Origin of the sequence: Mycobacterium zoologicum (assembly GCF_020181635.2) — a bacterium.
Lineage (GTDB): Bacteria > Actinomycetota > Actinomycetes > Mycobacteriales > Mycobacteriaceae > Mycobacterium > Mycobacterium zoologicum.
This window is the reverse complement of record NZ_JAYJJS010000005.1, coordinates 170,278-226,071: the sequence shown is the minus strand read 5'-3', so window position 1 is coordinate 226,071 and position 55,794 is coordinate 170,278. Positions and strand designations below refer to the sequence as shown.

The window sequence follows — 55,794 nt, the reverse complement described above, 5'->3', positions numbered from 1 at the left end:
CGTGGTGGTGGGGGCCGGGGCCGCTGTGGTGGTCGGAGCCGCTGTGGTCGACGGGGCCGTTGTGGTCACCGGGGTGGTGGAGGTCGGCGACTGCGTGGTGGTCTCCGAACTGGTCGGGGTCTCGGTCGTCGGCTCGGTCGTCGTCTCGGCCGTGGTGGCAGGAGGGGCGTTCTCGTCGGTGGTGGCAGGAGCGGCGGGCTCCGGGGCCGGCGCGGCGGGTTCGCCGGTGGGCTCTTCGGAGGGGGCGGCCGTGGTGGCGGAGACCGACGTCGTCGTCGTTGTCGTACCGTGCTCGTCGCTCTTGTTGGCCAGGCGAACCATGCTCCACACCAGCGCTGCGATCAGCAGCGCCGTCAGCACACCCAGGCCGACCAGCGACAACGGGCGCAGGTACCACGGGGTAGGCGGCGGCGGTTCGGGTGACGGCGGCTGTGACCAGTCCGGCCGCTGTCCGGTGGGCTCGCGGTACTCGCTGTAGCCGACCGGCTCCTTGTATTCGCTGCCCCCGCGGTAGTCGAAATCGGCCATCTGGGTCGGTTCGTTGTTGGGGTCGTCCGGCGTTCGCTCCACGCGTACCGATGGTAGGTGCCGCGGCTGACGAAACCCCGCGACGACACCTGACGGCTAACTGTGCCCAGCCCCCGCCCGTCGCGCAACGAGCCCGAACGCCGCGCGCCAGCCGAGTAGCAACACGCCGGTCACCGTCGACGCCACCACGACGAAACTGCCCGCCACGGCCGCTGATGTCAGCGCGCGCAGCAGCATGCCGACCGCCACGGTCGACACCCACACGATGACGCCGGTCGGCATCACCGCGGTGGGCCGCCGCCAGCCTTGCGAGACCAGCCAACCCAGCACGGTGCCGCTAAGAAACGGCCAGGAGGTGCCCGCCAAACCGGCCAGGCTGATGCCTTCGTCGTGGCTGTGCCGGCCGAGGGCGCAGAAGACCAATACGGCCACCACGTCGATGCCGAGCCAGGCAGGTCGGTGCTGGGGTTGCATAGGGCCCGACCTACCGGTGCGGCGGCAGGGTGATCACGGTCGGAATCTCGGGGACCTTCGGGATCGGCGGAATGGTGATCACCGAGGGCAGCGACGGCAGACGGTGGTGGTGCTCCGGCGGCGCGCTGGGAGCCGGTGTTGCCGGGCCGGCGGGCGGTTTCGGCGCCGGTGCCTGCCCGGTCTGGTTGGGCGGCGGCGCGGCGGTGGTGCTGCTGGTCGCGCTGGAGCTGCTGGTGGTGCTGGATGTGCTCGACGACGAGCTGGTGGTGCTCGACGTGCTCGACGAGCTGCTGGCCGGACTGGTGCTGCCGCCACCGGGGCCGCGACTGGTCAGCTGGATGATGCCCCAGATCACCAGTGACAGCATCACCGCGATCAGCCCGACCCAGGCGATCAGCACCGGCTTGCGGCGGAACCAGGGCAGCGGCAGTTGCCCGACCGGGTCGGTCGGGGTGTCCGTGGGCGGCTGTTCGAACTGCTGGTTGTAGGCGGCGTATTGGGTCGGCATGTCGGCGGGCCGGTAGCCGGGATTGCCCGGCTGGCCTGGGCCGGCGGGACCGAGCGGGGCCGGCGGGGGTCCGGGCCGCTGTGGCCCGCTCTGGCGGTGCCGAATGGACTGGGTGGGGTCGCTGCTGGGGCCGCCGGGACCGCTGCTGGGACCCTCTGAAGATCCGAATCGCGCCATTCCACCGAGAGTAACGGAAACCGCCCAGCGATGAATGAACCCAGATGTCAGAACGTCTCGACGTTGTCGATGCTGACGAACATGCCGTGGCCGGTGCGGTCGTTGGTGAAGCGGGTGCCGTTGGTGTCAGCGGTGATTCGCCAGTCCAGCGCCTGGTAGGTCTGGTAGTCGATGGTGACGACCGGGATGTCGCCGAGGTTGCCGAGCACCCACTGCACGGTGCCGTCGGAGCTGACGCTGACGCCGTTGGCGTGCATGCCGTTCTTGAGCGGGCTGTTGGTGAACTCGGCCTCGCACTCGACCAGCCGCGCCGAGATCTGGCAGCGGGTTCGGCCGGATTTCGTCTCGATGAACACGTAGCCGTTCTCGGTGGGGGGCAGCTGCTCGGCGTCGGAGGGTTTGCGGGGAGTGGTCGAGGTCGGAGGCTTGGTCGGGGCCGTGCTCGACGGTGGTGGTGGCGTGCTGGATCGGGGTGGCCGAAACGACGGCTCCGGCGGGCCGGCGCCCGGAACGGCGGTCGGGTGGCCGTCGACGGTGGAACTGCAGCCGGCCAGCAGCAGCGCCGCAGCCAGCGTCAGCTGCGCGCCGAGCCTCCTCGGTGTTATCTGATCCGACAACCGCACCTGATCCCCCGCCGATATTGATTGACGCCAAGGGTACGCACGTTGTGACGCGAGTGGCTGCGGTGACGCGCGGGTCGGCGTCGATGGGCAGGCGTCGGTCAGGAGACGGTCAGGAAAGGTCCCGGAACACCAAGGCGAAGCCCGCGCCGGCCGTGACGGCGGCAAGTCCGTAGCCGAGCGCCGACCACCATCCGGCGTGCAGGTAGGCGGTGATCGCCACTACCGCGATGGCGCAGAAGATCAACACCATTCCGTAGAGCGGCGGCTTGGCGGCGTATCTGTTGCGGGCCATGTCTTTTCGGCCTTCTACTCGTCGGGTTCCGCCTGTGCTGACACAGCGGTTGGCTGCTCGGGATCAGCCGGAATGGGCGGCGTGGCCGCGGCGGCGGCCCGCCCGCGTGCCAGGAACCAGCCGATGATCAGTGCCGGCGCGCCGATGAGCACCGCGGCCCGGATCCAGGTGCCGTACTCGGGGTCGAACAGCATCAGGACCACCACGGCGGCCAGGAACATCAAAGTGGCGTATCCGCTGTAGGGGGCCAGCGGCATCTGGAATCCGGGCCGCTGCAGTTGCCCGGTCTTGGTCAGGTGGAAGAACCGCAGTTGACAGGCCACGATCGTGGACCACGCGGCCACCACTCCCAGGGCGGCGATGTTGAGCACGATTTCGAAGGCGTGCTCCGGTATCACCGCATTGAGCGCGACCCCGAACAGGCCGATTCCTCCGGTCAGCAGAATCCCGCCGTAGGGCACACCGTTTCGCGACAGCGGTGCGGTGAATTTCGGCCCGCTGCCGTTGACCGCCATCGACCGCAGAATCCGGCCGGTGGAGTACAGCCCGGCGTTGAGGCTGGAGAACGCCGCGGTCAGCACCACCAGGTTCATCAGGCCGCCGGCCCCGGTGAAACCGATCTTGGAGAAGAACGTCACGAACGGGCTCTCGCCGTGCCGGTAGGCGGTGTAGGGCAGCAGCAGTGCCAGCAGTACCACCGACCCGATGTAGAAGACGGCGATGCGGGCCACCACGGAGTTGATCGCGCGCGGCATGATCTTCTCCGGCTCGGCGGTCTCACCCGCCGCGGTGCCGACCAGTTCGACTGCGGCGTAGGAGAACACCACGCCCGAGGTGACCAGCACCAGCGGCAGAATCCCGGTCGGCAGGAAACCGCCGTTCTCACCCCACAGGTGCAGGCCGGTGTCCTGCCCGTCGACCTGGAAGCGCCCACCCAGAAAGATCGTCCCGATGACCAGGAACGTCATCAGCGCAACCACTTTGATCAGTGCCGCCCAGAACTCCAACTCGCCGAAGAGCTTCACCGAGATCAGGTTCATCGCCACCACCGCGACCAGAGCGGTCAGCGCCAAGGTCCACTGCGGAAACATGCGGAACGCGCCCCAATAGTGGAAGTAGGTCGCGATCGCGGTGGTGTCCACGATGCCGGTCATCGACCAGTTGAGGAAGTACAGCCAGCCCGCGACGAAAGCTGTTTTCTCTCCGAAGAATTCCCGCGCGTACGACACGAACGACCCCGACGCCGGACGGTGCAGCACCAGTTCGCCCAGTGCCCGCAGGATGAAGAACACGAAGACGCCGCAGATCCCGTAGACCAGAAACAGGGCGGGTCCGGCCTCATGGAGTCGCCGTCCGGCTCCCAGGAACAGCCCCGTTCCGATCGCCCCGCCGATCGCGATCATCTGCACCTGTCGGGGGGACAAGCCCTTGTGGTAGCCCTCGTCTTCGCGGGCCAGTGCCGCTGAGGAGGTCAGGTGGCGGTCGGGGGCTTGGGACATCGGTGCAGGGTAACCCACCGAGAGACCGACGGCGGGTTTGAGCGGTATGGCTGCCGGGGCGGAAACGGCGGGCGGTTCAGGTGGTGCCCGGCCCGACTGCTTCCGCGCCGAGTTCGTCGGGCTGGATCCGGTGGCCCTCGGCGCAACGGATCTCTACCGCTGCGTCGGCGCCGCAGCCCAGGTGCGTCAGACGCAGTCGTCCGCGGTTGGGCAGGTGGCGCTGCCCCCACTGAAACATCGCCCACACCACCGGCATGAAATCGATACCGGCCTCGGTCAGGACGTATTCGTCGCGGCTGCGCTTGCCGGGCTCGCGGTAGGGCCGGCGGGCCAGTAGGCCCAGGTCGACGAGTTCGGCGAGCCGGGTTGCGGTCGCGGCCTTGGTGATACCCACCCGCTGGGCGAAATCGTCGAACCTGGTGGTGCCGTAGTAGGCCTCGCGCATGACGAGCATCGCCGATTTGGTGCCGACAACGGCCATGGTCTTTTCGACCGGGCACTCACCGACCGCCGACCAGGACTCGCGGTCGGCGAGTGGTCCTTGCAGAAACGTCATCCCGTTCCACCTCACCTCTGAGTTGACTCAACTATACCCAGAGTGTATAGCTGGATATAGAACACAATACCCAGCAAGAGAGTGAGGATGCGCGATGACCCGATACCAAGGTCGCGACGCCGTCATCGTCGGCGCCGTCCGCACCCCGATCGGCAAAGGCAAACCCGGCGGTGCGCTGCACGGCGTCCTGCCCGCCGACCTGCTCGCGCACAGCCTGCGCGAGTTGGTGCGACGAACCGGAATCGACCCGGCGCAGGTGGATGACGTCATCGCCGGCGCCGTCACGCAGGTGGGCGACCAGGCCCTCAACATCGGACGTAATGCCCTGCTGGGCGCGGGTTTCCCCGATTCGGTCCCCGGCACCACCATTGACCGGCAGTGCGGCAGCAGCCAGCAGGCCATCAGCTTCGCGGCCCAGGGTGTACTGGCCGGCGCCTACGACGTCGTCGTCGCCGCCGGGGTGGAGTCGATGAGCCGCGTCCCGATGGGCGCCTCGGTGCTACCCGGCAGCAAGCCCTTCGGCGACGACATGGCGCGCCGCTACCCCGACGGACTGGTGCCGCAGGGCATCAGTGCCGAGCTGATCACCGCCCGATGGGGCTTCTCCCGGGCTCAACTCGATGAATTCTCCGCCGCCAGCCACGAAAAGGCGGCAGTGGCCACCAAGGGCGGGCTGTTCGACGACGAACTCGCCCCGCTCGCCGGCCTGGACACCGACGAGATCATCCGACCCGGCACCAGCGTCGAGTCCTTGGCGGCATTGCGGCCTGCGTTCTACGACGAGGCGATGAACGCCCGCTTCCCGCAGATCACCTGGGCCATCACGGCCGGCAACTCGTCGCCACTGTCCGACGGAAGCGCGGCCCTGCTGATCACCAGCGGTGAGGCTGCCCGGCAGCTCGGCCTGCGGCCACTCGCCCGAATCCACACCGCCACCGTGGTGGGCTCGGATCCGCTCTACATGCTCACCGGGGTCGTCCCGGCGACCGAGAAGGTGTTACGCCGCGCCGGGCTGGCACTGGCCGATATCGACCTGTTCGAGGTCAACGAGGCGTTCGCCCCGGTGGTGTTGGCCTGGGCCGCAGAAACCGGCGCCGACCTGGCGAAGACGAACGTCAACGGCGGCGCCATCGCGATCGGGCACCCGTTGGGCGCCAGCGGGGCCCGCCTGATGACAACCCTGGTCAACGCGTTGCGGCACAACGGAAAACGATATGGCCTCCAGACCATGTGCGAAGGCGGCGGAATGGCCAACGCCACCATCATCGAGCGTCTCGACTAGAGAAGGAAGTCGACAATGAATGCAGTTCGAGCTGCCGCCGTGCAGATCAGCCCGGTGCTGTACAGCCGGGAAGGGACCGTCGCGCGGGTGATCGCCAAGATCGAGCAGCTCTCGCGCCAGGGCGTGCAGTTCGCGACGTTCCCGGAGACCGCGATCCCCTATTACCCCTACTTCGCGTTCGTGCAGCGTCCGTTCGAGATGCGGCCGCAACACCTCACACTGATGGAGCAGGCCGTCACGATCCCGTCGCCGGAGATCGATGCGATCGGTGCGGCGGCCCGGCAGGCCGAAATGGTGGTGTCCGTCGGCGTGACCGAGCGCGACGGTGGGTCGCTGTACAACACCCAGCTGCTCTTCGACGCCGACGGCAGCCTCCTGCAGCGCCGGCGCAAGATCATGCCGACCTATCACGAACGGATGGTGTGGGGGCAGGGCGACGGCACCGGACTGCGGGCCGTCGACAGCGCGGTCGGTCGGGTCGGGCAGCTGGCCTGCTGGGAGCACTACATCCCGTTGGGCCGCTACGCCTTGATCGCCGATGGTGAGCAGATCCACGCGGGCATGTGGCCCGGGTCGTTCGCCGGCGACCTGTTCGCGCAGCAGGCCGAGATCAGCGTGCGCAATCACGCCCTGGAGGCGGCCGCCTTCGTGGTGAATGCCACAGCCTGGTTGGACGCCGACCAGCAGGCGCAGATCATGGCCGACACCGGATGCCCGATCGGCCCCATCTCGGGCGGCTGCTTCACCGCGATCATCTCCCCGCACGGCGAACTGCTCGGCGACCCCGTGCGCTCCGGTGAGGGTGAGGTGATCGCCGATCTGGACTTCTCGGTGATCGATGCCCGCAAGTCGCAGATGGACGCGGCCGGCCACTACAGCCGCCCCGACCTGCTGAGCCTGCTGGTGGACCGCACCCCGCGGGCGCATGTCCGTGACCGCTTCGAAGGGCCGCCGGCCATCGATGTCGAGGAGCCGGACTATGTCGCAGTCTGAACCACTCGAGATCCGCTTCACCGGAGTCCGGGTGCGCTACGAGAGCGCGAAGAGTTACGACGAGCTGGTGGCCGCGCTGCTCGCCGACGTCGGCGATCAGCCGGTTCCGATCGATGATTACCCGAAGGATTTCGACAGTTGGGAATCCTATCGAACCAAAGTCGAATCCCACGTCGGTGCAAGTGGATTCATGCTCTTCACGACGTTCGACCATGGCGGCTGGATCACGAAGGCCGGCATCGATCGGCAGGTGTTGCGGGTCATCATCGGCAACCCGCTGATCGCGATCACGATGTTGCGTCACGACCTGACCGCGGGCCTGTTCGCGCCGGTGGAGTTGTTGCTGGTCGGTGAGCATCACGGCAGCAGCCTGACCTACGTGAAGCCGTCGTCGCTGATGGTCGTCGACGACAACCCCGCACTGTTGGCGGCCGCCGAAGAGCTCGATGCCAAGTTGGCCGCGCTGGCCGCGAAGGTCACGGCATGACAGGCGCCGCCCCGGCAACGCGGCGGCGCGTCTTCTTCGCAGGTGCGTCGGGCGTCATCGGTGCTCGCCTGGTGCCGATGCTCGTCGCCGCCGGCCACACCGTCGGCGCCATGACGCGATCGGCCGAGAAAGCCGACGGGCTGGCCTCGTTGGGGGCGCAACCGATCGTCTGCGACGTCTTCGACCGCCCGGCTCTGACCGGGGCGGTCCGTTCTTTCGCGCCCGACGTGCTGCTGCATCAGCTGACCGACCTGCCCGACGCCCTGGCCGACCTGCCCGAGGAGTCGCTGGTGAATGCTCGAATTCGGGCCGAGGGCACCCGCAATCTCATCGACGCACTGGACCCGTCGAACCCGGCCAAGATCGTTGCCCAAAGCGTCGCGTGGACCATGCGCCCGGGCCCGGAAGCCGACGCGGTCGACCTGCTGGAGGAGGCGGTGCTCGCTGCGAGCGGGGTGGTCCTGCGCTATGGGCTGTTCTACGGGCCCGGCACCTACTACCCGCAGGACCTTCCGGCGGCGCCACGCGTGCACATCGACACCGCCGCGGCGCGCACCGTGAAAGCCCTCGACGCGCGCCCGGGCATCGTGACGGTCATCGATCGCTGATCGGTCCGGGTGTCCCCGGCGGACTGGGCTTTCGAACATGACACGACAGCGGCAGAGCCGTTGGTCGGGCCGGTCCGCGATGACCCACGCGCTACGTTGCCGCTGCTAGGGAACCTGTTTGATTCTATCAATAATCATGTTAACTTTTAGAGATTCAGCTGTTTCTAAGTTCAATTAGGGAGAACCACATGGCCAACTCACACCGCACCAGCCACGCCGTCGGGGCACGCCGACGCAACCGGGCGACGGGCACCGGCGCCTCGCTGGCAGCCTTTCTGGCACTGGGCATGAGCCCGCTGGCCGGGGTGCCGACAGCACACGCGGACTTGGACGACCTGTTCGACATCGTCTCCACCGACCTGTTCGGCATGGGGGCCGACGACATCAGTCTTCTCAGCGGCGCGGACACGCTGGAGGTCTTCGGGAACCTGCACGCCGACCTGCAGGGCTGGCTTGGTGACGCCGGGAACTCCGACCTGATCAGCTCGATCAACGAGCCGTGGATCGCACTGTTCGGGCGTGGCCTGATCGGCAACGGCATCCAGATCGGTGACGACGGCTGGGACGGCAGCAACGACGCGATCTTCGGTGCGCTGGGACTCGGGGACCGCCACGACGGCGGCCTGCTCTTCGGTGACGGCGCCGCTGGACTGACCGGCGGGACCGTCATCGGCGGTGTCTCGATTGGCGACGGTGGCCTCGACGGTGGTGGTACCGGCCTGTTCGGGTTCGGTGGAGCAGGTGGTGACGGCGTCAACGGCGGTACCGGCGGTGACGGCGGCGACGGCGGCTGGCTCTACGGCAACGGCGGTGACGGTGGTGCCGGCGGGGCGGGCAGCGACACCGCAGGTCCCGGCACCGGCGGAAACGGCGGCGCCGGTGGGGGCTTCGGCGACGGCGGCAACGGCGGAGTGGGTGGCCTCGGGGCGTCCGGTGCCGATGGCGCAGTCGGGGGTCTGGGCAGCTTCGGCAATGACGGCACCGGCAGTGGCACCGGCGGTCACGGCGGCGATGGCAAGTCCGGCCTGACGGGCGGCACCGGCGGCAACGGCGGCGCCGGCGGGCGGTTCGGCGGTGACGGCGGCAACGGCGGTGCCGGTGGGACCGGCGGCACTGCCGGGGTTGGTGGTGCCGGCGGTGGTGGTGCCAGCGGCACGGCTGACCACAACGAGGGCGGCAACGGCGGCGACGGCGGTGCGGGCGGAGACGGTGGTGCCGGCGGCAACGGGGGCAAGGGCGGTGTAGCCACCGCCGGCACCGCCGGTGTCGAAGGTGCCATCGGCGATGCCGGCGCGGCCGGGCACGGCGGCACCGGGGGGACCGGTGGAATCTCGGACGGATTCTTCAAGCACGCCGGCACCGGCGGTGCCGGCGGAGCGGGCGGATCCAGCGGCGGCGGCGTCGGCGGCAACGGCGGGACCGGTGCGTTGGGTGGGTTCGGAGCCGGCGGCGGCGGTGGCGGTGGCGGCGGGGCCGGTAACGGAGCGGGCAGCGTGGGCGGCCACGGCGGCGACGGCGGCGCCGGCGGCGGCAGCCGCCAGATTCTCGGCAACGCCGGGCCGGCGAGCGGCGGGGCCGGTGGCACCGGAGGCGACGGCATCGCCGGCGGTACCGGCGGCAACGGTGGCAATGGCGGTAAGGGCGGCGGCAACTTCTCCGCCGGTGGTGACGGCGGCGACGGTGGTAACGGCACCGGCGTCAACGCAACTGGTGGCGCCGGAGGTGCCGGCGGTGCCGGCGGCGGCCAGAACTCCCACGGCGGCGACGGCGGTGACGGCGGTGATGGCACCGGCGCCGACAGCATCGGCGGTGCCGGCGGCAGCGGCGGAGCGGGCGCCGCTCAGAACTCGGGAGGTGGCGCCGGTGGCCACGGCGGCGACGCGACCGCCGGCCAGACCGGCACTGCCGGCGTGGACGGTGCAAACGGTTAGCGAAACCGGGTATGGCCGATGCCGTCGACACCGTCGGCGGCATCGGCCATGTCGTCAGTGTTTGCGCTGGATAAGTGGGTTGTAGGCCGTCATCCGCTGCTAGATTCGAACGCCAGACCAGTGATGAAAGGGCGCGCCATGTCCAGCTCCAGCGGCCTGTTGCTCAATCCGAACGCCTACAACCCAGAGCAGTTCGACCCTGAGACACGGCGGCAACTGCGGGCCCTGATCGGCTGGTTCGAAGGGCGCGGCAAGGCCAAGCTGCTCGCCGACGACCTGGAGGCCGTGTGGGTCTCGGACTTCCTGGATTTCATCAAGCGGGAGCGGATCTTCGCGACCTTCCTCACGCCGGCCGAATTCGGCGACGGTGACCCGAACAAGCGTTGGGACACCGCGCGCAATGCCGCGCTGAGCGAGATCCTCGGGTTCTACGGACTGGCCTATTGGTACACCGAGCAGGTCACGATTCTCGGCCTCGGACCGATCTGGCAGAGCGACAACGATCAGGCCAAGAAGCGCGCGGCCGGACAGCTCGAGGCCGGCGGCGTGATGGCATTCGCGCTCTCCGAACGCGAGCACGGGGCGGACATCTACAACACCGACATGATCCTGACGCCCGCGCAGACCGGGGCCGCCGACGGGATCGTGTTTCGGGCGTCAGGCCAGAAGTACTACATCGGCAACGGCAACGTGGCCGGCATGGTTTCGGTGTTCGCCAGGCGGGCCGACATCGACGGCGCCGACGGGTATGTGTGGTTTGTCGCCGACAGTGGCCATGAGAACTACGAGTTGATCGGCAACGTCGTACACGGCCAGATGTATGTCAGCAACTTTGTGCTCAACGACTATCCGATACGCGCCGAAGACATCCTGGCCACCGGTCCGGACGCGTTCTCGGCCGCACTGAACACCGTGAACGTCGGCAAGTTCAACCTGTGCACCGGGTCGATAGGGATGTGCGAGCACGCGTTCTACGAAGCGATCACGCACGCCAACAATCGCATCCTCTACGGCAACCCGGTCACCGACTTCCCGCACGTACGGGCGGGTTTCGTCGACGCGTACACAAGGTTGATCGCGATGAAGCTGTTCAGCGACCGCGCGATCGACTACTTCCGCAGCGCCAGCCGAGACGACCGCCGCTATCTGCTGTTCAATCCGGTCACCAAGTCCAAGGTCACCTCCGAGGGTGAGATCGTGGTCACCCTGCTGCAGGACGTCCTGGCTGCCAAGAGCTTTGAGAAGAACACCTACTTCGCCGAGGTCGCGCGGCTGATCGGTTGTCTGCCCCGGCTGGAGGGGACCGTGCACGTCAACGTCGCGCAGATCCTGAAATTCATGCCGAACTACCTGTTCAACCCCGCCGACTATCCCGAGGTCGGCACCCGCAACGACGCGGCGGACGACGTGTTCTTCTGGGCGCAGGGTCCGGCCCGCGGCGCAGCAAAGGTGCAGTTCGCCGATTGGACCTCGGTTTACGAGAAAGCCCTGGATATACCGAATGTCGCCCGCTTCTATGAGCAGGCCAAAGCCCTGAAGGAACTGCTGACCGCGGCCGCCCCGGACGCCGATCAGCAGCGTGATCTCGACTTCATTCTCGTTGTCGGCCACCTGTTCACGCTGGTGGTCTACGGCCAGCTGATCCTCGAGCAGGCCGACCTGCTCGACCTCGACCGTGCGCTGGTGGACCAGATCTTCGACTTCCAGATCCGCGACTTCTCCGCACATGCCATCGCTCTGCACGGAAAGCCCAGCTCATCTCCGGCACAACAGGAGTGGGCGCTGGCGGCGGTGCGCAAACCGGTACCTGATGCGCACCGCTTCGATCGGGTCTGGGAGCAGGTCAAAGCGTACGACGGCGCCTACGAGATGCGGCCGTAGAGGTCAGGGAACCGAGTGCGAGGGGCCATGGCCCGGGGCGCCCGTCGGGCCGCGGGAACAAACTCCGGACCCCGCTCGTTGACCCTATCGACAAGTTGAGTCACAAGCACTCAAGTCTGAGTTGACAGCAAGGGCGCCGCAGCGGCATCCTTGAGCGCAGTTCGCTCAGACTCCACAATCTCTAACCAGGGAGGAAACAACCATGGCTCGTGCGGTCGGAATCGACCTCGGGACTACCAACTCTTGCGTCTCGGTGCTGGAGGGCGGCGACCCCGTCGTCGTAGCCAACTCAGAGGGCTCGCGCACCACCCCGTCGGTCGTCGCATTCGCGCGCAACGGCGAGGTGCTGGTAGGCCAGCCCGCCAAGAACCAGGCGGTCACCAACGTCGACCGCACCATCCGCTCGGTCAAGCGCCACATGGGCAGCGACTGGAAGGTCGAGATCGACGGCAAGGACTACACCGCGCAGGAGATCAGCGCCCGGGTGCTGATGAAGCTCAAGCGCGATGCGGAGGCCTACCTCGGTGAGGACATCACCGACGCCGTCATCACCGTGCCCGCCTACTTCAACGACGCCCAGCGTCAGGCCACCAAGGAAGCCGGCCAGATCGCCGGTATGAACGTGCTGCGCATCGTCAACGAGCCGACCGCGGCCGCGCTGGCCTACGGCCTGGACAAGGGTCAGAAGGAACAGACCATCCTGGTGTTCGACCTCGGTGGCGGTACCTTCGACGTCTCGCTGCTGGAGATCGGTGAGGGTGTCGTCGAGGTGCGGGCCACCTCCGGTGACAACCACCTCGGTGGCGACGACTGGGACGACCGCGTCGTCGAGTGGCTGGTCGACAAGTTCAAGGGCACCTCGGGTATCGACCTGACCAAGGACAAGATGGCGATGCAGCGTCTGCGTGAGGCGGCCGAGAAGGCAAAGATCGAGCTGTCGAGCTCGCAGAGCACCTCGATCAACCTGCCCTACATCACCGTTGACGCCGACAAGAACCCGTTGTTCCTCGACGAGCAGTTGACCCGCTCGGAGTTCCAGAAGATCACCCAGGATCTGCTGGACCGCACCCGCAAGCCGTTCCAGTCGGTCATCAAGGACGCCGGCATCCCGGTCGGCGACATCGACCACGTGGTGCTGGTGGGTGGTTCCACCCGCATGCCCGCAGTGACCGAGCTGGTCAAGGAGCTGACCGGCGGCCAGGAGCCCAACAAGGGCGTCAACCCCGATGAGGTTGTCGCCGTGGGTGCCGCGCTGCAGGCCGGTGTCCTCAAGGGTGAGGTGAAAGACGTTCTGCTGCTTGACGTCACCCCGTTGTCGCTTGGTATCGAGACCAAGGGCGGCGTGATGACCAAGCTGATCGAGCGCAACACCACCATCCCGACCAAACGCAGCGAGACCTTCACCACCGCCGACGACAACCAGCCGTCGGTGCAGATCCAGGTCTTCCAGGGTGAGCGTGAAATCGCTTCGCACAACAAGCTGCTCGGCTCCTTCGAGCTGACCGGTATCCCGCCGGCCCCGCGCGGTGTCCCGCAGATCGAGGTCACCTTCGACATCGACGCCAACGGCATCGTGCATGTCACCGCCAAGGACAAGGGCACCGGCAAGGAGAACACGATCAAGATCCAGGAGGGCTCCGGCCTTTCCCAGGAAGAGATCGACCGGATGATCAAGGACGCCGAGGCGCACGCCGACGAGGACCGCAAGCGTCGCGAAGAGGCCGACGTTCGCAACCAGGCCGAGTCGCTGGTCTACCAGACCGAGAAGTTCGTGAAGGAGCAGCGCGAGGCCGAGGGCGGCTCGAAGGTTCCCGAGGACGTGCTGGGCAAGGTCGAAGCGTCCGTCGCGGATGCCAAGAAGGCCTTGGAGGGCACCGACATCGGCGCCATCAAGTCCGCGATGGAGAAGCTGGGCGAGGAGTCCCAAGCGCTCGGTCAGGCGATCTACGAGGCCACCCAGGCCGAGCAGGAAGCCGCGGCGGGTGCCTCGGCAGCGGGCGACGACGACGTCGTGGATGCCGAGGTGGTCGAAGACGGAGACGTCAAGTGAGTGAAGACGATTCAGGCGAGTCGACTCCAGAGACCATCACGGTAACCGACAAGCGGCGAATCGATCCCGAGACGGGTGAGGTGCGCGCGGCGTCCTCCGGCCCGGCCCCCAGTGGGCCGGCGCCGGAGGAGCCCGTCGCCGAGGTTGAGACCCCCGAGGTCGACCCGGTCGCCGAGCTGACCGCAGACCTGCAACGGGTACAGGCGGACTTCGCCAACTACCGCAAGCGGACACTGCGCGACGCGCAGCTGGCCACCGAGCGCGGCAAGGCCGCGGTGGTGACCGAGCTGCTGGGCATCCTGGATGACCTGGACCGCGCCCGGAGTCACGGTGACCTGGAGTCCGGTCCGCTGAAGGCTTTGGCGGACAAGCTGTCCGGGGTCCTGGGCGGGTTGGGTCTGGCGGCGTTCGGCTCCGAGGGCGACGAGTTCGACCCCTCGCTGCACGAGGCCGTGCAGCACGACGGTGATGGCAGCCACTCGATCATCGGAGCTGTCCTGCGGCAGGGTTACAAACTCGGCGAGCAGGTGTTGCGGCATGCGATGGTCGGGGTGGTCGACACCGTCCCGGAGGCCGGCGAGGTCAGCGATGAATCAGCAGACGCAGAAGCCGGCGAGCAGAACTGACAGGTGAGGAGGTGACGCGGCATGGCTCAGCGTGAATGGGTCGAAAAGGACTTCTACAAGGAGTTGGGCGTCTCCTCCGAGGCAACCGACAAAGAGATCAAGAGCGCCTACCGTAAGCTGGCGTCCGAACTGCACCCGGACAAGAACCCGAACAACCCTGCTGCCGCCGAACGTTTCAAGGCGGTGTCCGAGGCTCACAGCGTGCTGTCGGACTCTGCGAAACGCAAGGAGTACGACGAGACCCGTCGCCTGTTCGCCGGCGGCGGGTTCGGCCGGCGCTTCAACGGCAGCGGCAACTTCGATCGGTTCTCCACCGGCGGCGACGGCAACGAGTTCAACCTCAACGACCTGTTCGGGCAGGCCGGTCAAGCCGGTGGCGCCAACATCGGCGACCTGTTCGGCGGGCTGTTCGGACGCGGCGCGGGGCAACGGCCGAGCCGGCCGCGGCGCGGAAACGACCTGGAGACCGACTCCGAGCTGAGTTTCCTAGAGGCCACCAAGGGCGTCGAGATGCCGCTGCGGCTCACCAGCGCCGCGCCGTGCACCAATTGCCATGGCAGCGGCGCCCGTCCGGGAACCAGCCCGCGAGTGTGCGCTTCCTGCAACGGTTCCGGGGTGGTCAACAGCAATCAGGGCGCGTTCGGGTTCTCCGAGCCGTGCACCGACTGCCGCGGTACCGGGTCGATCATCGAGCAGCCGTGTACCGACTGCAAGGGCACCGGGCGAGCCGCCCGCACCCGCACCATCAACGTGCGGATCCCACCGGGAGTCGAAGACGGTCAACGGATTCGGCTGGCCGGCCAGGGCGAGGCCGGGCTGCGGGGCGCGCCGTCGGGTGACCTGTACGTGACGGTGCGGGTGCGCGCCGACAAGGTCTTCGGCCGCGACGGTGACGACCTGACCGTCACCATTCCGGTGAGCTTCTCCGAACTCGCTCTGGGAACCACGCTTTCGGTGCCGACGCTGGACGGAAAGGTCGGCGTGCGAGTGCCCAAGGGCACCGCCGACGGCCGGATTCTGCGGGTTCGCGGGCGCGGGGTACCCAAGCGTGGCGGCGGCAGCGGCGACCTGCTGGTCACCGTGAAAGTCGCTGTCCCACCGAATCTCGAAGGTCCCGCGCAGGAGGCGCTTGCGGCATACGCTGCGGCCGAACAGGCCAGCGGGTTCGACCCTAGAGCGGGATGGGCGGGTAACCGGTCATGAGTAAATCGGAGAACGCTCGCACATTCCTGATCTCGGTGGCCGCCGAGCTGGCCGGGATGCACGCGCAGACGCTGCGGACTTACGACCGGATCGGTCTGGTCAGCCCGCGCCGCAGCTCCGGCGGCGGTCGGCGCTATTCCGAGCATGACGTCGACCTGTTGCGCGAAGTGCAACGGCTCTCCCACGACGAGGGCGTCAACCTGGCGGGCATCAAGAGAATCATCGAGCTGACCAACCAGGTCGAGGCGCTGCAGGCGCGCGTGGCGGAGATGTCGTCCGAGCTGGAGATGTTGCGCACCAACCAGCGTCGTGAGATCGCGGTGGTGCCCAAGAGCACCGCCGTGGTGGTCTGGAAGCCCCGCCGCCCCTAGTCCCTGCTTCCCTTCTGGCGCGAGCGTGCGCGTCTGTCCGCGACACGCCGCGAAAGTCTGTACAAAGCTGCACCCTCGCGGGGGAGGGGGCCCGCATTAGGTGACCCGCATTGAGAACTGGGCCACCGCGGGCTCGCCCGGCCGCGCTACCGCGTAGCCGCCGCGGCGCAGGGCGTCGGTGGGTGCGGCCATCGGTTCGAAGCAGATCACGTCCTCGGAAGCCGGCGCGTAGATCTGCGCGGCCGGAAATCCCTGATCGAAGCGCACCTCGATGCGCCGCCCTCCGCCGGAGACCGCGAACACCGCCCCGGCCGCCACCTGGTCGAAGCCGTCGTCGAAGACGGTGTCGCCCAACAGTTCGGTGGCCGCCGGATGCGGCGTGAGCACGCCGGTGGGCAGGCCGCGCGCATCGACCAGCCGGGCCCGCATCGTCGGCGTCTCCACCACCCACTCGTCGCGGGGCACCCCGGGAAGCTGTAGGTAGGGATGGAATCCGAAGCACAGCGGCACCGGCGCAGCACTGGTGGCGGTCACCGTGGTGCGCACCGTCAGCGTGCGGTCGGCCAGCCGGATCGCCAACCCGAGCAGGTGCGGGAACGGAAAGCCGGCCAGCAGATCGGGCCGTGAGCCGAAGTCCAACTCGGCGACCAGCTCCGAGGCCGACTGTTCCACCACCCGCCAGCCTGGGTCTGCGGCCAGCGTGCCGTGGATCGGGGAGCCGTGCTCGTCGGTGTGTACCCCGCCTTCGCCGGGTACCAGGTCAACCTCGGTGTCGCCCACCCGATATCGGTTGCTGCTCAGCCGGTTCGCCCACGGATACAGCAGCGGGATGCCCATGGTCTTGTGGTCGGCCACGTACGCCTGCAGGCCCCTGCGCTGGCCCAGCAACTCGGCCCCGTCGTCGGTCAGGGAGGTGCCGATCATGCCCGCAGCCGGCACGAACGTCGCCGAGAGCCCCGACGAGGGATCACTCAGCGTGACGGCATCGAACCCGGCCATCTTCACTCCTCCAGCGGATCGTGTTGAATACGTTGCGGTGGAGCTCCTTTGGCGATCAGAGCGTCCTTGGTGGCGCGGGTCATCTCCGGTCCGCCGCAGATCAGGATCTGCCGGTCGCCCCAGCCGCCGTAGCGCGTGACCGCGTCGGCCAGGCGGCCCTGCTGGCGCAGGTGCAGGCCGCGTGGGGGTGTCACGTCCGGATAGTCGCCGGCCCAGTCCGGGTCACGGGCATACTCCGACACCGGGGTGACCGACAGCCACGGGTTGTGCGCGGCGATCTGCCACAGCGTGGGCAGGTCGTAGAGCTCGCACGGGTACCGGCCGCCGAAGAACAGGTGCACCCGCGGGTTCACGGCCCACTGCGTCAGGTCCATGATGATCGCCCGCAGCGGCGCCAGGCCGGTGCTGCCGGCGACCATCAACACGTCACCGGCGTCCCGGTCCACCTGCAGGCCGCCGTGCGGGCTGGACAGCCGCCAGCGGTCGCCGGGCCGGGCCTCGTTGACCACAGCGGTGCTGACCAGCCCGCCGGAGACCGCCCGCACGTGGAACTCGATCGCGCCGGTCTCGTCGGAGGGCATCGACGGCGACAGGTAGCGCCAGGACCGCGGGCACTGCGGCACTTCGACCTTGACGTACTGGCCCGGGTAGTAGGGCAGTGGCCGGTCCAACTGCATCCGGACCACCGCCAGGTCGCGCGAGACCCGCAGGTGCTCGACGAGGGTGCCGTCCCACCAGGCCGGGCCGTCCTCGGCGTCGGCGGCGCCGGCCATCACCCCGACGACAAGGTTGATCGACTCCCGCGCGGCATCGGCGACGGCGGGGGTCCAGGACTCGGACAACTCGTCCTGCAGGGCGGCATAGAGCACCTGCCCGATGGTCTGGTAATGCTGGTGCGTCACACCATGTTTGCGGTGATCGCGGCCGAGTTGCGCCAGGAACGAGACGGGCTCTTGGGCGCGCTGGGCGACCAGTTCTCCGTAGAGCCAGCTCATGGCCTGGGTGAACGCGGCCCGGGTGTCCGCCAGGTCCGCGGGGAACAGGTCGCGGGTTGCCGGGCTGGCACCGAACCACCGGGTGAACAACCGGCCGACGAAGTCGTCGGCGTTGCCGGGAGCGGTGAACGCGTCGCGCAGCACCTGAAGCGCGTCACGGTCGTCAAGGCCCACGGGCGTGATCCTATGCTCGGGGGTGCCGACAGCGGCTACAGCGCGTGAATGCCGTTGTAGGCCACCATCGCACCGATGAGGATCAGCACCCCGGCGACCAAGGCGCCATGCTGCTGTTCCATCCAGTCCTCCACCCGGTTCAGCGTAGGTGTGAGCCGCCGGCTGGCGGCCAGGTAGCCGAGGATCGGGACCAGCACGGTGGATGCGGCCACGGCGACGAAGAACCCCGCCGCCGTCGCACTGTCGGCTGGCCCGAGGCCGGCGCTTCCGATGGCCAGGCCGGCCGCCGCGCACATGAACAACACCTCCAGCCGCACAACACCCATCGCAGCGCCGGCCAGGCCGGCGCGCAGCGGGGTGAAACCGGTGAAAGCTCGCATCCAGCTCGGCATCTCGGTGTGCCTGTGCCGGGTTGACCAGCGATAGCAGCCGAACGCGATCAGGACCGCGCCGACGGCGATCCGCAGCCACGACGCCCAGGTCGGCGGCGTCTTCCGCAGTCCGCCCAGCAGGCCCGAGGCCGCAACGAACGCTGCGGTCAACCCCGCCAGGATCGTCAGCCAGCCGATGAGAAACGCCAGGCCGGTACTGCGCGGGCTCGCCGTTCGCAGCACCAGCACTGCCGGAATCACGGTGAGCGGGGAGAGCGCCACCACCAGCGCAAGCGGTATCAAGTCGGTCCACACCGAAGCCAGGCCGGGCGTCATGGCAGAACCGTATCCGATGGACCGCGTGTGAAGGTCCACAATTTGCTTGGTACCCATACGGGGTATAGGTTCTCGGGGTGGGGCGAAAGGCGGATGTGTCGGGTCGTCGGCTCGGCGTAGCGGGGGTGATCGCCGCGGTGGTCTGCACCCTGGGCTGTTGCCTGCCGGCGATCCTGGTGGCATTCGGCGCCGGAGCGTCGGCCGTGGCCGGCGTGGGGCATGCCGCACACGGCGGCCACGAAGCGCAGGGCAGGTTCGCCAAGGTGCTTGGCGCGGTGCATCAGATCAGCCCCGTACTGCTGATCGCATCGATCGTGCTGGTTGCGGCCGCGTTCGCCGTGCGGCGCCGTGCGGCAGTGCTGCCGGCGCTGTTGGCCGGCGTCGTGCTCTACCTCAGCGTGCACGGCCAGGCCGATCCGGTCGTCATGTATGCGGGGATGGCGTTGGGCTACGCCGTCTGGATCGCGCTCTACCTATGGACGCGTCCCCACCCAGTCCGGCGAGCACCAGGCCGGTGGCGAACCTCACCAGCTCGACGCGACTGACGTCCAGCCGGCCGTCGGCCCAGTCGAGAACCAGTGCGGTGAGTGCGCCCGAGAGCGCGCTGGCGTGCATGGCGCGCACGGTGGAGGAGATGTGCGGATCGGTGACACCGGCTGAGCCGGCCAACTCGGTCAGTAGTTCGGGCAGCACGTCGGCGCGGCGGCCGGCGAGCAGGTCGCTGGACTGCGGCTCGCGCAGCAGGATTCGCAGCCGGCGCGGGTCCGCCTCGAAATAGCCGGCGGCGGCATCGATCGCCGCGGCAACGGGGGACGTCGTGTCTGCGGCATCGGCGATGGCGGACACCAGTTCAGCGTTGCATCGGTCGTAGACCTCGAGGGTCAATTCGTCTGTGTGGCTGAAGCTCTCGTAGAAATAGCGGGGGCTCAGCCCGGCGAGGCGGCACACCGCGCGCATGGTGACGCCAGGTACGCCCTCGGTGCCCAGCAGTTCGAACCCGGCCTGCAACAGCTGGGTGCGGCGGACCTGGCTCCGGCCGTCATGGGTCTGGCCGCGCCACACCCGCGGCGCCGTTGCGTCCATCGGCCACCTCGCCAGTCATAGGAATCGCTTGATTCTACTTCCAGTGCCTGCTTTTATGAAAGGAATCAGTTGATTCCATTTGGGCTGGAAGGTGGGCGGCATGTTCGATGAAGCGCTGTTCCGGGAGGCCATCGCCAAACCGCGGCTGCGCCAGCCGGTTCCCGACTATCTCTCCGGCAACCGGGCGGGTGGGCGAGTCAAAGTACTCACCGAGCCCGAACTCAATGCCATGACGCAGCAGTGGTTCGTCGATCTGGACCGCAAGATCGCCCATTACGCCGAGCATGGGATCGACGTGGCGTTCGCGGCCGAGTGGGCCAAGAAGTACTGGTGGAGCTGGCTGATGCGGGACATGTCGCTCAACGATGAGCTCTACACGCCGGATCTGCGCTACAAGGACCCCACTACCTTCGGCCGGATCATCGTGGGCCTTGAGGAGTTCGAGCGCTACAACTTCGCCTTCCTCGACGCCATCCCCGACTGGCGCTACGACCCGCTGCCCGGGCAGGTCTACCTCGACGTCACTCCCGAGGGCGAGACCCGGGTCATCGTTCGCTACCTCGGCAGCGGCCACTTCAGCGGCACCCTGCGCTTCTACCCGTACGACGAGTCGGCCCCGGCCATCCACGGTGTCGGCACCTTCGTGCAGTGCACCGCGGTGGACCGGTACCACTTCAACGCCGACGGGCTGATGTATGAGGGGGAGACGCTGTTCGACCTGCTCGATGCCACCCAGTCGGCCGGTGTGCTGCCGTCTGACGACAGCTGGCTCTTCCGGGCATTGATGGGCGCCTCGCGGCTGCCCCGGGTCCTCCAGGATGCGCGTCACGCGCTGCGCCTGGGTTGAGGAAGAAAGTTCGTCGAACTTGAGTGGAACAGACTCAACCTTGACGGCGTTGTAGAACACGACAAGCATTTTTGGCGGGCCGTCTGAGGCCCCCTGACCCCGATATGGAGGTGTCGTGGACTCGTTCAATCCGACCACCAAGACGCAGGCGGCCCTGACCGCGGCTTTGCAGACGGCCACCGCCGCCGGCAATCCCGAAATCCGGCCGGCTCACCTGTTGCAGGCCCTGCTGACCCAGAACGACGGGATCGCCGCGCCGCTGTTGGAGGCGGTCGGGGTGAACCCGGCGACGATCCGCACCGAGGCGCAGCACCTCATCGACGTGGCGCCGCAGGTCACCAGCTCCAACGCGCAGCCGCAGCTGTCCCGCGAGTCCCTGGCCGCGATCACCGTCGCCCAGCAACTGGCCACCGAACTCGACGACGAATACGTCTCGACCGAACACCTGATGGTCGGCCTGGCCAGCGGGGACTCCGACGTCGCCAAGCTGCTCAGCGGCCACGGCGCCTCCCCGCAGGCGCTGCGGGAGGCGTTCGTGAAGGTGCGCGGCAGCGCCCGGGTCACCAGCCCCGACCCCGAGGCCAGCTACCAGGCGCTGGAGAAGTACTCCACCGACCTGACCGCCCGCGCCCGCGAGGGCAAGCTGGACCCGGTGATCGGTCGCGACACCGAAATCCGCCGCGTCGTACAGGTTTTGAGCCGACGCACCAAGAACAACCCGGTGCTCATCGGTGAGCCCGGCGTCGGCAAGACCGCGATCGTCGAAGGCCTGGCGCAGCGCATCATCGCCGGCGACGTACCCGACAGCCTGCGCGACAAGACCGTCGTCAGCCTCGACCTGGGCTCGATGGTGGCCGGTGCCAAGTACCGCGGTGAATTCGAGGAACGCCTCAAGGCGGTCCTGGACGAGATCAAGGACTCCGCCGGGCAGATCATCACGTTCATCGACGAGCTGCACACCATCGTCGGTGCCGGTGCCACCGGCGAGGGCGCGATGGACGCCGGCAACATGATCAAGCCGATGCTGGCCCGCGGTGAGTTGCGACTGGTCGGCGCCACCACGCTCGAGGAGTACCGCAAGTACATCGAGAAGGACGCCGCCCTGGAGCGCCGCTTCCAGCAGGTTTACGTGGGGGAGCCGTCGGTGGAGGACACCATCGGCATCCTGCGTGGCCTCAAGGACCGCTACGAGGTGCACCACGGGGTGCGGATCACCGACTCGGCGCTGGTCGCCGCGGCCACCCTCAGCGATCGCTACATCACCGCTCGGTTCCTGCCGGACAAGGCGATCGACCTGGTCGACGAGTCCGCGTCGAGGCTGCGGATGGAGATCGACTCCCGGCCCGTGGAGATCGACGAGGTCGAACGGCTGGTGCGCCGGCTGGAGATCGAGGAGATGGCGCTGGCCAAGGAGGAGGACGACGCCTCTAAGGACCGGCTGGTCAAACTGCGCAGCGAGCTGGCCGATCACAAAGAGAAATTGGCGGAGCTGACGACACGTTGGCACAACGAGAAGAACGCCATCGACGTCGTCCGTGAACTCAAGGAGCAACTGGAGACGTTGCGCGGCGAGTCCGACCGGGCTGAGCGCGACGGCGATCTGGCCAAGGCCGCCGAGCTGCGCTACGGGCGCATCCCGGAGATCGAGAAGAAGCTCGAGGCCGCTATTCCGGCCGCTCGGGCGCAAGAAGACCTCATGCTCAAAGAGGAGGTCGGACCCGACGACATCGCCGACGTGGTCAGTGCCTGGACCGGTATTCCGGCCGGCCGGATGATGGAGGGCGAGACCGCCAAGCTGCTGCGGATGGAAGACGAACTCGGCAAACGGGTTGTCGGACAACGCAATGCGGTCGCGGCTGTCTCCGATGCGGTAAGGCGTGCGCGGGCTGGGGTCGCCGACCCCAACCGGCCCACCGGCTCGTTCCTGTTCCTCGGCCCCACCGGGGTCGGCAAGACCGAGCTGGCCAAGGCGCTGGCCGACTTCCTGTTCGACGACGAGCGGGCCATGGTCCGTATCGACATGAGCGAATACGGCGAGAAGCACTCGGTGGCCCGCCTGGTCGGTGCGCCTCCCGGCTACGTCGGCTACGACCAGGGCGGTCAGCTCACCGAGGCGGTGCGTCGCCGGCCCTACACGGTGGTGCTCTTCGACGAGGTGGAGAAGGCCCACCCGGATGTGTTCGACGTGCTGCTGCAGGTCCTCGACGAGGGCCGGCTCACCGACGGCCAAGGCCGCACGGTCGACTTCCGCAACACCATCTTGATCCTGACCTCCAACCTGGGTCATGGTGGCAGCGAGGAGCAGGTGATGGCGGCGGTGCGCGCGGTGTTCAAGCCGGAGTTCATCAACCGGCTCGACGACGTGCTGATCTTCTCCGGTCTGGAGGCCGACGAGCTGGTGCACATCGTCGACATTCAGCTGGCTCAGCTGGACAAGCGGCTGGCGCAGCGTCGGCTGACACTGGAGGTCTCGCTGAATGCCAAGAAGTGGTTGGCCGACCGCGGCTTCGACCCCGTGTACGGAGCGCGGCCGCTGCGCCGGCTGATCCAGCAGGCCATCGGCGACCAGCTGGCCAAGTTGTTGCTGGCCGGTGAGGTGCACGACGGTGACGTGGTGCCGGTCAACGTCAGCGCGGACGGTGAGTCGCTGGTACTGGGCTGACGGCAGTGGCATGAGTGAGGGTCCCCCGAAGATTCGGGGGACCCTTGCTTGTTGCTGAGTTGTCGCTCAGGGTGCGATTTGGAACCTGATCCGATAGCCTACGACTTACTGAGAAAGTTCGATGTTGGAAAATGTCGGCGTTAACTTGGAGGGCTCGGTATGTCTCGGCGGAACAATCGTCTGGTCGGTGGACTCGGCGCGGTAAGCGCGTTCCTGATGATCGGGGCGGCCCCGCTGGCAACCGCACCCGCCGCGAACGCTGACTGGGACGACCTGTTCCAGCCTCTCATCGACGTGTTCAGCTTCGCCGACCCCGGTATCGCGGCCGACACCGACCCGGGTTCGTCCCTGGCGTCCTTGGACACCCTGATCGACGGTTGGTACCAGGACCTCATCTACACGCCGATCCACGACGTCGCGCCCTGGCTTTTCGGTGACTCGCTGCCCGGCAGTGCCGCCGCCTACACCGCGGACAGCAACAACATCCCCGACAGCTTCGCCGTCCCGATGGTGGTCAACGCCATGACCCAACCGGTGGTCAGCGTCTCTGTGGGTGGCGGTGCGGCGGCAAACGTCCTGGTCGACACCGGCGCGGCCGGCCTCGTCATGCCGATCTGGAACATCAACCCGTTCGGCATCACCGGCCTGCCCACCGGCTTCAACATCGGTCAGTTCGGCGGCAACCTGGACTACTTCTACATGGAGTTGCCCACCACGGTGACCTTCACCGGTGCTGACGGCGACACCGTTACCGCTGACACCACCGTCGACGCGGTGCTGTTCGCGTTCCCGGCGAACTTCAGCCTCTTCGGCCCGTGGTCCATCGAGAGCTATCTCGGCCCGACCAACGCCGTCGGCGTTCTCGGGATCGGCCCCAACGCGCTCGGACCCACTCCCGACCAGATCCCCACCCGCGATCTGCCGGGCGATCTCGGCAACGGCGTGCTGATCGACCAGGCCAACAAGCAGCTGGTGTTCGGGGACAACCCGTTGCAGGGCGGGACCGTGATACCCGGGGCGCCCTGGGCCGACCTGCAGGTCAGCATCAACGGCCAGGCCCCGACCGCGGTACGTGGGGTGATTGACTCCGGCGGGGTGTACGGCACCATGCCGTCATCGGTGCTGGGCGACGTCACGCCGACCGCCAACGGAACCCTGCCTGACGGGACGACCATCACCGTCTACGCCAAGGACGGTGTGACGGAGCTCTACTCCTACACCGTGGGCTCCGACTCCGGCGAGGTGCGCAGCCCGAGCGTGACCAGCGGCACCAGCATGAACACCGGCAACTGGCTGTTCAGCCAGGAACCGGTCTACATCAACTACGGTGTATCCGGTGGGGAGACCATCATCGGTGGCACCCCCATCCAGGCCGGCTCGTAGCGGCTAACGGATTGTTGGCAGTTTCTTGGGTGAATCCCCTGGTGTTCTGCGCCCCTGTTTGTGTTAGCTGACCCCCGGTTGGTCGCGGCTGAACGGTGTCCGTGACCTCAGTTCCGGGGAGGTTTCGGGGATGGCAGTACGTCGGCGCAGGGTGATCGGTGCGGTGGTGACGGCCGGAGCGGCTGTCGCGGTCGGGTCCGCACCAGCAGCGAACGCGGACTTCGACGATCTGCTGCAGCCCATCATCGACGCCCTGAGCATGGTCGACCCCGGGATTGCGGCCGACACCGACCCCGGCTCGGCCCTGGCCTCGCTGGACACCCTTTTCGATGGTTGGTACCAGAACCTGGTCCTCACACCGATCAACGATCTTGACCGGTGGCTGTTCGGCGGAACCTTCGACGCGAGCACGATCGGCAACGCTGCCGCGAGCGGCGCTGACACCAGCGACCCGAGCACCTTCACCGTTCCGCTGACCGTCAACAGCGGCACCGAGCCGGTGGTGGACGTCTCGGTGGGTGGCGGTTCGTCAGTTCCGGTCCTGGTCGACACCGGGTCGGCGGGTCTGATCGTGCCGATCTGGGACATCAACTGGTCCGGCATCGACTGGTCTGATCTCTCTGGGCTCCCCAGCATCAACATCGGCCAGTTCGGCAGTTCGGTGGACTACGTCTACGCGGAGCTGCCCACCACGGTCACCTTCACCGACGCCGCGGGCAACACCGTCACCACCGGCACGACCGACGTCGACGCCGTCCTGTTCTCTTTCCCGGTCAGCATGTCCTCTCTGTTCACCGGGTGGGACATCAGCTCCTATCTCGGCGGCAACGCCGATGGCGTGCTGGGAATCGGGGCGAATGCCCTCGGGCCGTCACCTGACAGCATCCCGACCACCGCGTTGCCGGGTGCCCTCGGCGACGGTGTGCTGATCGACCAGAAGGCCGGCACCCTGACCTTCGGTGCCGACCCGCTGACCGGCGGAACCACCGTCGACGGCTCGCCGAACGCGCCGCTGTACGTGTCGTTCGACGGCGGCAAGACGGCCACCGAGGTGAGCGCAATCATGGACTCCGGCGGGGTGAACGGGACGATCCCGGTCAGCCTGACCAACGGCAGCGCGGGGGACGTTCTGGCCTCCGGCCAGCAGGTCAGCGTCTATTCCGGCGACCCGACCAACGGCGGCACGCTGCTGTACGACTACACGGTGAACTCGGCCTCGTCCAACAGCCCGGTCATCGTCTCCGACACCTCGATGAACACCGGCAACTGGCTGTTCCAGCAGAACCAGGTGTACGTCTCGACGTCCGGGGACGGGTCCATGCATATCGTTCCGAACAACACGGTGACGCCGTAGCGCAGCCCTGATGCGGGGTTGTGACCTGAGGACATTCGTCTATCACGCCCTAAAACAGATACGCTAGGCCGGATGGTCCCGCTCTGGTTCACTCTCTCCGCGCTGTGCTTTGTCGGCGCGGGTGTGTTGCTGTACGTCGACATCGACCAGCGACGCGGCCGCAGCCGTCGTCGTAAGTCCTGGGCGCGTTCGCACGGCTTCGACTTCGAGACCGAATCCACCGACATCCTGCAGCGCTGGAAGCGCGGCGTGATGTCCACCGTGGGTGGTGATGCTCCGGTCCGCAACGTGGTGCTGGGCCAGATCCGCGGCGAAGCGGTCTACATCTTCGACCTGGACGAAGTGGCGACGGTGATCGCCCTGCACCGCAAGGTCCCCACCAACGTCGTCGTCGACGTGCGGCTCAAGGGACTCAAGGAGCCGCGGGAGAACGACATCTGGCTGCTCGGGGCGATCGGCCCACGGATGGTCTACTCCACCAACCTCGACGCGGCGCGGCGGGCCTGCGACCGGCGGATGGTCACCTTCGCCCACACCGCCCCGGACTGCGCCGAGATCATGTGGAACGAGGCGAACTGGACCCTGGTGAGCATGCCGGTCACCAGTACCCGCGCCCAGTGGGACGAGGGCCTGCGCAGCGTACGCCAGTTCAACGACCTGCTGCGGGTGCTGCCGCCGGTCCCGAAGCGCCAGCCCGCCGAAGCCGCGGCCGCCGGTGCCCGGCGCAACGGGCAGCCCAGCCGTCCGCTGGGCTCGTCATCGGCGGGGGACTCACCCGAGGACGAGCCGGGTATGTCGCACTCGTCGGCCGGCCGCAACGGCCAGCAGACCGCGCACTACCAGCGCTGACACCTTCGCTAGGCCTGATGGCGGTGACCCGCAGCGCCCGACTTCGTCGCGCTCGCGATCACCGCTAGTCTCTCCTTCATGTCTTCCCGACCCGTCGCTGTGGTCACCGGACCCACCTCCGGGCTGGGCGCCGGCTACGCGCGCCGCTACGCCGCCGACGGCTATGACCTGGTCCTGGTGGCCCGAGACGCCCAGCGCCTCGAAGACTTGGCAGCTGAGCTGCGCGGCAGCCACGGCTGCGACGTGGAGGTGCTACCGGCCGACCTGGCCGACGCCGACGGCCGGGCGCGCGTCGCGCAGCGGCTGGGCGCCGGGGTGCGGGTGCTGGTCAACAACGCCGGCTTCGGCACGTCCGGTGAGTTCTGGACGGCCGATCCCGCCCTGCTGCAGTCCCAGCTGGATGTCAACGTCACCGCGGTGATGCAGCTGACCCGGGCCGCGCTGCCCGCCATGGTCGACGCCGGCGCGGGCACCGTGATCAACGTGGCCAGCGTCGCCGGCCTGCTTTCCGGGCGCGGCTCGACGTATTCGGCGTCCAAGGCCTGGGTGGTGTCGTTCACCGAAGGGCTGGCCGGTGGGCTGGCCGGCACCGGCGTCGGCATCCACGTGGTCTGCCCGGGATACGTGCACACCGAGTTCCACGAGCGGGCCGGCATCGACATGGCCACCCTGCCGTCGTTCATGTGGATGGAGGTCGACGACGTGGTCGCGGCCAGCCTGGCCGACATCGCCCGCGGCGACGTGGTCAGCATCCCGGGGCTGCAGTACAAGGTGCTGGCAAGCGCCAGCCGGCTGATTCCGCGCGGGCTGTCCCGCACACTGACCAACACCTTTGGGAGGGGCCGTGGGCGCACTTGACGCCGCCGAGCGCGACGAGTTGGCCGCGCTGGTGCGTGAGCTGTCGGTGGTGCACGGCCGGGTGACGCTGTCCTCGGGCGCCGAAGCCGACTACTACGTCGACCTGCGCCGCTCCACCCTGCATCACCGGGCCGGCGCCCTGATCGGCCGGCTGGTGCGTCAGCTCACCGACGACTGGGACTACGTCGCCGTGGGCGGCCTGACGCTGGGCGCGGACCCGGTGGCCACCGCCGTCATGCACGCCCCCGGCCGGCCCATCGACGCCTTCGTGGTGCGCAAATCGATCAAAGCCCATGGCATGCAACGGCTTATCGAAGGCGCCGACGTGACCGGACACCCGGTCCTGGTGGTCGAGGACACCAGCACCACCGGCGGGTCCGCACTGACCGCGGTCCGCGCCGTCCGCGATGCCGGCGGTCAGGTGGTCGGGGTGGTCACCGTGGTGGACCGGGCCACCGGTGCCGCCGAAGCCATCGAAGCCGAAGGTGTCCCGTACCGCAGCGTGCTGGGTCTGGCCGAGCTGGGCCTGGGCTGATCGGTTGTGCGCACGCTGATCGCAGTTCTGGCCGCGCTGGTGCTGGCGGCCTGCTCGGGCCCGCCCGCCCCCGGGCCCTACGGGGCTGCGAGCACCCCGATGGGCCAGGCGCAGACCCTGCTGGGCTGGGACATGACGCTGAAGAACCTGCGCTGGGAGGTCGATCACGTCCTGATCGACGTCACCGCCAAGCTCACCAACGCGGACTCACCGCACGCCGCGCCCGGGGATCTTCGGTTCGGCATCTACGGCACGCCGGCCCACCCCGTGGAGGCCACCGGCCTGGGCAGCTGCGACGCACTGGGGGAGCTGACCCCGACGCCACTGGCGGGTGCCGAACCCGAGCAACTCAACGGAACCGTGTGCCTGGGCCCGCTCAAGGAACGCAGTGCGGTCCGCGGGATCTACGCGTACTCACCGGCCGACCGGATCAAGGACACCACGGTGGCCTACGGTGCGGCGTTCCCGATCGGGCTGGCGCCGATCAATCCCTACGACACCGGCCTGATGCTCACCGCCCAGGGCGTGGCGGCATTCCGGGCCGACGGCATCCCGCTGGCTCCGAGCGCACTCGGCGACGCGAAAGCGTTCTCCGGCAACGGATATATGGTGCTGAGCCTGTCCGCCGACGCGGTCGCCGGGCAGTACCGCGACGACGCGGTGGCGCGTGGCGGGCCGCTGATGCTGGTCGCCGGACCGGCTGCGCCGATGCGCGGGCTGGGGCCGGACTGCCTGGCCGCCGGGTCCTCGGTGCTGATCCTGCCGGAGGCCTCGCTGAACTCGGTGCACGTGCCGACGTCGCTGTGCACCCACGGCGAGATCAACGCCGCGCTGCTCTACGCCTCGGTGTCGGTGGTGGGCACCCACGCCGCGGTGTGGACCGTTTCGTGAACGATGCGGTCGGCCCCACCGAGTGGCTGGCCCCGGCCAACGGAGTCGGGCCGTGGCCCGGGGAGCCGCCGAGCGACCCGCGGTACGATCCGGCGCTGCTGCGCGACGGCGATGCCCGCAATGTCGTTGACGCATACCGGTATTGGACCCGTGAAGCGATCATCGCCGACATCGATGCGCGCCGGCACCCGCTGCACGTGGCGATCGAGAACTTCGGGCACGACGCCAATATCGGTTCGGTGGTGCGCACCGCCAACGCATTCGCCGTCGACACCGTGCACATCGTCGGGCGGCGACGCTGGAACCGGCGCGGGGCCATGGTCACCGACCGTTATCAGCGGCTGATGCACCACGACGATGCGGCCGGCCTGCTGGATTTCGCTGCGCGACAGGGCCTGACGGTCGTCGCCGCCGACAACGTGGCCGGGGCGGTGCGCCTGGAGCAGACCGCGTTGCCGGCCGATGCCCTGCTGGTGTTCGGTGCGGAGGGGCCCGGTATCAGCGAACAGATGCGCGCCGGGGCCGACCTGGTGGTGTCCATCGCCGCGTTTGGCTCGACGCGCAGCATCAACGTCGGGGTGGCCGCCGGGATCGTGATGCACGCCTGGATCACCCAGCATGCGGACGTCAGCCGTTCCTGGTAGGAGTTAGGGTGTCCTTACCTAGAAAGGCGGGACGTGGCCCACGACGACAACCTGACCACCCGGCGCATGCGGTTCCGCTTCGAGGAACCGCCCAGCGGCCACTACTTCGCCGACGACAACATGGTGCTCAGCCACTTCGTCGCCGAACTGTCGGCCAGCTTCCCCGCCGGCGAGGAATCGTTCATCCGCTCCGTGCGCCGGGTGACCGACCAGATCGCCGACCCGACCCTGTCCCGACGGGCGGCGGGGTTCATCGGGCAGGAGTCCACCCACGGCCAGGAGCATCGCCGGCTCAACGCCCAACTCATGGACCGCGGCTACCGGATCGGCTGGCGTGACTCGAAATCGGTGCGGGACAAGCTCATTGCGCGTGAGAGCAGGATGTCACCCCGGTTTCATCTGGCCATGACCGCCGGGGCGGAGCACTACACCGCGGTGCTCGCCGAACGCATCCTGTCCAGCGCGGAGCTGCAGGCCATTCCGGGCACCCCGGAGGTGTGGCACCTGCTGAACTGGCACGCGCTCGAAGAACTGGAACACAAATCCGTGGCGTTCGACGTCTACCGCTATGTCGGCGGCACCGAACCCACCCGGATCGCGGTGATGGCGTTCCTGATCGCCACCACCGTGCCGGCCACCCTGCTCGCGCTGACCATCTCGCTGGCCCGCGACCCGGTGGCCCGCCGCCATCCGGTGCGGTTGCTGCGTGAGACGCGCGGGCTGCTGCGCGGCCCGTTCTTCAAAGGCCTGCTGCGTGATCTGCTGCGCTACCTGCGGCCCGGCTTTCATCCCGACGATGTCGACACCGGCGAACTGCTGCGGGAGTGGCAGCACAAGCTGTTCGGCGACGGCGGCACATTGGTCGACCATCTGCGCTGAGATAGCCGATACGGCAGGATTAAGCGCTATGGACCAGCTGTGGGCCAACCGTGCCGAAAGTGCTGAAGCCGCCGTCACCGAGCGACACCTCAAGTCGCTGTGGCACATTCCGGGGACGCAACTGGGCGTGGTGGCCTGGCCGCCGATCCGGCGCGCCCCGCACTGGCACTACTGGTGGCAGGCGCATCTGCTGGACTGCCTGGTGGATGCCCAGCTGCGCGACCCGCAACCCGAACGGGTGATCCGCATCAAGCGACAGATCCGCACCCACCGGCTGCGCAATGTGTTCCGCTGGACCAACGCCTACTACGACGACATGGCCTGGCTGGCGCTGGCGATCCAACGGGCCTGTCTGGTCACCGGCATCGACCGGCATCGCGCGCTGGGCACCTTGACCCGTCAGCTGACCGACTCCTGGATGCCCGAAGCCGGCGGCGGCATCCCTTGGAGGAAGGACGAGCAGTTCACCGAGCCCTTTTTCAATGCGCCCGCCAACGGGCCGGCCGGGATCTTCCTGGCGCGTGAGCCGGCCTGGCTGGAACGTGCCCAGCAGATGGGCGACTGGATCGAGGCCACCCTGATCGACCCGGACACTCATCTGGTGTTCGACGGCATCCGGTCCGGCTCCCTGGTGCGCGCGGAGTACACCTACTGCCAGGGCGTCGTGCTGGGCCTGGAGACCGAGCTGGCGGCGCGCACCGGCGATCCCCGGCACGCACCGCGGGTGCACCGGCTGGTGGCCGCGGTGAACAAGCAGATGGCGCCCGGCGGGGTGCTCAAGGGCGCCGGCGGCGGCGACGGCGGGCTGTTCGCCGGGATCACCGCCCGCTACCTGGCGCTGGTTGCCACCGACCTGCCGGGGGACTCCGCCGCCGACGTCGCGGCCCGCGACACCGCCGCCGAGCTGGTATTGACGTCGGCGAAGTCGGCGTGGGACTACCGGCAGTCGGTCAACGGGCTGCCGCTGTTCGGGGCGTTCTGGGACCAGACCGCCGAGGTGCCCCGGGCCGACGGGGCGGTGGCCACCTCCATCGCCGGTGCGGTGCGCGAATCCGAGGTGCCCGAGCGTGACCTGTCGGTGCAGCTGGGCGGCTGGATGCTGATGGAGGCCGCGGCCACCCTCGGGTGATCCTGGCGTGACCCGCGCTACACTGGATACGTGTTACACGGGTGGCCCCCATGGCGAATCTGACGCTCAGCATCGACGACGAGTTGCTGCGGCGGGCCCGGATGCGTGCCCTGGAACTACGGACCACCGTCAACGCCCTGGTGCGTGAATACTTGGAGAGTTTCACCGGCGAGAGCCCGGCACGGGTGGCGATAGCTGACTTCCTCGATATCGCCGCAGGCGTCCACGCCTCCAGCGGTCCCGACGGCCGCAGCTGGACGCGTGAGGATCTCTATGCCCGGTAGGGCATTCATCGACACCAACGTCCTGGTTTACGCCGTCGACGAGGCGGATCCCGCCAAAAAGCGGCTCGCTCGCACGCTGCTGGCGGACACACCGGAGTTGGTGTTGTCCGCGCAAGTGCTGGGGGAGTTCTACGTCACGGTGACCCGCAAACTCGCCGTTGCCGTGACCCCGGACACGGCTTCCGAGCTGGTGAAAAGGCTGGCGCGGCTACCGTGTATCGCCATAGATCAAGAACTGGTGCAGCGTGCCACCGTGGCTTCGCAGCGTTGGCAGTTGTCCTATTGGGATGCACTGGTGCTTGAGGCCGCGCGTCAGGCCGGATGCGAACGGATTCTGACCGAAGACCTCACCGACGGAGCGGTTTATGACGGCGTACGGATCGAGAACCCGTTTGTCGTCGGTTGATTCTGCGCTCAGGGCGGGGGTTACTCGACTTTTTGCGCCATGAGCGCAGAGTCAGTGTCGGATGTGGCGGGGGTGCGGCGGCTGCGGTAGGCCTTCCAGGCGGCGATGAACGCCGGGATCATCGAGACGAACAGGATCGCCAGGATGATCTTCTCCAGGTTCTCGTGCACGAACGGGATGTTGCCCAGGAAGTAGCCCAGCGTCGTCACGCCGCCGCCCCACAGGATGCCGCCGACGATGTCGAACGCCAGGTACACCGGGTAGCGCATGTACGACACGCCCGCGACCACCGGCACGAACGTCCGCACGAACGGCGCGAACCGGGCCAGGATGATCGCCCACGGCCCGTACTTCTCGAAGAAGGCGTGCGACTCGGTCACGTAGTGCTTCTTGAAGAACCGGGAGTCCTCCTTCTTGAACAACGCCGGCCCGAGCCGTCGGCCGATGAAGTAGCCGCACTGATCGCCCAGCACCGCAACGACCGCCACCGCCGGCGCCAATATCCAGATGTCCGGCGCCAGTCCCTTGGCGGCCAGCAGACCCCCGGTGAACAGCAGTGATTCGCCGGGCAGCAGCGGGAACAGCAGGCCGGTCTCGATGAAGACCACCACCAGGATGGCCGGCAGCACCGCGCCGTGGAAGATGCCGCCGGCGCCCAGCCAATACATCGGGTCCAGGAAGCCGGGCATCGCGACCGCGGTGGTGTTCATGACGCACCAACATACCGGGGCGTCCGGCCGAAACCGGTCCTGCGATACTCGATGCCAGTTCGGTCAGCCCAGAGGAGACAGTTCCATGCCCATCGCCACGCCTGAGGTCTACGCCGAGATGCTGCGGCGCGCCAAGGAGAACTCGTATGCGTTCCCGGCGATCAACTGCACGTCGTCGGAGACCATCAATGCGGCGATCAAGGGTTTCGCCGACGCCGGCAGCGACGGCATCATCCAGTTCTCGACCGGTGGTGCCGAGTTCGGCTCCGGCCTGGGCGTCAAGGACATGGTGACCGGCGCGGTGGCGCTGGCCGAGTTCACCCACGTGATCGCCGACAAGTACCCGATCAACGTGGCCCTGCACACCGACCACTGCCCCAAGGACAAGCTGGACGGCTTCGTGCGTCCGCTGCTGGCGATCTCGGCTGAGCGCGTCAAGGCCGGCCGCAACCCGCTGTTCCAGTCGCACATGTGGGACGGCTCGGCCGTGCCGATCAAGGAGAACCTGACCATCGCGCAGGAACTGCTGGCCCAGGCCGTGGCCGCCAAGATCATCCTCGAGGTCGAGATCGGCGTCGTGGGCGGTGAAGAGGACGGCGTCGAGGCCGAGATCAACGAGAAGCTCTACACCACTCCCGAGGACTTCGAGAAGACCGTCGCCGCCCTGGGCGCCGGCGACAAGGGCCAATACCTGCTGGCCGCCACCTTCGGCAACGTCCACGGCGTCTACAAGCCCGGCAACGTCAAGCTGCGCCCGGACATCCTGGCCGAGGGCCAGAAGGTGGCCTCGGCCAAGCTGGGTCTGGCCGAGGGCTCCAAGCCCTTCGACTTCGTCTTCCACGGCGGTTCGGGCTCGCTGAAGTCCGAGATCGAGGAGGCGCTGCGCTACGGGGTGGTGAAGATGAACGTCGACACCGACACCCAGTACGCGTTCACCCGCCCGCTGGCCGCGCACATGTTCACCAACTACGACGGCGTGCTCAAGGTCGACGGCGAGGTGGGCAACAAGAAGGTCTACGACCCGCGCAGCTACCTCAAGAAGGCCGAGGCCGCCATGACCGAGCGTGTCATCGAGGCCTGCAACGACCTGCACAGCGCCGGCAAAGCCCTGAGCTGAGGCGCTACCCGCCGTGCCTGATGCGGCGGGCCAGCTTCGGCTCTCCTTCGTCGAGCCTCGCTACCCGCCGTGCGACTGGCAGATCTTCCACTGGTCGTCGCGGAACTGCAGGTCGAAGCTGCGGGTTGAGCGCACCCGCGGCTCGTAGGCCATGAACGCGGTGACGTTGGCCTCGGCGTGGCCGTCGTTGACCACCACCTCGTCGATGCTGGCCACCACCGGATACTGTTTGGCCGCCGCGATCCGCTGGTAGGTGTCGTCCCACGCCTTCTGGTCATAGTTGACGTAGCGGTCGCGGATGTCCCCGCAGGTCAGGCTGCGCAGCGAGGCCAGGTCGCCGTTCTGCATGGCCAGGTCGAAGTTCTGGATGGTCCCGCGGACCTTCTCCTCCTGCGAGGCGGCCTCGCGGGAGTCGCGGGTCAGGAAAAGCGTGGCCATCACGGCGATCACCGCCAGCGCCAGGATGATCAGGAGCAGCGCGATCACCCAGCCCCAGCTGCGGGAGACGGTGGTGGGCAGCCGGCCGCTGAAACGGCCCGGAATCTGTTGCGGTATCGCCTTTCCCGGATCGACCCCCCGGTGAGCGATCAATTCGGTCTCCGCGTCACCCACCGACGGGATGACCTCGGTCTGCCCGGCGTCGAACCCGGGCGCGGTGAACCGGCGCTCCGGAGTGCCGTCGGCGGCGGGCTCCTTGGGCTCGGTGGCGATCACCTCGGTGACGGCCTCGTCCGCCGGGGCCTGCGCGGCTGCCTCGGGGAGGACGGCCGTGGCGGCCTCGTCACCGTCGGGCTGCTCGGCGGGAGCCGCGGCTGCGGTGTCCTCGGTCGGCTCGGTGTTGTCCGGTTCCGGTGGGTTCGGCATGAGTGGCTGATCCTCCAATGTCCGCCGGCTGATTCGGATCGGCTGGCGCTAGCTTACTGAGCGAGGTGCCGGCTTGCGGGAGTGGCTGGCCATGCACGGCACGGCACAATGGATGATGTGCCTGTCACTGGTGATCTCCTGCGCCCCGATCCGATCTTGCTGCCCGGCGACCCCGCCGCCGAGGCCGGCCTGCGGGCCAACCAGGATCCCACGGCTGTCGCGGCGGCGCATCCGGCTGCCTCGGTGGCGTGGGCGGCGCTGGCCGAAGCGGCATTGGCCGAGGACAAAGCCGTCACCGCCTACGCCTACGCGCGCACCGGTTACCACCGGGGCCTGGACCAGCTGCGCTGCAACGGGTGGAAGGGCTACGGTCCGGTGCCGTACGCGCATGAGCCCAACCGTGGCTTCTTGCGATGTGTGGCCGCGCTGGCGCGAGCCGCCGAGACCATCGGGGAGGCCGACGAGCGGGTGCGCTGCCTGGCTCTGCTCGACGACTGCGATCCCGGCGCCCGCTCTGCGCTGGGGCTGAGCTGACCCACGGCGCACCTAGGCATCAGCAGCCGATGGGGCAGTCGCCGCCGTGCCCGTCCGGTTCCACCTGCACGGTGGCGTGGGTCAGCCCGCGTGAGGCCAGCACGGCGCGCGCCTGATCGAGCACCCGGCCGGCGTCGGCGGCGGTGCGCAGGTGCGCGGTGGCCATGTCCTGGCCGGGAACCAGGGTCCAGACGTGCAGGTCGTGGACGTCGGTGACGCCGTCGACGGCGACCAGGGCCGCCCGCAGTTCGTCGACGTCGATGTGGCTGGGGGAGGCCTCCGACAGGATCCGCAGCGCCGCCCCGGCCAGCGCGAACGCCCGCGGCAGCACCCACACCGCGACGAACACCGCGACGACGACGTCGGCGTAGGGCCAGTCGGTGGTGACCGTGACGATGCCGGCGATCAGCACGCCGACGTTGCCGACGGTGTCGGCCACCACCTCCAGGTAGGCGCCCTTGACCGCCAGGCTGTTCGCCGAGTGCGACCGCAGCAGCAGCATGACCACGACGTTGATCACCATGCCGGCGATCGCGACGACGATCATCGGCACACCGGGCACGTCCGGCGCGGTGCCGATCCGGCGGATCGCCTCGGTGAGGATGAAGGTCGCCACCCCGATCAACAGCACCGCGTTGGCCACGGCGGTGAACACCTCGGCGCGATGCCAGCCGTAGGTGCGCGACGGCGACGTGCTGCCGCGCCGGGCCAGCATCACCGCCACCACCCCCATGAACAGCGCGGCCAGGTCGGTGAGCAGATGCCCGGCATCGGCCAGCAGCGCGATCGAGTTGATCGTGATAGCGGTGGCCAGCTCGATGGCGAAGAACGCGGTCAGGATCACCGCGGCGACGACCATCCGGGACAGCCGCGAGTCGCGGTGGATGTGGTCGTGGCCAGCGCTCATGGCTAGCAAATATATGCGGTGCGGCGGTCGCTCACGGTTCGTACTCTTCGAGGTCGGACAGCGGGTCCCTGCCGAGAACCGGCAAGTCGTCCGGCCGTCGCAGCTGTTCTACAGCTATTACAAGACCGGTGACATCCCGGACGGTTATGTGTTGCGTCCGGAGCAGGGCTTCAACCGCGACGACACCAGCATCGACCTACGCGAACTCACGTAGCCGGCTCGGAACTCAGAGCCAGGCGCTCCAGAACTGCGTCAGCGACATCCCCCACGACACCAGCAGCCGCGGCACGCCGAACAGGTCGAAGAACCACAGCACCAGTCCGAAGAACTTCTGGTTCAGCACCGGCGATAAGACCAGCAGCATCAGCAACACCAACATGCCCCACTGCTGGAACGGCGCCACCGCGCGCCGGGTCGCCGGGCTCAGGTGCGGCTCCAGTGCGCCGTAGCCGTCCAGCCCGGGCACCGGCAGCAGGTTCAGCAACAGCGCGGTGACCTGGAGGAAACCCAGAAAAGCCACGCCCGAGAAGAACACCGGGTGCACCGGGTCGTAGAAAAGCCGGGCGGCGCCCAGCAGTCCCAGGGCCAGCACCAGGTTGGCGGCCGGGCCGGCCAGGCTGACCAGCGTGCGTTGCCGCGGCGACATGAAAGCCGTCTGCACGTACACCGCCCCGCCCGGAAGCCCGATGCCGCCCAACGCGATGAACAGCAGCGGCAACACCAGCGACAGTCCCGGATGGGTGTAGCGCAGCGGGTTGAGGGTCAGATAACCGCGCATCGCCGCGCCGTGGTCGCCGAACCGAAAGGCCGTGTAGGCGTGGCCGAACTCGTGCAGGCACAGCGACACCAGCCAGCCGGCGATCACGAACACGAACACCCCGGCATAGGCGATCGGGCTGATGTCCTCGGCCGCCCGCCAGGCCAGCACTCCGCCCAGGCCCGCGAGCGCCACCAGGGCCACAAAGATCGGGCTGGGCCGTACGGCCTGGCCGCGCAGTGGATGCACGTTCACGCCCGTGAACCTATCGGACCAGCAGCCAGTCCTCGATATGCCGATAGAACGTCGAGCGTTTCACCGTGCGGGTGCTGTAGATCCCGTCGCGCACCACCAGGGCGCCGGTGGTGCCCAACTGCGCCGCCCGGCCCGTCGCCCAGCGGCGCACCCGGCCGCGCCGGGCGGGTACCCCGGCCCGCAGCCCCGGGGGAGCTGAGATCGGTTCGATCCGGACTCCAGCGACCTCGCCGTCGAACAGCACGGTGTCATCGACGATGCCCTCCCCGCGCAGCAACTCGGTGCCGTCCACCGGCAGCCAGCGGCCGGCGCCCACCAGGGCGGTGCCGGCGTCGTCGCGGATCAGCGGCACCTGCCCGGCCACCCCCTGTCGGGCCCGCCGTGCCGCCCGCCAGCCGGCCGGCAGCCGATAGACCCTGGTAGCCGGCGTGCGGCGCTGCGCCACGTAGCCCACTTCGATGTCGAGCCGGTCGGCGCGCAGCAGCCGGGTCAGCACCCGGGCCAGGTCGGTGTCGGCGCCCACGACCACCAGGCGGCGGTACCGGCCGATCGCCGCATCGAGGGTCTCGGTGAAGGTCTCGTCGTCCACCGACACCGTCGTCAACCCCCGCAGCGGACGCGGCACGGGCCGCCCGGCAAACACCAGTACGGCGGCTTCGGGGGCGTTCGCGGCGTTCAACACGCTCCTTGTGAATCACTTGGGATAGGCTCAGTCACCGGCTGGACCACAGTAAGCCAAGACAGTTAGCGAGAATTCCATGCCGGCAATCGTCGTCATCGGCGCCCAGTGGGGCGACGAGGGCAAAGGAAAAGCCACCGACCTACTCGGCGAACGAGTTCAGTGGGTGGTGCGCTATCAGGGCGGCAACAACGCCGGCCACACCGTCGTACTGCCCACCGGGGAGAACTTCGCGCTGCACCTCATCCCGTCCGGGGTGCTGTCGCCGCATGTCACCAACATCATCGGCAACGGTGTGGTGGTGGACCCCGGCGTGCTCCTCGACGAGCTGGCAGGCTTGGAGAACCGCGGCGTGGACACCTCGAGGCTGCTGATCTCCGCCGATGCCCACCTGCTGATGCCCTATCACGTGGCCATCGACAAGGTGACCGAGCGCTACATGGGCAGCAAGAAGATCGGCACCACCGGCCGTGGCATCGGGCCCTGCTACCAGGACAAGATCGCCCGGATCGGGATCCGGGTGGCCGACGTGCTCGATCAAGAGTCACTGGCGCAGAAGATCGAGGCCGCGTGCGAGTTCAAGAATCAGGTGCTGGTCAAGATCTACAACCGCAAGGCGCTGGATCCCGCACAGATCGTCGAGGATCTGCTGGCGCAGGCCGAGGGCTTCAAGCACCGCATCGCCGACACCGCGCTGGTGTTGGGCGCCGCTCTGGACCGCGGCGAGAACGTGCTGCTGGAAGGCTCGCAGGGCACTCTGCTCGATGTCGACCACGGCACCTACCCCTATGTCACCTCGAGCAACCCGACCGCGGGCGGTGCCGCCGTGGGCTCCGGGGTCGGACCCACTCGCATCACCACGGTGCTGGGCATCCTGAAGGCCTACACCACCCGGGTGGGCTCGGGGCCGTTCCCTACCGAGCTGTTCGACGCCTCCGGCGAGTACCTGTCCAAGACCGGCGGCGAGGTGGGCGTGACCACCGGGCGTCAGCGGCGCTGCGGATGGTTCGACGCGGTGATCGCCCGCTACGCCACCCGGGTCAACGGCATCACCGACTACTTCCTGACCAAGCTGGATGTGTTGTCCTCTCTGGAGACCGTGCCGGTCTGCGTCGGCTACACCATCGACGGCAAGCGCACCGACGAGCTGCCGATGACCCAGGAAGAATTCGCCCGCGCCGAACCGGTCTACGAAGAGCTGCCCGGCTGGTGGGAGGACATCTCTAACGCGCGCACCTTCGAAGATCTGCCGGCCAACGCGCGCGACTACGTGTCACGGGTGGAAGAAATTGCCGGAGCGCAGGTTTCGTGCATCGGGGTAGGCCCCGGCCGGGAGCAGACCATCGTGCGCCGTGATGTCGTTCGAGACCGCGCGTGAGCGAGAGCGCCGAATCCGATCAGGATTACGCCAGCCAGGGTGGGTTCCCGGATTTCGCCGTCGTCGACCCGAGTGCGGGCTTCGGACGGTTCGTCGCCACCATGCGCCGCCTGCAGGATCTGGCGGTGTCCACCGCACCTGACGACGCCGTCTGGGACGACGCCGCTGACCGTGCCGAGGCGCTGGTGACGCTGCTGGAGAAGTATCCGGCGTCCCAGGCCGTCGCCCCGGCCGGGAGGGCGCCGTCACTGCCGGGCATGGGCAGCCTGCTGCTGCCGCCGTGGAAGATCACCCGCTTCGAGGCCGACGGGGTCTCGATGACGGGGCATTTCAGCCGGTTCCATGTGGGCGGCAACAACGCGGTACACGGTGGGGTGCTGCCGCTGTTGTTCGACTGGATGTTCGGGATGGTGGTGCACGCCGCGAACCGGCCGATCAGCCGGACGGCGTTTCTGCATGTCGACTACCGCAAGGTCACGCCGATCGACACCCCGCTGCTGGTGCACGGCCGGGTGGATCGTGCCGAGGGCCGCAAGGCGTTCATCGGCGCCCAGCTCACCGACACCGACGGCACAGTGCTGGCCGAGGCGCAGGGGCTGATGGTGAAGCTGCTGCCGGGGCAGCCGTAGCCGCGTCGCTTCGGCCTGCCCGACGACGTCGACCTCGGTACCCTTTTTGACATGGCCGACGAGCGAGGTGCCTTCGCCGACGCCGCGCGGGCACGCGAACAGCAGTTGGCGGCGCGGCTGGCGTCCTCGATCAAGCTGGATCAGTCCTTCGAAGAGCTCGTGCGCGGCGCCCACCAGCACAACCTGGCGGCCAGGAACCGTCTGGACGTCATCGAGGCCGAGATCCGCCAGCGTGCCGCCACCTGGCCGGGCCTGGACACCCCCAGCGGTGCCCGCCAGTTCCAGACCTATCTGGTCGGCAAGACCCGCGAGATCCACCAGGTGGTCTCCGATGCCGCCGCCGACAGCAGGCAACGCACGGCGAAGGTGAACGCACTGACCTCGCGCTACTCGATCGGTGGCGAGGTGCCGCAGGCACCGTTGAACATCGACGGCGACAAGCCCGATCCGCAGATCGACGACGCCGCCGGCAAAGTCGACGGCACCCCCGAACAGAAGCACGACGACCTCGGCGCCACCATCCCGGGCACCGGAATCCGGCTCGGCGGTGACGGTGACAACAGAGACGGCCACACCGGGTACCCGCAGATACACATTCCCGGTGTGTACGACGGCGACAATCCACTACCGGTTCGTCGTGACGCCAACGGGGCGCCCCTGGAGCGGCCGCTGCCGACCGGTACCGCGCTGGGGCCCAACGGCGAGCACTACGGGCTGTATGCCATGGTTCCCTACGACTCCAAGGGCTTCACCGCGCCGGACACCGTCATCGTGGATCTGGCGAATCCGAGCAAGGTCGTGGGAACGCTCAGCGGTGTCTCGCAGGCCAGCGGTGCGTTTGACAAGGCGACCGGACAGATGGTCGTCATCGGGAATACGCCCACCGGCCAGCGGGCGATGTGGACGTCGGAACCCGTTGCGCAGAACCCGAATTGGATAGCCAGTGCGAACGCCGCTCAGCCCAGGGTGTTCACCGGGGCCATGGACGGAAACCGCGAGAGCCAGATCGTTGCGATGCCGCAGGGCGGCATGATGGTGGTCGGCGCCACCGGTGGCGGGCCGGTGCAGGCCGTCGTCGCCGCCACGCCGGACGGCCTGTTGGGCGCCCAGCCTCATGTCGTGTCCGGTCTGATCCCCGACGAGATCGGTCCGGGCTGGACCTACGGGCCCACCGTCACCGACTTCAACTACAACCCGGACACCGGACGATGGGATGCGCACCTGCGGGTGAGCACCTGGACCGGTGGCCTGGAGAACTACAACCCCAAAACCTATGGCGTGACGGTCGGCGGCACCAATTGACTCAGGAGGTTTCGATGGGAATTCGTTCGGTAGCAAGAGTTTTCGCCGTACCTGTGGCAGCGGCGGCGCTGATGGCCGGTGGTCTGCCGGCGAATGCCGGTGCGCAACCGGGGTTTCCCGACCTGAGCGGGTTCAGTGCGGTTCCGGTCGACGACTACTTCGTGAGCCTTCGGCCGGGCACCGCCCGGATGGTCAACTTCTCCACCCCCTACAACACCGTGTGCAACTTCTACGGCGGTGAATCGGCGCCGGCCGGACCCACCCAGGGCCTGCACTGCCAGGGGGAAATGCCTGGCATGCAAGAGGTTCCGTTCCTGGGCTCGGAGCGGCCCGCAGCGGGTGACTGCGTCGTCGGCGCCGTCAACGCGGCGGATTCCGGCTACCAGCTGACCCGGATGTTCTACGGGGGGTGCGACGGCAACCCGCCCGCCCCGCCGTTCGGCGGCAAGCTGCTGGGGGTGGGTCAGAAGCTGACGTATCTGAACGTGACGTGCGCGGTCGGCGCGAACCAACTGGTCGCCTGTTCGGACACCACCAGCGGCGACCACGGATTCGTGCTGCAGCCGTCCGGCAGCACGGCGTTCTGAGCCGACCGGGGTCAGTCGGCTGCAGGCGGCCCGGCGAGCGTCATCGCCGCGAACAAGGTCAGGAAGAAGGCTGCCGGCGCGGAGTTGGCGATGCTGTCGCGGACCCGGATGTGCGAGCCCACCGCGAGCGCGAAGTACAGGGTCAACGCCGCGGTGGTGACCCGGGCCAGCAACGGGAACCGGCTCGCCGACAGCAGGCCGATCGCCGAGGCGGCCTTGACGAACGGCAAGACCTTGCGGACCTGTGCCGGACACTCCACCTGGTCAAGGGCTTTGGCGATGAACGGCGCCGGGATTGCGCAGGCCACCGCGTCAGCGGCCTGGAAGGCGGCCAGCCCGGCATAGGTTTTCGGCGATGTCAGCACAGTCATATCCCCGACTGTAGGCGCCTGAGGCTAGTCCAGGTTGAGCGTCGCCTCTTCCAGGTCCAACCGGTGCAGCACGGCCCGCAGCACAGAATCATCGATCTGTCCGCGGTCGCGTTCGGCGATCAGCGCCACCCGTTCGGCGGTCAGCATCTCCAGCCGGAGCCGGCGAAACGCCGCGTCGGCGGTCTCGTCGCTGTCATCTTGATCGGGACTCAGACGCCGCAGTCGCTCGCGGGCGGCATTGCGCCGCCGTGCGTTCAGGGCGCGCAACGCGTCGGCGGCCCGCTCACTGGCCGGCGACGGCTCGGTCGTGGCCAGCACCTCGTCGAGCCGGTCGGCGGCGGCCTTGGCCGCCTTGTCCTGGGCGCCGGTCGCGGCGATCGTGTCCGCGCGGTCCTGATCGGTGCTCACCCCCAACCGCCGGATCAGCCACGGCAGCGTCAGCCCGTGCAGCAGCAGGGTACCGATCACCACCACGAACGTCAGGAACACCAGCTGCGGACGGCCCGGGAACCGCTCGCCCGCCAGGGTCGTCAACGGCACACCGAACGCGGCGGCCAGCGACACCACACCGCGCATCCCGGCCCAGGCGAGCACGAGAACCTGTCCGGGCGTCGGGGGTTTCTCGCGCTGACGGATCTTCGGAGACAACACCCGGGGAAGGTAGGCGAAGAAGATCACTCCCACCGCCCGCACCGCCAGCACGGTCGCGAACACCGCCATCGACGCCACGATCAGGCTGGCGAATCGCACCCCGTGCATGTTCTGCACCACCGTCGGCAGTTGCAGCCCGATCAGCAGGAACGCGAACGACTCCAGCATCAGCTGCACCGCCCGCCAGACCGCCTGGTCCTGCAATCGGGTGGCGTAGTGGGCGCGGGTGAATCGCTGGCCGAGGATCAACGCGGCGACCACCACCGCGAGCACGCCGGAGCCGTGGATCTCCTCGGCCACCAGATAGATGACGAAGGGGGCCAGCAGCCCGACAGCGCTCTCCACCACCGGATCGGTCAGCCGGGCGCGGATGACGACGATGATCGACCCGAACACCACCCCCACCACGGTGCCGCCGGCGGCCGCCAGCGCGAACGTCAGCAGGCCCGTGCCCCAGCCCGTCGCCGCACCGATCGCGGCGGCCAGCGCCACTTTGTAGACGGTCAGCGCGGTCGCGTCGTTGAGCAGACTCTCGCCGCCGAGCAGCGTCATGATCCGGCGCGGCAACCCGAGCCGTCGGCCGATCGCGGTGGCCGACACCGCATCCGGCGGCGCCACGATCGCACCCAGGGTGAGCGCAGCGGCCAGGCTCAGATCCGCAACGGTGTAGTAGGCGACCACTCCGACGGCGATAGCGGTAGCCAGCGGCAGCACGACCGCCAGCAGCACGATCGGGCGCTTGTTGTTGCGCATGCTGATGAAGGAGCTCTCCAGGCCGGCCGACCACAGCAGCGGCGGCAGGATCACGAACAGCACCAGATCGGGGGGCAGGGTGATCTCGGGCATCGCCGGTATCAGCCCCACCGCCAGGCCGGTGATCACCAGCACCAGCGGCGCGGACAGCCTGCGGTCGCGTGCGATGGCGGCGATCAGCACTGCGGCCACCAAGGCGCCCAGCAGGGTGACGTTGACCATCGCCGAGCCTCCATCCGTTTTCCCACCTATTGTTGAGCAGCATGCAGCATTGCCTTGGCACGGGAGGGTCCGGCGATGACGGGTGAGGGCGATAACTCGGCGACCGAGCGGCTCGCTGTCGACGGTCCCAGCCGGACCCGGGTGGCGCTGCTGGGCTCCGGGGACATCAGCCGCGAACTGGTGATCGCGCTGCAGCGCCTGGGTGCTGAGGTGGTCGCCGTCGACCGCTACTCCGACGCCCCGCTGCACGCGATCGCCGACCGCGCGCTGGTGGTCGATCTGAGCGACAACGACGAGCTTGCCGCGGCCATCCGGTGGCTGCAGCCGAAGTTCGTGGTGGTCGCCTCCGACATGGTGGCCACCGACGCTCTGAGCGCCGTGGTCGACACCGGGTTCACCGAATTGGTGCCCGCGCTACGGGGCGCTCAACTGGCGGCCGACTACCAGGGCATGCGGCGATTGGCCGCCGACGAGCTCGGGTTGCCCACCGCGCCGTTCTGGTTCGCCGAATCGGTGGAGGAGCTGCGGTCGGTGGCCCAGCACGGCGGATTCCCGATGGCGGTCCGGCCGGCGGTGGGCTCGCTCGGCGGGGGCCATTCGGTGATGGTGCGCGACAGCGACATCGAGCCGGCCTGGCAGCGCGCGGTGGCGGCGGCCGGTCGTGGGGCGCCGGCGCGGGTGCTGGCCGAGACGGTGGTGGAGTTCGACAGCGAGGTCACGCTGCTGGCGGTGCACCGCGACGGGGCAGGAGGTCCGTCGCTGGACTTCTGCGCCCCGATCGGACACCGCAGTGTCGAGGAGCCCAATGGTCAACTGACGGTGGAGTATTGGCAGCCGCACCCGATGAGCCCGGTGGCCTTGGACGCCGCCACGTCGATTGCCGCCCGGGTGGCGCGGGCGCTTGGCGGGCGCGGGCTGTTCGGTGTCGACCTGCTGGTACACGGCGACGAGGTGTACTTCGCCGGGGTCAATGTGCGCCCCTACGATGCCGCGCTGTTGACGTTGCGCACCCAACGATTGTCCGGGTTTGAACTTCAGGCCCGCGCGATTCTGGGGCTGCGGACCGACGCGATCCTGGTCTCGCCCGGCGCCGCCCGGCTGATCTACTCGCGCCGGCCGGACGGTGCCGAGGCGGGCGAGTCCACACCGGTTGAGCGGTCGGCGCTGGCCGACGCGCTCAACGTGACCGAAAGTGACGTGATGGTGTTCGGACATCACGAGGGCCACCCCCGCAGGCGGCTGGGGTTGGCGCTGGCCACCGGGCCCGACGTGACCGTCGCACGAGAGCGGGCCGGGCAGGCCGCGGTGGCGCTGGGCAGGCTGTGGCCGTGACACCCGGCCTGGCGGCGGGCCGCTGCGGATGCAAGACTTCCGCAGGTGAGCTATGCCGGAGATATCACACCTGAGCAGGCCTGGGCGATTCTGCGCGACGACCCGAACGCGACGCTGATCGACGTGCGCACCGACGCCGAATGGCGGTTCGTCGGCCTGCCCGACCTGACCGAGTTGGCCCGCGAGGTGATCTGCATCGAGTGGGTGCACTCCGACGGCAGTCCCAACCTGAACTTCGCGCGCGAGCTGACCTCCCGGGTGTCGGCCGGGCCGGCGGTGTTCCTGTGCCGTTCCGGGAACCGCTCCATCCCCGCAGCCGCAACCGGAACCGCGGCGGGCCTGAACCCGTCCTACAACGTGCTGGACGGCTTCGAGGGCAACCTGGACGAGCACGGCCACCGCGGCGGCACCGGCTGGAAGGCCGTCGGCCTGCCCTGGACGCAGTCGTGAGCGATCCCGAGTCGTCGAGCCTCGCTGAACCGTCGGTCCGCATCCCCAAATCACTGCCCGCCGGCGTCGACCAGGCCACCATCGGGGTACGCGGCGGCCTGCTGCGCTCGCAGTTCGACGAGACCGCCGAGGCGCTGTTCCTCAACTCCGGGTACGTCTATTCGTCTGCGGCGGCCGCCGAGCAGGCGTTCACCGGTGAGATCGACCGGTACGTCTATTCGCGTTACGGCAACCCGACGGTGTCGATGTTCGAGGAGCGCCTGCGGCTGATCGAAGGTGCCCCGGCGTGTTTCGCGACCGCCAGCGGTATGGCGGCGGTGTTCGTCGCGCTCGGTGCACTGCTGGGGGCCGGTGACCGGTTGGTGGCCGCGCGCAGCCTGTTCGGGTCGTGTTTCGTGGTCTGCAACGAGATCCTGCCCCGCTGGGGAGTGGAGACCGTCTTCGTCGACGGCGAAGACCTGGCGCAGTGGGAGCAGGCGCTGTCGGTCCCCACCCAAGCGGTGTTCTTCGAGACCCCGTCCAACCCGATGCAGTCCCTGGTGGACATTGCCGCGGTCACCGAGCTGGCGCACGCCGCCGGCGCAAAGGTGGTGCTGGACAACGTGTTCGCCACCCCTTTGCTGCAGCAGGGCTTTCCGCTCGGGGTGGACGTGGTGGTGTACTCGGGCACCAAACACCTCGACGGGCAGGGCCGGGTGCTGGGCGGAGCGATCCTGGGCGATCAGGACTTCATCGACGGCCCGGTGCAGACCCTGATGCGCCACACCGGCCCGGCGCTCAGTGCGTTCAACGCCTGGCTGTTGCTCAAAGGTCTTGAGACCCTGTCTGTTCGGGTTGACTACGCCAACCGTTCTGCGGCGCGGATCGCGGAGTTCCTCGAGCAGCATCCCGCGGTGCGCTGGGTGCGCTATCCGTTCCTGACCTCGCATCCGCAGTACGACCTGGCGCGCCGGCAGATGTCCGGCGGCGGCACCGTGATCACGTTCGAGCTCAACACCGTCGACAGTGCAGCCAAGCAGCGGGCGTTCGAGGTGCTGGACAGCCTGAAGCTGATCGACATCTCCAACAACCTGGGCGATACGAAATCTCTGATCACCCACCCGGCGACCACCACCCACCGGGCGATGGGGCCCGACGGGCGTGCGGCGATCGGCCTCGGCGACGCGGTGGTGCGGATCTCGGTCGGTCTGGAAGGCACCGAGGACCTGATCGCCGACCTGGATCAGGCTCTGAGTTAGGGCTGCGCCGGTGGTGACTGGTCTGGCGGCGGCTGGCCCGGTTGCGGCGGTGCGTCGGGTGGCGGCGGCGCGTCGGTCGGAATGGCCCCCGCACAGCCGCCCGGTGGCGGTGGTGCGGGCATGATGTTATTGCCGCTGTCGCCGACACAGTCGTAGTTCCATGTCGGCCCGACCCAGCGGTTGCCGCCCATCCACTGATGCCAGTAGGACCCGTCGGGATATTTCTCGCCGTCGCAGACGCGCAGGCGCCCGAATCCCCATTGCCCACCGGGACACCAGTTCTGGGTCAAGTCTGGATCATGCGGGTCGGATCGGCCGGCATGGGCCACGGGTGCGAATGACACGATTGCGGCGATGCAACCTGCTGCAGCGGCCGCTCGGGCGAATCTCACCTTCAATTCGGTGCCACCCCTTCGCCATCCGATTATCTCGTGAGGCGATATTAACGAGCGGTGCTGCGGGCGCTCTGGGAGTCCTCTGTGAGCGAACTGGTGTTTTCAGTCGTTCTCGATGATCCCGGTGGCGTGCTGCGCGCGGTCCTCGTATGCCTGCCGGGCCGTGGTGTCGAAGGTGAGGAAGACGGTGTCGTTGCCGGCTTTCTTGTTGAGCCAGCGGCGAGCCCGGTCCGGCAGCAGTGTCGCCAGGATGGCGGTGCGACGCCCGAAGCCGGGTACCGACACCAGAGTCTTCGGCTTGTCGAGGACCTTGACCACCGCGGCCGCGATGTCCTGCGGTTCCACCGGTTTCTGCGCCGCCGACGGCGTTGTGCCTGAGATCAATTCGGTGTTGGTGAAGGTCGGCAGCACACCGCTGATCGTGACGCCCTGCGGGGCGAACTCGTCGGCCAGGGCGGTGGTCAAGCCCACCACCGCGAACTTGGTCCCGGCGTAGAGCGCTTGGCCCGGCACCGCCACGATCCCTGCCATCGAGGCGATGTTGATGATGTGGCCGCTGCGGCGCTTGACCATCTCGGGCAGCACCAGCTGGCAGCCGTTGAGCACACCGTAGAAGTTGACCTCGGTCGCCGAGTGGATGGTCTCCGGCGTCTGGTCCAGGAACGGGCCGACCGGCATGACGCCGGCGTTGTTGATCAGGACGTCGAGGTGGCCGCCGCCGTCGGCACGAGCCTTGTCCAGGAACACCGAGAATGACTCGCGGTCGGTGACGTCGAGCGGATGACCGCTGACCGCAGCGCCCGGGCCCAGGTCTGCCACCGCCTTGTCCAGCACCTTGGTATCGCGGTCGCCGATGACGACGCGGGCGCCACGTTTCAGCAGCGCGGCGGCGGTGGCCAGTCCGATCCCACGGGCGGCACCGGTGATGGCAACGGTCTTACCTCGAATGCGGTCCACACCGCCGAACTTTACAGGTGTCAACTTCGGTTTGGAACCCGATCCCCGGGACCGTCGGCTGACAGCGCCGGATGAACCCGTCGCACGATCGCCGACAGCGTCTCGGTCAGCAGGCGGTGCGCCTCGGGCCGGGTCAGGGTGCCCTTGAGCAGCCATTCCCGGCCCGCGGCGCGCGCGAGTTGCCCGTAGGGGCGGATCAGGGCCCGCAGTTTCTCCGGGTCGGAGTCGCCCTTGAGCCCGACGGCCTCGATGACGCGGTCCACGGAGGTGTCCTCGGCCGCCGACAGGATCCGCTCCAGTTCCGGGTCGCGGCTCAAGTTGTGGGACCCGCTCAGCGTGAGCCAACTGCCGCCGGCGTCGCTCAGTGAGGTGAGAAACCAGTCGACCGCGGACTCGATCCGGGTATCCAGGTCGCCGGCGGGCAGGGCGGCCACCGCGGTCGGCGGCACCGTGGCGGCACCGTCCACGACCTCCAGGTACAGCGCCCGTTTGGTGCCGAAGTAGTGATTGACCAGGCCTCGCGCCACGCCGGCTTCACCGGCGATAGCAGCGGTGGACACCTGCGTGTACGGCAGCGACGAGAACAGCCGGGTGGCGGCGGCGAGGATGGATTCCCGCCGCAGGGCGGGCTCCAATCGCTGGAACCGTGGCGACTCGGCCATCGGCCCGGCCTCCTTCCGGAAGGCGACAAGGTCTTGTTGACGATACGCCAACAAAGGGTCATTATTGGCGCCATGCCAACAACGACCGATCCCGACTCGGAACTGGCTGCCGTGGCCGACCTGGCCCGCAGCTACTTCACCAGCGACGTCCTGCCGAACGAGGCCCAGCACGCGCAGCAGGGGCACCCCGATCCGGCGCTGTACCGCCGGGCCGGCGAACTCGGACTGTCCGGGATGTCGATCCCGGAGGAGTTCGGCGGCGGCGGCGACTTCGGCCACCTGGCCGTGATGGTGCACGAACAGGTCAGTTCCGGGGTGTCCAGCATGGGCTTCGCGATCAGCGAAGGGATCGTCGCGCACTATCTGCTGGCCTATGCCAGCGATGAGCAGAAGCGCCGCTGGCTGCCCAAGCTGTGCAGCGGCGAGTGGGTGGGTTCGATCGCGATGACCGAGCCGGGAACCGGCTCGGACCTACAGGCGATCGCCACCCGTGCGGTCCGGGACGGTGATGAGTACGTGGTGTCGGGCGCCAAGACGTTCATCACCAACGGCTGGCTGTGCAAACTGCTGATCATCGCCGCCCGCACCGGCGAGGGCGAAGGCGCCCAAGGCATCTCGCTGCTGGTCGCCGAGGTCGACGACGACACCCCGGGTTTCCGGCGCGGCCGGATCCTGCACAAGGTCGGCCAGAAGGGCCAGGACACCGCCGAGCTGTTCTTCGACCAGCTGCGGATCCCGGCCGAGAATATCCTCGGCGGGACGCCGGGGCAGGGCTTCTACCAGCTGATGGCCCAACTGCCGCAGGAGCGGCTGATCACCGCGATCATCGCCCAGGCGATGAGCGAGACCGCGCTGGTCGCGACCCTGGACTACACCAAGACCCGCACCGCGTTCGGCAAGCCGCTGTTCGCCATGCAGAACACCCGCTTCGAACTCGCCGAATGCGCCACCATCGTGAGGGTCAACCGGTGCTTTTTGGATCAGTGCATCGCCGAGCACCGCGGCGGGGGCCTGGACGCGGCCATCGCGTCGATGGCCAAATACTGGATCACCGACCGCACCTCGGAGGTGGTCGACCGCTGCCAGCAACTGTTCGGCGGCTACGGCTACTGCGCCGAATACCCGATCGCCAACCTCTACGCCGACAACCGGGTGCTTCGGGTACTGGCCGGCGCCAACGAGGTGATGAAAGAACTCATCGCCAGATCCCTGTAAGTCCCGCCAGCGAAAGACGACCGCCATGCACCTGACCCAGGGCCTGCACCGCGCACTGCAGGCCAAGCCGAACCAGATCGCCACCATCTACCACGACCGGCAGCGGACATTCGCCGAGCACGGCCAGCGGGTCGCCCGACTGGCCGCCGGACTGCGGAGTCTCGGTATCGACACCGGTGACCGGGTCGCGATCCTGTCGCTCAACAGTGACCGCTATGCCGAGTACCTGTTGGCCGTGCCGTGGGCGGGTGCGGTGCTCAACCCGCTCAACATCCGCTGGAGCCCGGTCGAGATCGCCTATGCACTCAACGATTCCGCGACGTGCTGCCTGTTGGTCGACGACACCTTCAGCAAAGTCGGGCAGGCGCTGCAGGGCAACTGCGCCGACCTGCGCCTGCTGATCTACTGCGGCGAGGGCGCCACCCCCGACGGCATGATCGGCTACGAGGACCTGATCGCCGGCAACGACCCGATACCCGATGCCCGGCGCGGGGGCGACGACCTGGCCGGGGTGTTCTACACCGGCGGCACAACGGGATTCCCCAAGGGCGTGATGCTCTCGCACCGCAACATGTGCACCTCCGCGCTGGGCACGGTGGCCACCGGCCAGCTGCTCGGTGAAGGGTCGGTGTTCCTGCACGCCGCGCCGATGTTCCACCTCGCCGACCTGGCGGCCTGGGTCGGGCAGGTGCTGCTCGGCGGCACCCACGTCATGGTGCCGGCATTCACTCCCGACGCGGTGCTCGGTGCGGTTCAGGCTCACGGCGTCACGGATATCTTATTGGTGCCGACCATGATTCAGATGCTCGTCGATCACCCGTCATTCGGCGATTACGACCTGAGTTCGGCACGGCGGATCCTCTACGGTGGTTCGCCGATCTCGCGCGGGCTGCTCGACCGGGTGATGCGGTTGCTGCCGGATATCGCGCTGACCCAGGCCTACGGGATGACCGAGGCGTCGCCGGTGCTGACGCTGTTGTGGCCCAAGGACCACCGCGGGGAGCATCTGGGTTCGGCAGGTCTGGCGGCGCCGCACACCGAGGTACAGATCATCGATGCCTCCGGAAACGTGTTGCCCGCCGGGCAGACCGGGGAGATCTGCGGCCGCGGCGACAACATCATGCTCGGGTACTGGAACAAGCCCGACGAGAGTTCGGCGGTGCTCGTCGACGGGTGGTACCGCACCGGGGATGCCGGCTACCTCGACGACGACGGTTTCCTGTTCGTCGTCGACCGCATCAAGGACATGATCGTCACCGGCGGCGAGAACGTGTACTCCGCCGAGGTGGAGAACGCGCTGAGCACCCACGCAGCGGTCGCGGCCTGCGCGGTCGTCGGGCTGCCGGATGAGCGGTGGGGAGAGACCGTGCACGCCGTCGTCGTCACCGCGCCCGGAGCAACGGTGGGCGCCGGTGAGTTGACCGACCATGTCCGGGCCCGGCTGGCCAATTACAAGGTGCCGCGCAGCGTCGAGTTCGTCGACCAGCTGCCGTTGTCGGGCGCCGGCAAGGTGCTCAAGCGGGAGCTGCGCGAGCAGAGCCAGGAGCGGCGCGGCTAGCTCGCCGTCAGCGACCCGTCGAGGACCAGCACCGTCCCCACCGATCCGTCCACCCGTACGCGGGTGCCGGTGGGCAGCAGTCCGCGGGCGCCGTCGACGCTTGTCACCGTCGGAATTCCGTACTCGCGGGCCAGCAGGGTCCCGGGCGTCAGCGCGCGTCCGTTCCGAGCAGGGCCGGCGCCCTGGACCGCAGGACCTGCTCGGCCGCCCCGCAGATCCGTTCCAGGACTTCGGCTGCCGGCCGGACGGCGTCGATCGAGCCGGCGCCCTGCCCGTAGGCTATCGGCTCGGTCTCGGGGTTGGGATCCTCGACCAGGAACGGGTTTTGGCCGGCGAATTCCTCCCGGCGCTCGGTCAGTTCGGCCTCGCGTTCGTCCCATTCGGCAGTGAATCGGTTGCGGCGCACGCGCTCTCCGATCGACTCGGGCCACGGTAGGCCGCTGACGATGTCGAACGCCCGGGTGCGGACGGTATCGCCGCCGTCGGAGGCGACGATCAGGTCTTTGTGGACGTCGCGCACCTGGACAGCCTCCGGGGTCGCCAGGAATGCGGTCCCGAGCACCGCCCCGTCGGCGCCCGCGGTCAAGGCCGCGGCGAGTGCCGGCCCCGCGGTGATCCCGCCCGCGGCCAGCACCGGGATGTCGGGATGGCGCGCGACGACCGCGGACAGCAACGGCAGCAGGCTCATCGACCCGGTGTGCCCGCCCGCCTCGGTGCCCTGCGCAACCAGGACGTCGGCGCCGGCCTCGGCGGCCAAATCCGCGTCGGCGAGGGTCTGCACCTGGCAGATGGTGCGCGCACCGGCCTGCGCCGCCCGCTCGATCCAGGGTCGCGGGTCGCTGAAGGAGAACATCACCACAGGAACGGCGGTGTCCAACGTCGCCTCGAACAATGGTGCGCCGAACTGTAGGAACGGGGTGATGAAGCCGACGGCGAACGGGCGGTCGGTGGCCGCCCGCACGGCGGTGACCTCGCCCCGGATCCACTCCGGCCCACTCGGGTTCATCCCGCCGAACGAACCGAGCGCGCCGGCTGACGAGACGGCCGCGGCGATCGACGCTCCGCTGTGCATCGCCATCGGCGCCGACATGATCGGATACCGGAGTCCGAAAATTTCGGTGAATCGGGTGTGCAACATCGCCCTAGCTTAACGTGTTTTACATGCCTTCAGGGCGCTTCGGTCAGGTATTTATTCTATTAATTCATTCGCCGATGCATTAGGTTATCCATTATGGCGATAATAACCGAACGTGATATCGAGACGAACGGAATTCGACTGCATACCTGGGAGGCCGGGGACCGCGGGGCGCCGGTGGTGGTGCTGGCACACGGCTTTCCCGAGATCGGGTATTCGTGGCGGCATCAGCTGCCGGCGCTGGCGGCGGCCGGCTACCACGTGCTCGCCCCGGACCAGCGCGGCTGCGGGCGCTCCAGTGCCCCGGAGGGCACCGGCGACAACTACACCATGCCGACCCTGGCCGCCGATCTGATCGGGCTGCTCGATGACGTCGGTGCGCAGCGCGGCGTGTTCGTGGGGCATGGCTTCGGCGCGGCGCCGGTGTGGCTGTCGGGTCAGCTGCATCCCGACCGGTTGCACGGCATTGTCGGGATGAGCGTGCCGCCGGAGCCACGCGGGCCGCGGCCGCCGACCGAGATGTTTCGAAAGACATTCGGCGACAACTTCTTCTACATGCTCTACTTTCAGCAGCCCGGTCCGGCCGATGCCGACCTGGGTGCCGACGCGGCCACCACCATGCGGCGGATGTTCGCGCTGCAACCGCCGAGTGAACAAGCGGCGATACTGCGGATGGTCAGCCCCGGGCCGGCGGGCTTCGTCGAACGACTGCCCGAACCGGGCGGGCTGCCGGATTGGATCAGTGCTGCGGAGTTCGAGCACTACGTCACCGAGTTCACCCGATCCGGATTCACCGGCGCGTTGAACTGGTACCGCGGACTCGACCGCACCTGGGAGGTCACCGCAGACGTGCCGCAGACCATCGGGGTGCCCGCCCGCTTCGTCGCCGGCAGTGCCGACCCGGTACTCGGTTATCTGCCGCACGAGGATTTGCAGAAGATGTTCACCGGTGATTTTCGTGAAGTGACGATCGACGGCGCCGGGCATTGGCTGCAGCAGGAACGCCCGCAGGAGATCAATAAATTGCTTTTGGACTTTCTGGCATCGGTGTCGCCGGCCGGATGAATTTCCCGCGTCCGGGGGTGAATTGTGAAATTCAGCCGGACACGTTGCTCGAAGGCTCCGGCCAGCCGATGTTCGGATTGATCACCCGTGAGGTCTGCAGCCACCAGGCCCAGTCCGGCGGCAGTAACGCGAACTCGTCGGCCTGCTCGTCCGAACCGAGTTCGCGGGCGGCCCACACCGGCCAGTGCGGATTGGCCAGCGCCGGGCGGCCCAGCAGCACCAGATCGATCTGGTCGTCGCGGATCACCTGATCGGCCAGTCCGGGCACCCCCAGATTCCAGCTCACCGCGACCGGGATCCCGATCTCGCGGCGCACCTGCGCGCCCCGCTCCACCCAGGCCGCCGGCCGCAGGAAGAACGGATCGCGGACGTCGTCGGTGTTGCCGCCCATCGACAGGTCCGCCAGATCCAGGCCGTGCTCCTTGAGCCAGCCGAGCACCTGAAGGGACTCCTCGAACCGGATGCCGTCGGGGTTGAAGTCGTCACAGCCCAACCGCGCGGTCAGCGGCAGCTCGTCGGGCCAGACCGCGCGCACCGCATCGAGGGCCTCCAGTAAGAACCGCGCCCGGTTGGCCAAGCTGCCGCCGTAGGCGTCGGTGCGGTGGTTGGCCAGCGGCGAGTAGAACTGCGACGCGAGGTAGCCGTGCGCGAAATGCAGTTCCAGCCACTGGTATCCGGCTTCATGCGCCCGCCGTGCGGCATCGGCGTACTGGCGGTGGACCTGGCCGATCTCCTCGACGCTGAGCGCGTGCACCGGGTGAGTGCGTTTCCCGAACCCGTAGGGCACCTCCGACGGGCCGACCACCTGCCAGCCCTCGGGATGATCGGATGCCAATTGCCGGCCCAGCCCGCCCTCGCCGATCCACGGTTTGACTTCGCTGCCGCAGCGTCCGGTGTGCCCGAGCTGGATCGCCGGCACCGCGCCCATGTCCCGGATCATCGCGGTCACCCGGGCGTGGCCGGGGATCTGGTCGTCGTCGTAGAGGCCGGCGCAGTGCACGCTGGTGCGACCCTCCGGCGCGATCGCGATCTGCTCGGCGAACACCAGCCCGAATCCGCCGGCGGCCCGCGCACCCAGGTACATCACGTGAAAATCGGTCATCTGGCCATCGGTCGACCGGTACATGGTCATCGGTGACATGCCGATCCGGTTGCGTAGCGTCACGCCCTTGAGCGTCAGCGGGCTGAACAGGCCGGGCATGGGTCAGCCCAGCCCGGTGCTGACCAGCGCGGCCAGGTCCTGCGGACCCGCCAGATAGCCGCTGCCGGCCTGCACCTGCTGCGACCAGCCCCCCACCCGGCT

The 55,794-nt window shown here is 68.3% G+C and carries 60 protein-coding genes (2 of these 60 cut by a window edge); 37 read left to right on the top strand and 23 right to left on the bottom strand.

What is annotated here, in order from left to right:
• Both K6T84_RS06595 and K6T84_RS06590 read right to left on the bottom strand, forming a co-directional pair.
• Positions 1-570 carry the 5' portion of a hypothetical protein gene (locus K6T84_RS06595; protein ID WP_225401208.1) on the bottom strand. The gene continues 57 nt to the left of window position 1, outside the view, so 570 of the gene's 627 nt are visible here — the first part of the coding sequence; the start codon lies at positions 568-570; its stop codon lies off the left edge, out of view.
• 54 nt (positions 571-624) lie between these two features.
• A complete protein-coding gene (locus tag K6T84_RS06590) occupies positions 625-1,002 on the bottom strand; it encodes a DUF3054 domain-containing protein (RefSeq protein WP_224864155.1) in 378 nt (125 codons plus the stop codon).
• Positions 1,003-1,031: 29 nt separating this feature from the next.
• Between K6T84_RS06590 and K6T84_RS06585 the strand changes: the two genes are divergently transcribed.
• Positions 1,032-1,490, top strand: a complete 459-nt coding sequence (locus K6T84_RS06585) for a hypothetical protein (protein ID WP_224864156.1) — start codon at positions 1,032-1,034, stop codon at positions 1,488-1,490.
• Between the two features lie 244 nt (positions 1,491-1,734).
• Here the strand turns inward: K6T84_RS06585 and K6T84_RS06580 are convergent, their stop codons facing one another.
• From K6T84_RS06580 to K6T84_RS06565, 4 genes are all read right to left on the bottom strand, one after another.
• A complete protein-coding gene (locus K6T84_RS06580; RefSeq protein WP_408066063.1) occupies positions 1,735-2,310 on the bottom strand; it encodes a hypothetical protein in 576 nt (191 codons plus the stop codon).
• Positions 2,311-2,419: 109 nt separating this feature from the next.
• Entirely contained in the window at positions 2,420-2,602 is a 183-nt protein-coding gene (locus K6T84_RS06575) for a hypothetical protein (RefSeq protein WP_225401210.1), read from the bottom strand.
• Positions 2,603-2,616: 14 nt separating this feature from the next.
• Positions 2,617-4,101, bottom strand: coding sequence for an amino acid permease (locus K6T84_RS06570; RefSeq protein WP_225401211.1), 1,485 nt, complete (start codon positions 4,099-4,101; stop codon positions 2,617-2,619).
• A 76-nt stretch (positions 4,102-4,177) separates the two neighbouring features.
• Entirely contained in the window at positions 4,178-4,657 is a 480-nt protein-coding gene (locus K6T84_RS06565; RefSeq protein WP_225401212.1) for a winged helix-turn-helix transcriptional regulator, read from the bottom strand.
• 94 nt (positions 4,658-4,751) lie between these two features.
• On the opposite strand from K6T84_RS06565, the gene K6T84_RS06560 reads away from it, so the two are divergent.
• The 10 genes from K6T84_RS06560 to K6T84_RS06515 all read left to right on the top strand — a co-directional run bounded on the left by K6T84_RS06560 (position 4,752) and on the right by K6T84_RS06515 (position 16,089).
• Positions 4,752-5,939 carry a thiolase family protein gene (locus K6T84_RS06560; protein WP_225401213.1) on the top strand — a complete coding sequence of 396 codons (1,188 nt, stop codon included), beginning with the start codon at positions 4,752-4,754 and terminating at the stop codon, positions 5,937-5,939.
• Positions 5,940-5,954: 15 nt separating this feature from the next.
• Positions 5,955-6,932 carry a nitrilase-related carbon-nitrogen hydrolase gene (locus tag K6T84_RS06555; RefSeq protein WP_225401214.1) on the top strand — a complete coding sequence of 326 codons (978 nt, stop codon included), beginning with the start codon at positions 5,955-5,957 and terminating at the stop codon, positions 6,930-6,932.
• Positions 6,919-7,419: a DUF302 domain-containing protein gene (locus tag K6T84_RS06550; RefSeq protein ID WP_225401215.1), complete on the top strand. Its 501-nt coding sequence runs from the start codon at positions 6,919-6,921 to the stop codon at positions 7,417-7,419. Before K6T84_RS06555 ends, K6T84_RS06550 begins: the two co-directional genes overlap by 14 nt.
• Positions 7,416-8,027: an NAD-dependent epimerase/dehydratase family protein gene (locus K6T84_RS06545; RefSeq protein WP_225401216.1), complete on the top strand. Its 612-nt coding sequence runs from the start codon at positions 7,416-7,418 to the stop codon at positions 8,025-8,027. The genes K6T84_RS06550 and K6T84_RS06545 overlap by 4 nt, the downstream gene beginning before the upstream one ends.
• A 188-nt stretch (positions 8,028-8,215) precedes the next feature.
• Positions 8,216-9,958 (top strand): PE family protein, encoded by a 1,743-nt coding sequence (locus K6T84_RS06540; RefSeq protein ID WP_304621309.1) that lies wholly within the window; start codon positions 8,216-8,218, stop codon positions 9,956-9,958.
• 138 nt (positions 9,959-10,096) lie between these two features.
• A complete protein-coding gene (locus tag K6T84_RS06535; RefSeq protein ID WP_225401217.1) occupies positions 10,097-11,839 on the top strand; it encodes an acyl-CoA dehydrogenase family protein in 1,743 nt (580 codons plus the stop codon).
• 202 nt (positions 11,840-12,041) lie between these two features.
• Positions 12,042-13,889 (top strand): molecular chaperone DnaK, encoded by a 1,848-nt coding sequence (dnaK, locus tag K6T84_RS06530; protein WP_224864164.1) that lies wholly within the window; start codon positions 12,042-12,044, stop codon positions 13,887-13,889.
• Positions 13,886-14,515, top strand: a complete 630-nt coding sequence (gene grpE / locus K6T84_RS06525; protein WP_224864165.1) for a nucleotide exchange factor GrpE — start codon at positions 13,886-13,888, stop codon at positions 14,513-14,515. The genes dnaK and grpE overlap by 4 nt, the downstream gene beginning before the upstream one ends.
• Positions 14,516-14,536: 21 nt before the next feature.
• Positions 14,537-15,718, top strand: a complete 1,182-nt coding sequence (gene dnaJ / locus K6T84_RS06520; RefSeq protein ID WP_224864166.1) for a molecular chaperone DnaJ — start codon at positions 14,537-14,539, stop codon at positions 15,716-15,718.
• On the top strand, positions 15,715-16,089 hold the full coding sequence (locus tag K6T84_RS06515; RefSeq protein ID WP_224864167.1) for a heat shock protein transcriptional repressor HspR: 375 nt from the start codon (positions 15,715-15,717) through the stop codon (positions 16,087-16,089). Before dnaJ ends, K6T84_RS06515 begins: the two co-directional genes overlap by 4 nt.
• A 96-nt stretch (positions 16,090-16,185) precedes the next feature.
• On the opposite strand, the gene K6T84_RS06510 is transcribed toward K6T84_RS06515, so the two are convergent.
• The 4 genes from K6T84_RS06510 to K6T84_RS06495 all read right to left on the bottom strand — a co-directional run bounded on the left by K6T84_RS06510 (position 16,186) and on the right by K6T84_RS06495 (position 20,047).
• Positions 16,186-17,088: an aldose 1-epimerase gene (locus tag K6T84_RS06510; RefSeq protein WP_225401218.1), complete on the bottom strand. Its 903-nt coding sequence runs from the start codon at positions 17,086-17,088 to the stop codon at positions 16,186-16,188.
• A gap of 2 nt (positions 17,089-17,090) precedes the next feature.
• Positions 17,091-18,257: an FAD-binding oxidoreductase gene (locus K6T84_RS06505; protein WP_225401219.1), complete on the bottom strand. Its 1,167-nt coding sequence runs from the start codon at positions 18,255-18,257 to the stop codon at positions 17,091-17,093.
• A 35-nt stretch (positions 18,258-18,292) separates the two neighbouring features.
• Positions 18,293-18,964, bottom strand: coding sequence for a GAP family protein (locus tag K6T84_RS06500; protein ID WP_225401220.1), 672 nt, complete (start codon positions 18,962-18,964; stop codon positions 18,293-18,295).
• Positions 18,965-19,387: 423 nt separating this feature from the next.
• Positions 19,388-20,047 carry a TetR/AcrR family transcriptional regulator gene (locus K6T84_RS06495; protein ID WP_225401221.1) on the bottom strand — a complete coding sequence of 220 codons (660 nt, stop codon included), beginning with the start codon at positions 20,045-20,047 and terminating at the stop codon, positions 19,388-19,390.
• A gap of 100 nt (positions 20,048-20,147) precedes the next feature.
• Between K6T84_RS06495 and K6T84_RS06490 the strand changes: the two genes are divergently transcribed.
• The 13 genes from K6T84_RS06490 (at position 20,148) to K6T84_RS06430 (ending at position 32,768) form a co-directional block, all read left to right on the top strand.
• Complete coding sequence (locus tag K6T84_RS06490; protein ID WP_224864172.1) at positions 20,148-20,894, top strand: nuclear transport factor 2 family protein; 747 nt, start codon at positions 20,148-20,150, stop codon at positions 20,892-20,894.
• Positions 20,895-21,009: 115 nt separating this feature from the next.
• Complete coding sequence (gene clpB, locus K6T84_RS06485; protein ID WP_225401222.1) at positions 21,010-23,556, top strand: ATP-dependent chaperone ClpB; 2,547 nt, start codon at positions 21,010-21,012, stop codon at positions 23,554-23,556.
• A 159-nt stretch (positions 23,557-23,715) separates the two neighbouring features.
• Complete coding sequence (locus K6T84_RS06480) at positions 23,716-24,939, top strand: PecA family PE domain-processing aspartic protease (RefSeq protein WP_224864174.1); 1,224 nt, start codon at positions 23,716-23,718, stop codon at positions 24,937-24,939.
• A 130-nt stretch (positions 24,940-25,069) separates the two neighbouring features.
• Positions 25,070-26,293 carry a PecA family PE domain-processing aspartic protease gene (locus K6T84_RS06475; RefSeq protein ID WP_225401223.1) on the top strand — a complete coding sequence of 408 codons (1,224 nt, stop codon included), beginning with the start codon at positions 25,070-25,072 and terminating at the stop codon, positions 26,291-26,293.
• Positions 26,294-26,365: 72 nt separating this feature from the next.
• Positions 26,366-27,142: a trehalose monomycolate transport factor TtfA gene (ttfA, locus tag K6T84_RS06470; RefSeq protein ID WP_224864176.1), complete on the top strand. Its 777-nt coding sequence runs from the start codon at positions 26,366-26,368 to the stop codon at positions 27,140-27,142.
• A gap of 78 nt (positions 27,143-27,220) precedes the next feature.
• Positions 27,221-28,000 (top strand): SDR family NAD(P)-dependent oxidoreductase, encoded by a 780-nt coding sequence (locus K6T84_RS06465; RefSeq protein WP_225401224.1) that lies wholly within the window; start codon positions 27,221-27,223, stop codon positions 27,998-28,000.
• Positions 27,987-28,535, top strand: coding sequence for an orotate phosphoribosyltransferase (gene pyrE, locus K6T84_RS06460; protein WP_224864178.1), 549 nt, complete (start codon positions 27,987-27,989; stop codon positions 28,533-28,535). The genes K6T84_RS06465 and pyrE overlap by 14 nt, the downstream gene beginning before the upstream one ends.
• A gap of 6 nt (positions 28,536-28,541) precedes the next feature.
• Positions 28,542-29,426 carry a hypothetical protein gene (locus K6T84_RS06455; RefSeq protein WP_224864179.1) on the top strand — a complete coding sequence of 295 codons (885 nt, stop codon included), beginning with the start codon at positions 28,542-28,544 and terminating at the stop codon, positions 29,424-29,426.
• Positions 29,423-30,070, top strand: coding sequence for a TrmH family RNA methyltransferase (locus K6T84_RS06450; RefSeq protein ID WP_224864180.1), 648 nt, complete (start codon positions 29,423-29,425; stop codon positions 30,068-30,070). The genes K6T84_RS06455 and K6T84_RS06450 overlap by 4 nt, the downstream gene beginning before the upstream one ends.
• A 66-nt stretch (positions 30,071-30,136) precedes the next feature.
• Positions 30,137-30,949 carry a metal-dependent hydrolase gene (locus tag K6T84_RS06445; protein ID WP_225401947.1) on the top strand — a complete coding sequence of 271 codons (813 nt, stop codon included), beginning with the start codon at positions 30,137-30,139 and terminating at the stop codon, positions 30,947-30,949.
• A 28-nt stretch (positions 30,950-30,977) separates the two neighbouring features.
• A complete protein-coding gene (locus K6T84_RS06440; protein ID WP_225401225.1) occupies positions 30,978-32,078 on the top strand; it encodes a glycoside hydrolase family 76 protein in 1,101 nt (366 codons plus the stop codon).
• A gap of 50 nt (positions 32,079-32,128) precedes the next feature.
• Complete coding sequence (locus K6T84_RS06435; RefSeq protein ID WP_224864182.1) at positions 32,129-32,362, top strand: hypothetical protein; 234 nt, start codon at positions 32,129-32,131, stop codon at positions 32,360-32,362.
• Entirely contained in the window at positions 32,352-32,768 is a 417-nt protein-coding gene (locus K6T84_RS06430; RefSeq protein ID WP_224864183.1) for a PIN domain-containing protein, read from the top strand. Before K6T84_RS06435 ends, K6T84_RS06430 begins: the two co-directional genes overlap by 11 nt.
• A 20-nt stretch (positions 32,769-32,788) precedes the next feature.
• Here K6T84_RS06430 and K6T84_RS06425 read toward each other — a convergent pair whose 3' ends face one another.
• On the bottom strand, positions 32,789-33,478 hold the full coding sequence (locus K6T84_RS06425) for a DedA family protein (protein WP_224864184.1): 690 nt from the start codon (positions 33,476-33,478) through the stop codon (positions 32,789-32,791).
• Positions 33,479-33,563: 85 nt separating this feature from the next.
• Between K6T84_RS06425 and fbaA the strand changes: the two genes are divergently transcribed.
• Positions 33,564-34,595 carry a class II fructose-bisphosphate aldolase gene (gene fbaA / locus K6T84_RS06420; RefSeq protein ID WP_224864185.1) on the top strand — a complete coding sequence of 344 codons (1,032 nt, stop codon included), beginning with the start codon at positions 33,564-33,566 and terminating at the stop codon, positions 34,593-34,595.
• A gap of 60 nt (positions 34,596-34,655) precedes the next feature.
• On the opposite strand, the gene K6T84_RS06415 is transcribed toward fbaA, so the two are convergent.
• Positions 34,656-35,459 carry an Rv0361 family membrane protein gene (locus K6T84_RS06415; protein WP_224864186.1) on the bottom strand — a complete coding sequence of 268 codons (804 nt, stop codon included), beginning with the start codon at positions 35,457-35,459 and terminating at the stop codon, positions 34,656-34,658.
• A gap of 117 nt (positions 35,460-35,576) precedes the next feature.
• Between K6T84_RS06415 and K6T84_RS06410 the strand changes: the two genes are divergently transcribed.
• Complete coding sequence (locus K6T84_RS06410) at positions 35,577-35,993, top strand: DUF3151 domain-containing protein (protein WP_225401226.1); 417 nt, start codon at positions 35,577-35,579, stop codon at positions 35,991-35,993.
• A gap of 19 nt (positions 35,994-36,012) precedes the next feature.
• Here the strand turns inward: K6T84_RS06410 and K6T84_RS06405 are convergent, their stop codons facing one another.
• Positions 36,013-36,900 (bottom strand): cation diffusion facilitator family transporter, encoded by an 888-nt coding sequence (locus K6T84_RS06405; RefSeq protein ID WP_224864188.1) that lies wholly within the window; start codon positions 36,898-36,900, stop codon positions 36,013-36,015.
• Here K6T84_RS06405 and K6T84_RS06400 point away from each other — a divergent pair.
• The gene (locus tag K6T84_RS06400) at positions 36,899-37,114 is read left to right on the top strand and encodes a hypothetical protein (RefSeq protein ID WP_224864189.1); all 216 of its coding nucleotides are present in this window, start codon (positions 36,899-36,901) and stop codon (positions 37,112-37,114) included. The genes K6T84_RS06405 and K6T84_RS06400 overlap by 2 nt on opposite strands.
• Before the next feature lie 12 nt (positions 37,115-37,126).
• Here K6T84_RS06400 and K6T84_RS06395 read toward each other — a convergent pair whose 3' ends face one another.
• A complete protein-coding gene (locus tag K6T84_RS06395) occupies positions 37,127-37,912 on the bottom strand; it encodes a site-2 protease family protein (protein ID WP_224864190.1) in 786 nt (261 codons plus the stop codon).
• A 10-nt stretch (positions 37,913-37,922) separates the two neighbouring features.
• Positions 37,923-38,594 carry a peptidase M50 gene (locus K6T84_RS06390; RefSeq protein ID WP_408066062.1) on the bottom strand — a complete coding sequence of 224 codons (672 nt, stop codon included), beginning with the start codon at positions 38,592-38,594 and terminating at the stop codon, positions 37,923-37,925.
• A 76-nt stretch (positions 38,595-38,670) separates the two neighbouring features.
• Here K6T84_RS06390 and K6T84_RS06385 point away from each other — a divergent pair, with 76 nt between their 5' ends.
• Genes K6T84_RS06385 through K6T84_RS06370 form a run of 4 tightly spaced genes read left to right on the top strand, consistent with a single transcriptional unit; the run spans position 38,671 to position 42,487 of the window.
• Entirely contained in the window at positions 38,671-39,969 is a 1,299-nt protein-coding gene (locus K6T84_RS06385; protein WP_224864191.1) for an adenylosuccinate synthase, read from the top strand.
• Positions 39,966-40,598, top strand: a complete 633-nt coding sequence (locus K6T84_RS06380) for a PaaI family thioesterase (RefSeq protein ID WP_224864192.1) — start codon at positions 39,966-39,968, stop codon at positions 40,596-40,598. Before K6T84_RS06385 ends, K6T84_RS06380 begins: the two co-directional genes overlap by 4 nt.
• A 51-nt stretch (positions 40,599-40,649) precedes the next feature.
• Positions 40,650-41,900: a DUF4226 domain-containing protein gene (locus K6T84_RS06375; RefSeq protein ID WP_225401227.1), complete on the top strand. Its 1,251-nt coding sequence runs from the start codon at positions 40,650-40,652 to the stop codon at positions 41,898-41,900.
• Positions 41,901-41,914: 14 nt separating this feature from the next.
• Positions 41,915-42,487, top strand: a complete 573-nt coding sequence (locus tag K6T84_RS06370) for a hypothetical protein (protein ID WP_408066061.1) — start codon at positions 41,915-41,917, stop codon at positions 42,485-42,487.
• A gap of 11 nt (positions 42,488-42,498) precedes the next feature.
• Here K6T84_RS06370 and K6T84_RS06365 read toward each other — a convergent pair whose 3' ends face one another.
• Complete coding sequence (locus K6T84_RS06365; RefSeq protein WP_225401228.1) at positions 42,499-42,858, bottom strand: DoxX family protein; 360 nt, start codon at positions 42,856-42,858, stop codon at positions 42,499-42,501.
• A 24-nt stretch (positions 42,859-42,882) separates the two neighbouring features.
• Positions 42,883-44,484 (bottom strand): Na+/H+ antiporter, encoded by a 1,602-nt coding sequence (locus K6T84_RS06360; RefSeq protein WP_225401229.1) that lies wholly within the window; start codon positions 44,482-44,484, stop codon positions 42,883-42,885.
• A gap of 75 nt (positions 44,485-44,559) precedes the next feature.
• Here K6T84_RS06360 and purT point away from each other — a divergent pair, with 75 nt between their 5' ends.
• From purT to K6T84_RS06345, 3 genes are read left to right on the top strand one after another with little or no spacing between them, the layout of a single operon-like run.
• The gene (gene purT / locus K6T84_RS06355) at positions 44,560-45,816 is read left to right on the top strand and encodes a formate-dependent phosphoribosylglycinamide formyltransferase (protein WP_225401230.1); all 1,257 of its coding nucleotides are present in this window, start codon (positions 44,560-44,562) and stop codon (positions 45,814-45,816) included.
• A gap of 45 nt (positions 45,817-45,861) precedes the next feature.
• Complete coding sequence (locus tag K6T84_RS06350; protein ID WP_224864196.1) at positions 45,862-46,266, top strand: rhodanese-like domain-containing protein; 405 nt, start codon at positions 45,862-45,864, stop codon at positions 46,264-46,266.
• Positions 46,263-47,504 carry an O-succinylhomoserine sulfhydrylase gene (locus K6T84_RS06345; protein WP_224864197.1) on the top strand — a complete coding sequence of 414 codons (1,242 nt, stop codon included), beginning with the start codon at positions 46,263-46,265 and terminating at the stop codon, positions 47,502-47,504. The genes K6T84_RS06350 and K6T84_RS06345 overlap by 4 nt, the downstream gene beginning before the upstream one ends.
• On the opposite strand, the gene K6T84_RS06340 is transcribed toward K6T84_RS06345, so the two are convergent.
• The 3 genes from K6T84_RS06340 to K6T84_RS06330 form a co-directional block, all read right to left on the bottom strand.
• Positions 47,501-47,794, bottom strand: coding sequence for a hypothetical protein (locus K6T84_RS06340; RefSeq protein ID WP_408066060.1), 294 nt, complete (start codon positions 47,792-47,794; stop codon positions 47,501-47,503). The genes K6T84_RS06345 and K6T84_RS06340 overlap by 4 nt on opposite strands.
• Positions 47,795-48,001: 207 nt before the next feature.
• A complete protein-coding gene (locus K6T84_RS06335; RefSeq protein WP_225401231.1) occupies positions 48,002-48,856 on the bottom strand; it encodes an SDR family oxidoreductase in 855 nt (284 codons plus the stop codon).
• 20 nt (positions 48,857-48,876) lie between these two features.
• Positions 48,877-49,518 (bottom strand): TetR/AcrR family transcriptional regulator, encoded by a 642-nt coding sequence (locus tag K6T84_RS06330; RefSeq protein WP_224864199.1) that lies wholly within the window; start codon positions 49,516-49,518, stop codon positions 48,877-48,879.
• Between the two features lie 72 nt (positions 49,519-49,590).
• Between K6T84_RS06330 and K6T84_RS06325 the strand changes: the two genes are divergently transcribed.
• Both K6T84_RS06325 and K6T84_RS06320 read left to right on the top strand, forming a co-directional pair.
• Entirely contained in the window at positions 49,591-50,733 is a 1,143-nt protein-coding gene (locus K6T84_RS06325) for an acyl-CoA dehydrogenase family protein (protein WP_225401232.1), read from the top strand.
• A 25-nt stretch (positions 50,734-50,758) separates the two neighbouring features.
• The gene (locus K6T84_RS06320; protein WP_225401233.1) at positions 50,759-52,291 is read left to right on the top strand and encodes an acyl-CoA synthetase; all 1,533 of its coding nucleotides are present in this window, start codon (positions 50,759-50,761) and stop codon (positions 52,289-52,291) included.
• A gap of 148 nt (positions 52,292-52,439) precedes the next feature.
• Here the strand turns inward: K6T84_RS06320 and K6T84_RS06315 are convergent, their stop codons facing one another.
• Positions 52,440-53,429, bottom strand: a complete 990-nt coding sequence (locus tag K6T84_RS06315; RefSeq protein ID WP_225401234.1) for an NAD(P)H-dependent flavin oxidoreductase — start codon at positions 53,427-53,429, stop codon at positions 52,440-52,442.
• 93 nt (positions 53,430-53,522) lie between these two features.
• Here K6T84_RS06315 and K6T84_RS06310 point away from each other — a divergent pair, with 93 nt between their 5' ends.
• A complete protein-coding gene (locus tag K6T84_RS06310; RefSeq protein ID WP_225401235.1) occupies positions 53,523-54,491 on the top strand; it encodes an alpha/beta fold hydrolase in 969 nt (322 codons plus the stop codon).
• Positions 54,492-54,522: 31 nt separating this feature from the next.
• Here the strand turns inward: K6T84_RS06310 and K6T84_RS06305 are convergent, their stop codons facing one another.
• Positions 54,523-55,692: an NADH:flavin oxidoreductase/NADH oxidase gene (locus tag K6T84_RS06305; RefSeq protein ID WP_224864204.1), complete on the bottom strand. Its 1,170-nt coding sequence runs from the start codon at positions 55,690-55,692 to the stop codon at positions 54,523-54,525.
• 3 nt (positions 55,693-55,695) lie between these two features.
• A protein-coding gene (locus tag K6T84_RS06300) for an SCO6745 family protein (RefSeq protein ID WP_225401236.1) crosses the window boundary here: on the bottom strand, positions 55,696-55,794 show its end. 804 nt of this gene lie beyond the right edge of the window; 99 of the gene's 903 nt are visible here — the last part of the coding sequence; the start codon falls outside the window, past its right edge; its stop codon occupies positions 55,696-55,698.

Coding starts and splice junctions, on each gene's coding strand:
- K6T84_RS06570 (WP_225401211.1), bottom strand. CDS start 4,101: ATGTCCCAAGCCCCCGACCGCCACCTGACCTCCTCAGCGGCACTGGCC.
- fbaA (WP_224864185.1), top strand. CDS start 33,564: ATGCCCATCGCCACGCCTGAGGTCTACGCCGAGATGCTGCGGCGCGCC.
- K6T84_RS06415 (WP_224864186.1), bottom strand. CDS start 35,459: ATGCCGAACCCACCGGAACCGGACAACACCGAGCCGACCGAGGACACC.
- K6T84_RS06515 (WP_224864167.1), top strand. CDS start 15,715: ATGAGTAAATCGGAGAACGCTCGCACATTCCTGATCTCGGTGGCCGCC.
- K6T84_RS06320 (WP_225401233.1), top strand. CDS start 50,759: ATGCACCTGACCCAGGGCCTGCACCGCGCACTGCAGGCCAAGCCGAAC.
- K6T84_RS06370 (WP_408066061.1), top strand. CDS start 41,915: ATGGGAATTCGTTCGGTAGCAAGAGTTTTCGCCGTACCTGTGGCAGCG.
- K6T84_RS06555 (WP_225401214.1), top strand. CDS start 5,955: ATGAATGCAGTTCGAGCTGCCGCCGTGCAGATCAGCCCGGTGCTGTAC.
- K6T84_RS06510 (WP_225401218.1), bottom strand. CDS start 17,088: ATGGCCGGGTTCGATGCCGTCACGCTGAGTGATCCCTCGTCGGGGCTC.
- K6T84_RS06550 (WP_225401215.1), top strand. CDS start 6,919: ATGTCGCAGTCTGAACCACTCGAGATCCGCTTCACCGGAGTCCGGGTG.
- K6T84_RS06565 (WP_225401212.1), bottom strand. CDS start 4,657: ATGACGTTTCTGCAAGGACCACTCGCCGACCGCGAGTCCTGGTCGGCG.
- dnaJ (WP_224864166.1), top strand. CDS start 14,537: ATGGCTCAGCGTGAATGGGTCGAAAAGGACTTCTACAAGGAGTTGGGC.
- K6T84_RS06325 (WP_225401232.1), top strand. CDS start 49,591: ATGCCAACAACGACCGATCCCGACTCGGAACTGGCTGCCGTGGCCGAC.
- K6T84_RS06465 (WP_225401224.1), top strand. CDS start 27,221: ATGTCTTCCCGACCCGTCGCTGTGGTCACCGGACCCACCTCCGGGCTG.
- K6T84_RS06315 (WP_225401234.1), bottom strand. CDS start 53,429: ATGTTGCACACCCGATTCACCGAAATTTTCGGACTCCGGTATCCGATC.
- K6T84_RS06310 (WP_225401235.1), top strand. CDS start 53,523: ATGGCGATAATAACCGAACGTGATATCGAGACGAACGGAATTCGACTG.
- dnaK (WP_224864164.1), top strand. CDS start 12,042: ATGGCTCGTGCGGTCGGAATCGACCTCGGGACTACCAACTCTTGCGTC.
- K6T84_RS06495 (WP_225401221.1), bottom strand. CDS start 20,047: ATGGACGCAACGGCGCCGCGGGTGTGGCGCGGCCAGACCCATGACGGC.
- ttfA (WP_224864176.1), top strand. CDS start 26,366: ATGGTCCCGCTCTGGTTCACTCTCTCCGCGCTGTGCTTTGTCGGCGCG.
- K6T84_RS06425 (WP_224864184.1), bottom strand. CDS start 33,478: ATGAACACCACCGCGGTCGCGATGCCCGGCTTCCTGGACCCGATGTAT.
- K6T84_RS06575 (WP_225401210.1), bottom strand. CDS start 2,602: ATGGCCCGCAACAGATACGCCGCCAAGCCGCCGCTCTACGGAATGGTG.
- K6T84_RS06400 (WP_224864189.1), top strand. CDS start 36,899: ATGGCTAGCAAATATATGCGGTGCGGCGGTCGCTCACGGTTCGTACTC.
- K6T84_RS06330 (WP_224864199.1), bottom strand. CDS start 49,518: ATGGCCGAGTCGCCACGGTTCCAGCGATTGGAGCCCGCCCTGCGGCGG.
- K6T84_RS06365 (WP_225401228.1), bottom strand. CDS start 42,858: ATGACTGTGCTGACATCGCCGAAAACCTATGCCGGGCTGGCCGCCTTC.
- K6T84_RS06480 (WP_224864174.1), top strand. CDS start 23,716: ATGTCTCGGCGGAACAATCGTCTGGTCGGTGGACTCGGCGCGGTAAGC.
- K6T84_RS06405 (WP_224864188.1), bottom strand. CDS start 36,900: ATGAGCGCTGGCCACGACCACATCCACCGCGACTCGCGGCTGTCCCGG.
- K6T84_RS06590 (WP_224864155.1), bottom strand. CDS start 1,002: ATGCAACCCCAGCACCGACCTGCCTGGCTCGGCATCGACGTGGTGGCC.
- K6T84_RS06475 (WP_225401223.1), top strand. CDS start 25,070: ATGGCAGTACGTCGGCGCAGGGTGATCGGTGCGGTGGTGACGGCCGGA.
- K6T84_RS06360 (WP_225401229.1), bottom strand. CDS start 44,484: ATGGTCAACGTCACCCTGCTGGGCGCCTTGGTGGCCGCAGTGCTGATC.
- K6T84_RS06540 (WP_304621309.1), top strand. CDS start 8,216: ATGGCCAACTCACACCGCACCAGCCACGCCGTCGGGGCACGCCGACGC.
- K6T84_RS06545 (WP_225401216.1), top strand. CDS start 7,416: ATGACAGGCGCCGCCCCGGCAACGCGGCGGCGCGTCTTCTTCGCAGGT.
- K6T84_RS06375 (WP_225401227.1), top strand. CDS start 40,650: ATGGCCGACGAGCGAGGTGCCTTCGCCGACGCCGCGCGGGCACGCGAA.
- K6T84_RS06435 (WP_224864182.1), top strand. CDS start 32,129: ATGGCGAATCTGACGCTCAGCATCGACGACGAGTTGCTGCGGCGGGCC.
- K6T84_RS06560 (WP_225401213.1), top strand. CDS start 4,752: ATGACCCGATACCAAGGTCGCGACGCCGTCATCGTCGGCGCCGTCCGC.
- K6T84_RS06430 (WP_224864183.1), top strand. CDS start 32,352: ATGCCCGGTAGGGCATTCATCGACACCAACGTCCTGGTTTACGCCGTC.
- K6T84_RS06445 (WP_225401947.1), top strand. CDS start 30,137: ATGCGGTTCCGCTTCGAGGAACCGCCCAGCGGCCACTACTTCGCCGAC.
- K6T84_RS06500 (WP_225401220.1), bottom strand. CDS start 18,964: ATGACGCCCGGCCTGGCTTCGGTGTGGACCGACTTGATACCGCTTGCG.
- K6T84_RS06305 (WP_224864204.1), bottom strand. CDS start 55,692: ATGCCCGGCCTGTTCAGCCCGCTGACGCTCAAGGGCGTGACGCTACGC.
- K6T84_RS06440 (WP_225401225.1), top strand. CDS start 30,978: ATGGACCAGCTGTGGGCCAACCGTGCCGAAAGTGCTGAAGCCGCCGTC.
- K6T84_RS06490 (WP_224864172.1), top strand. CDS start 20,148: ATGTTCGATGAAGCGCTGTTCCGGGAGGCCATCGCCAAACCGCGGCTG.
- K6T84_RS06385 (WP_224864191.1), top strand. CDS start 38,671: ATGCCGGCAATCGTCGTCATCGGCGCCCAGTGGGGCGACGAGGGCAAA.
- K6T84_RS06535 (WP_225401217.1), top strand. CDS start 10,097: ATGTCCAGCTCCAGCGGCCTGTTGCTCAATCCGAACGCCTACAACCCA.
- purT (WP_225401230.1), top strand. CDS start 44,560: ATGACGGGTGAGGGCGATAACTCGGCGACCGAGCGGCTCGCTGTCGAC.